Source organism: Nitrosomonas sp. Nm132, assembly GCF_900100485.1.
GTDB lineage: Bacteria > Pseudomonadota > Gammaproteobacteria > Burkholderiales > Nitrosomonadaceae > Nitrosomonas.
The window spans coordinates 1-57083 of sequence record NZ_FNDH01000012.1 but is presented as its reverse complement, the minus strand read 5'-3'; the positions used below and the strand labels follow the sequence as shown (position 1 = coordinate 57083).

The following is a 57083-nucleotide window of genomic DNA, read 5'->3' as shown; positions in this document are numbered from 1 at the left end:
TATAGATGGCCTGGAAACCATTCATCGCATCAAAACAAAAAATCCAGCCGCCAATATTCTGGTATTCAGCATGCACAGCAATGAAATCATGGTCCAACGCGCGTTAAAGATGGGTGCAACAGGCTATATCACCAAGCAAAGCAACCTTGAGCAATTGCTAAAAGCAGTCCGCCAGGTGAGCCAGGGTCGCGTCTATATCGATCCGGAATTGGCTTCAAATTTACTGACCGACAAAGTGCTCGGAAAATCCTCCGAGAATCCTTTGCATGTTCTTTCCAAGCGTGAATTTCAGTTATTCAAACTGTTAGCAGAAGGGAACTCAGTGGCGCAAATTGCGGAAATGATTTCTATCAGCCCTAAAACTGTTGGTGTCCATCAGGCAAGTATCATGAAGAAGTTAAAATTGCAGAACACCTCTCAGCTTGTTCGCCTCGCCATCAGCTGTAAGGTTATTCACGCGTAACACTTTGTTCTACAACGTCTCGCAACCTCAGGTTGCAGCCAGTTAGCGCATTTTTCTTATTACCGTCGAAAATAGAAAAGCATCAGTTCGTTCGCGACTGAAATAAGTGCTTTCAATTCATTTTTAAAGAATTTCCCTATATAAAATTAGAGCCTTTGCTTATTCCTTTATTTCATGCGCCCCATGAGAATATGAGACACCTAACTTAAACATTCGTTTTAGTGTGGTGAAATCAGGATTAGTCAACTTTTATCAAGGAGAACTAAAATGAATCAATTCAGCAAAAAAATTATCGCTGCAAGCATCGTGTTTGCTTTTGGGGTAGCAGGTAATGCTTTGGCCAATCCAAGTATCACTGAGGGAGATACCAATCCTTCCGGTAGCGCAGATAATAGTGGCTCAACGGCCATAGATAACAATGTGAATAAAACCGCTACTGCCAATAATGGTCAAACCGGTCCGGGCACGATCGCGAATGAGTATGCAACTGCAAGCGATAGCTCCAATAACTCGGATAACTCCAATAACTCCGATAACTCTAATCACTCGGACAACTCTAACAACTCCGATAACAGCGCTAACAATTCTACTAACGATAGCCAGAATCCCGACAGCTCTGTCAACAACAGCAACAATACTGCCGATAGCAACAATCCCAACAGCTCTACCAACGACAGCAACAACACTGCCGATAGCGGCAATGATAACAGCTCCGCAAGCGCTAGCGCACAAGGCTCAGCAGCGGCTAACGGCGCCAGCACTGCATCGGTAGACAACAGCGACAATAGCGACAATAGCGACAACAGCGATAACAGCCTCGCAGACGCCAGCGCGCAAGGTTCAGCAGCGGCTAATAATGGCGGCACTGCCACTGCATCGACTGATAACACCAACAACAGCGATAACAGCACCACGACCGCAAATGGCACAGGATCGGCCGCTGCCAACGGCGGCACTGCAACCTCCAATTACAGCGATAGCAGCGATCACAGCGCCACGACTGCGAGTGGCTCAGGAACGGCAGCCTCCAATCATGGCAATGCAACCGCCACCTACTCGGTCAATAATTCAGCACTGGAAGGTACGGTTACCGGTGCGGGAGTCTCCATTGCATTGGGTAATCCAGATGACAGCGGCGCTAGTACTTACACCGCCAGCAATAACATCGACAATGCCTTCAATGGTGCTGCAGGCATCAACCAAGCCGTTCAGAATCACGGCGCCAATGCCTTGGCACAACAGCAAGTGTCTTTCCAAGGCAACGTGAATGTCAACCCTTAATAACTAACGTTGTAAGCAGCATTACAGCGCTTTAGTGAGAGAAAGGATGCCGGTGAACCGCTTCCGTCGCCGGCATCCTGGGAAAAAAATGAACGAAGGGGGTTATTAAGATGGTTTCATTTATAAAAAGCAGCCTGCTTCTTCTGTTTGTCTTGACATTGTCTATCCATACTGCCAAGGCATCTTCCAGCCAATCTGATGATGCATTACCTTTTTCATTAGCTGAAGCTGTACCCGATAATGATCTTGAAAACGCACGAGGCCGTGAAGGCATCGATATCACCGCGATAAATAACATGAATGTGCAAGCCACCTTAACGGGTAATGTAGCAAACAATAGCGTCACTGGAACGAATATTATTGACCACGGCGCATTTGCGGGTTCTGGCGGCATGTTTTCCGTGATTCAAAATAGCGGCAATAACGTGATTATTCAGGACTCCACTATTGTGAATGTAACTATTGTGCCCTAATGCCGATATTTTAATATACTCATTCAACTATTCAATTCTGATATGAAACCTCTCTTTGCTCGCTGCGTTGCGTTCCTCCTGTCTGCATTTTGCAGCACTGCTGGCGCCAGCTCCCTTGACCTGAATGGCATCGCAGGCGGAGGAAACTACAATGTCTCAGTAAAGAGTTTCGCGGAAATGAAGTTTAGTACTGTTTATAAACAACAGTATGATTTTAGTTGCGGTTCGGCGGCATTAGCGAGTTTGCTTACTTTTCATTATGGCGACGGCGTGAATGAGCAAAGTGTATTCACGGAGATGTTTCAACATGGCGAGCAGGAAAAGATCAAGAAGCTGGGTTTTTCCTTACTGGATATGAAAAACTATCTGCAACGACGAGGCTACCGGTCCGATGGGTTCAAGATTAATTTAGATCAGCTCGTGGCCGCTAACAGTCCCGCCATTACCATTATCAACGCAAATGGCTATTTACATTTCGTGATTATCAAAGGCATTACTGCACAGCGTGTCCTGGTGGGCGATCCAGCTAAAGGCGTCCATATTGTACCGCGCGACGAATTTGAAGCAATGTGGGAAAAACGTATCCTGTTTTTAATCCATGCGGATGAAAGCATCGGTACGGGAAATTTCCAGAGTCAGAAGGAATGGGCCGCTCGCCTGGCGCCACTGGGGGATGCCATTGATCGAAGCAGTTTGGCTGAATATCATGTTTTAATACGCGGGCAAGTGCCTGGTCCTTTTGATTTCTAATTTATTGCAGGATGTTAAATATGAGCACTTATAAATTAGACATTCCCCCGAAAAACTCCAAGACCTTATCTCTATTCATCACTGTTGTATGCCTAACCATTGCCTGCCAGGCATCGGCAGATGAATCATCAGTCAGATCTGTCTCAATTGATGCCTATGATAACTGGCCCCGGGCGACTGACGGTGAATTAGCGCAACAAAGAGGCGGATTTATGCTCCCCAATGGAGTAACGATAGATTTCAGCTTTGAAAGAATTATTTCCTTGAACGGCGTCGAAACTTTTTCTTCCTTCTTGCAATTTCCCGAAAATGGCTTGCTGCTGCAGAATGGCAGCCACAACATGGCGTCTGATCTAGCTGTCTCGGGTTTGGGCAATGTGATCCAAAATAATTTAGATGATCAAGTAATCAAGACTATCAATGAAATTAACATTGAGATCGGCAATCTGCAGAATATTGGATTACATCATAGCCATGGTCATGGCGGCATGAATATGATTTTACCCGTTTTGCATTAATAATTTTAGGGTGTTAGCCCGAATATTTCATAAATTCGCGTGATGATCACGCAGGATTTTGATTAATAGGGAAGTTTTGAGAAAGAGGGGGGTAGTAATTCATACACTCGACTGAGCAAAATCTTTCTTATTAATCAGAAGGCAAGTGAGGACACGCGCCAATTTATGAAATATTCGGGTTAGATGCCTCAACCGGATACAAAATCTTCCCAGCAAGCTACATGCATAGCAAAAAACTTTCATTATAAGCATGCCCCTCCTCAAAATACAGAGCAGAACTTGCCCTAATATCCCTTTTTTCCTAGTTACAGCGTTCTCATCGGGCTTTATAATGCAACTCACCTTATATGCAAGAAGTGCTGTCAACTTAATCAAAAATGAAAAAAAAACACGAGCTTTATTTTTTGAATGGAATCATCAGATGCTTTATTTTTATCATGTGTCTTTTTTTCATAAATGGCAGCTACGCCGAAACAAGCAAGTCCGAGGATTCATTAGCGCACTACCGACAACTTCTTGCTGAGCAGGAAAAGAAATTTGAAAGACAGCGTCAATTACTTGAAGAGCAAGGCAAGGAACTGGAGCGCTTAAAAAAACACCTGGATGCGCTATCCAAACAATCCCCTCCCCCATCGGATCAGTCAAAGCCATCAGCCCAAACCAGTGCTATAGCGAAGCAAAAAGAAGACACACCCAAAGCATTACCGAATCAAATACCCTCGGGGCCAGTCGGTCAAGCCCCCCCTGTATCGAAAGAACCAGCACGGCCTCCAGAGATGCCCAGGCTGAGTGAAACGGTAGGAGGTGTTTTAACCAAAAAAGGCAACATTATTATTGAACCGGCCCTGGCATATTCTTATTCCGATAACAATCGCGTATTTCTGGATGCTTTTACTTTTATACCGGCCATTGCGGTCGGTCTCATCGATATTCGCGACATTACCCGGCACAGTCTTTTTGCCAGCCTTGGACTACGCTATGGGGCGACTAGTCGTCTGGAACTGGAAGCCAGGGTTCCTTATGTATATCGTGCTGATATCCAGCGTTCCCGCCCTGTTAGTATCGGTTCCAGCATTAATGAAACGTTCAACGCAACCGGAAATAATATCGGTGATGTTGAGCTGACAGCCCGTTACCAGCTTACCGATGGCTCGAGTGGCTGGCCTATTTTGGTGGGTAATATGGTCACAACGATACCCACAGGAACAAGTCCCTTTGATATCAAATTTGTTGAATCACAAGAAGTCCCCGGCGCTGTATTCCCAACAGAAGCCCCAACAGGATCAGGTTTTTTTAGCTTTCAACCAAGCGTTACCGCGCTTTATCCAACCGATCCAGCGGTATTCTTCAGCAATCTCCAATATACCTACACCCTGGAGACTGATGGGAATGCAGGTAAGGTCGATCCGGGCGACGCAGTAGGGATGACTTTTGGTATGGGATTTAACATTAATGAACGATCATCCTTTAACTTGGGATACTCTCATAGACATTTCTTTAATACCCGGGTAAATGGCGATAAAATCAGCGGTTCCGCGCTGGATATTGGACAAGTATTACTGGGTTATGCATTCAGATATTCCCAGCGAACCAACTTTAATTTGTCCATCGGTATCGGTGCGACCGACAATGCACAAGATGCAACCCTTACCTTCAGAGTACCGATAACCTTTTAATTCCGGAATGGCTGCAACGCCGTATTCGGGCATGCAGTAAATTTATTAGCGAAATTTTGTTTTTTATCGGCTCTAAGGAATCCAGGGCATCAGAACCAGGTTACACAAGATCACTCAGAACGATCAAAATCTCCTTTATCCTTTATTTTCTTTTCCAGAATAGCGAGAAATCGGCGATATCGCCCATTTAGCCCTGAATCTTGCGCATCAGATTCTCTGCATGGCCAGAAGCAGGTTTCCTGCAAAACCGGCCAGTCTGCTGGCTTACCAGCGGCAAGCCAGGCAATACCTCGCGCTGTCGCTTCTACCAGCACCGGTCGATGAACGGTTAATCCGGATAAGTTAGCCAATTTCTGACAGAGCGCGTCCGATTGCGCTAAACCACCGCTAATGACTAAATGTTGGTGTCCATTCCCCGTTTCTGTCAATGCCTCTAAATTAGCCTGAATCAGAAAAAGAATGCTTTCGGTAACCGCAACCAGAATGTGGACAGATGGCGCGCTCACAAGCGCATTTCCCTCGAGATCAGTTAGCTGAGGCTGCGAGCCTTCGCTCCACCAGGGCGATCCCAATCCACTGATACTGTTGATAAACAGCGGTGGCTCATGAATCGTCATCAATCCCTGTTCAAGCTGCTGGTACACATCAGGGATATGCCAATGCACACCAGCCCAATCCAAGGCGCTGCCTGCATTATTTACGGTTCCTTCCAGCGTATAACTAGTCTGTGCCGCATGGCTATCTGCTATCCCGCTCAGCAACCTGGGATGACGATATAACGTTTTACCCGTTGGTTGCAGTATAAAAGCACCGGTTCCTATATTGACCAATATTCTGCTCTCCGCAAGTGTAGTGGCCGCAAAAAGTGCGGCGCTCTGATCACCGTTGACCGCCGTCAAGGGAATACCGTAGCCAGCCAAGTGACCATATTCATAGCGGACAGGACAACACAGCGGAAGGATGGAGGGAGGAATTCCGAACAACTGCATTAACCACGGATCCCAGTCGCAATCCGTCAGATTCCATAAAAGGGTACGCGCAGCATTGGCATGATCAATAACAAAGGGGGCCTCCTCAAGCACATGATGGAGTAAAAAGCTCGCCAAGGGACCCAGCGCAAGGCGGGATTGCTGTTCTGCTCTGATGACGGAGGAAAGTGTCTGCCTTAGCCATTGCAATTTGCTGACGCCATAGTGCGGCGAAAGGCGTAGGCCCGTACGTTGCGCGATAGCTTGCGCGTAAGGAGCAAACGAACTCAGCCAAGCTGCAGCACGGCGGTCTTGCCAGCTGAGTACAGGACTCAAGGCCTGGCCAGTTTTTCTGTCCCAGGCAAGCACGCTTGAACGCTGCGTGGCTAATCCTGCCCGATTGATCATGAGCGCATGCTTTTGGGCATAACGCCTAGCCTCGGCGATGACCTGCCGAACGGAGCTCAAAATCTCATCGGGATTCTGCTCAACCTCCGTTGGACTACGCGGGTATAACGCAATTTTTTGGGTGAATGTTGCGACGGCCTGCCCCGTATCGTCAAATAATAACGCACGCGTCATATGCGTACCCTGATCGATAGCCAAAGTATGAGAGCGATGCATCACCACAGAATATTCGCCTATGGCGCTTCGATTATCAATTTGGAAACATCCGCTCTAGGCGCGCGATCAGGTAGTGTTGGCATAATGATATGCAGCACTTTTTGCGCAGTAGCACGGCAAACTGTCAGTTTACCGCCATAGATGCTGACGACTCGCGGCTTCTGAGACGTATCACACTGCAGATGAATTTCTCGGGAACGATGAAAAGCAACTCCATGAGCTACGGGAAGCACTCGCAGACCGGAAAACTTTTCTCTGACGGCCATATTTCTTTCTGGAAAGTAATGATGAAAACAATCCAGTAAATAAGCCTCTTCCGTGGCTAATGGAGACGATTTTTCCGGATCGCCGTTAAATAGGGTTTCGGTCGTTCCTAGAAGGATATGTTGATACCATGGCAGCACGAAGACTGCCCTGCGATCTATAGGAGACTCCAGATAATAACATCCTCTATTGAGGCATCCTTCTAGCACCAGATGGCTTCCTTGCACCAGATCAACAGGATATTCCGGCGGACGAGGATCGATCCGTTGTACCACCCTGTTAACCCATGGCCCGGCAGCATTCACAATGACCGCTGCGCTGCAGTGATTTATCCTGTCTTCCTGGAGATAATCGATTTCACACAGTGTTGGAGAGAGGGTGGCATGAATAAATTCCGCAGGGCACAGCAATTCTGCGCCTAGTGAACTTGCTGAATGCATCAGCGCCTGAGTCAAAAGCCGATCATCGGTCTGAGCATCCCAGTACTGAAAAACATGCTTTAGCCCCTCGGTTGTCAGGCCATCCAGTTGTTCCCAGGCAGATTGGGGAACGGAGCGGAAACGCGATGAGGCGCCGCCGCCAGCCAGCAAGGCATACAGGCTGAGTCCTGTCCGCAGTATCAGCGTGCTGCGGGATGTTTTCCGGTAAACCGGAATATAAAACGGACTCAGTCTGACCAGGGAAGGCGCTAACCTTAGCCAGTCAGATCGCTCTCGCAAGCTTTCATGGACAAGTGCAAGATGGCCATGCTCCAGGTAGCGCAAACCACCGTGAACCAATTTACTGGAGCGGCTTGAAGTCCCCGCAGCCAGCGCCGTTTTTTCCAGCACCAGAACGGTATAACCACGCGCTGCAGCGGCCTGCGCCACGGCGGCCCCCTGAATCCCGCCGCCAATGATAACGATGTCATAGTGGTTGGATACAGGCATGCTGTTTGAGTATTGGATGTTGTAATAATGTGCCAATGGTATCGGTCTCGATCAGAGCAATACCCTCATCAGCATACTTGAGCGCTGTGTGACTGTCATTGACGGTGTAAACCACCCATTGCCAAGGACCTTGCCATCGTGCCCCAGGCTCATGCGGCAAACGTCGGGTGCTACAAAACAGAAACTCTGCTGCCAGCCGTTTTGCGATAACCGCATGCTCACTGTCCCATTTCGGGACAACCCAGCCAATCCGCTCAGCACCCTGCTTCCTTGCAAGCATTACTGCTCGTGAATCAAACGAAATCAGGACACATTGCCTAATATAGGGATAAATGACTTCAAGAATGGCATCCATTGTTACCGTCAAACCAAATTTAGCAATACTTTCCAGCTTTATTTCGACAAATGCGGTTACCCACGGCCGCGCTTGCAAATGCTGACAGAAAGTGGCCAAATCAGATAATGGTTCAGTTTCTGGTGAATCAGACAAACCCAAACGTGGGTAGGGCACTGAAAGCGTATTAATGACTTCATCGTCAAGCTGGGTCAACCAGCAATCACTTCTCGTCAAGCGCCGCAGATGATCATCATGACATAAAAATGGGGTTCGGCGAGCGCTCAATTGTATGTCGATCTCGACAAAACAGGCTCCAGCCAGCGTCGCAGCCTCAAACCCGGCAAGGCTATTCTCTGGGTAGCGCGCAGGATAACCACGATGGGCGATGAGATAAGGGATATTTTGTTCAGATACGGACATATGTTTCCTGCAAATAATGTGAACCAGAATCTACTTTGTATTCTGAATCATAATGACCAATCAGGGTTGGATCCTAAGATTAAATGATAAAATCCTTAAAAATATGGCAATTAATGAATTCGCTGGGAGAAATAATGCGTAAATTTGCAATGCGTTTCAACATACTCCTCCCTGCCTTGTTGGCAGCCCTTCTTTTCATACCTTATATAATGAATTCTCTTGCACATGCTCTGGTTGGGAAGAAGCAGTTCCCTCCCGCCATCATGATGAAGTTACCCGTTGAAAGCACCGCTGTCGCGTTACCCGCAGAAGTCGTGCAATTCATACCCTTTGATATTACGCTTCAACTGGATACTCATGCATTGGCAAAGCGCATCAATAACATTATAGCCAAGTCTCCCCATGGTGTTGCCATACGGGGCATTACCGGCAAGGTGCACTCCAGCATGCAGGCAGAAATCGTGGGGAATGCATTTCACATTGACAATCCGGGGCCGCAAGTGCAGCTTCTTTCTAGTCACGGTGAAACGCTCTGGTCCTGGAAAATCACACCCTTAACACCGAATCGTCAAACACTTACGCTCCGGCTTCATCTGATAACCATCGACAGTGCGCAGGAAAGTCAGGAAATCGTTGATCTTGCTGAGATACAAGTATTTGCACAAAAAAATTCGGTTGAATGGATAAAGCGATATGGAATATGGTTCGTAGCAGCAGCTTTGTTGGCAATAGGAATCGGGTGGAGAATACGCCGATCTAAACAATAGACAAGACAAATCATGCGCAAGCAATGCTGATCAGAATTATTACCATGCTGATCTGGTCAAATTTATTTAAATATTTGCATTTCCTGATAAATTGCCAACTTCATCATCAGTATCAAACAGGACTTCATTATGATATTCATCAAATGGCTACTGATCATTATTTTATTAATTGTCATTGCAATAGTGCTAGCAGTCCTCACGGGTCAGCTTGGTATGCTCAAAGGAATAGCTCCGACCGATCTGGGCGTACACGAGGGCAAGCTTAAACCACCTGCCATGACACCTAACAGTGTGTCCAGTCAGGCCACACTTTATCCGGATCATCCCCAGCTTAATTACGCCAGTATCGAACCATTGCCGCTCATCGGTGATGCCGCCACAACCATGGCCCGCATACGCAGCATTATCGAAGGCATGGAGGGCACAGAAGTCATCACTAGCGATGAGTATTACCTCTATGTTCAATTTACGACCAGAATCATGAAATTTGTGGATGACGCGGAATTCTGGTTTGACCCGGTTGCCCATGTCATTCAGGTACGCTCAGCTTCCCGTCTGGGAAAAAGTGATTTAGGCATGAATCGCAAACGGATTGAAGCAATACGTGCACAGCTTGCATCTTCCTGATTCCGGCAAATGGTTGTTGCAATGATGCGTCGATTCAATCTGATTCGCTGGCTTCTGCTCGCGCTGCTTGTTCTGGCGCTATTACTGACAGGCGCCTCTTGGTTACTGTTACAAGGCAGCCTGCCAAAATATGATGGAGAAGCGCCTGTTTCCGGCCTATCCACATCGGTAGCCGTTGAACGCGATGCACTGGGAAGTGTAACCCTACGCGCGCAGGATCGTTTTGATCTCGCCAGGGCGCTGGGTTATGTGCATGCTCAAGAGCGTTTTTTTGAAATGGATCTCATGCGGCGCAGTGCTGCGGGAGAACTGGCTGAGCTATTTGGCGTAGCCGCACTACCCGCCGATCGCAAGACGCGGGGACACCGGATGCGCGCCCGCGCTACAGCAATGCTAGCCGATCTGCCTGAAGTCCAACGCCGTTTGGTCAATGCTTATCGTGATGGCGTAAACGAAGGGCTGACTGCGCTCATGGTGCGCCCATTTCCTTATCTGCTGACGCGTACCCAACCGCATGCCTGGCGTAGTGAAGACAGTCTACTGGTGATTCTGTCAATGTATTTTACTTTGCAAGAATCCAGCGTTCAGCGTGAGTTGCAACTTTCCACGCTGCGCGCCGGACTGCCCAAATCTGCCTACCAATTTTTAGCTGCAAGCGGAGGTGAATGGGATGCGCCGCTGGTTGGTGCACCTTTTCAATGGCCACACCCCCCTTCCAGTGAAGAACTCGATTTGCGCAAACCTGATCCTGACCAGAAGCGCAACATACAGAATCATAGGAATGATCAGCATGATGAAGCATCGGGTAGCAACAGCTTTGCGGTAGCCGGCTCACTGGCTGCGGGTGCTGCGCTGGTAGCCAATGATATGCATCTCTCGTTACGGACGCCCAGTTTGTGGTTCCGCACACGACTCATTTATCCTCACCCTCACTGCCCTGAACGGGTCATTGATACGAATGGGGTGAGTTTGCCTGGCGCACCTGCGATTGTCGTAGGCTCCAATCGTCATATTGCCTGGAGCTTTACCAACAGCTACGGCGACATGGCCGACTGGGTACGGATAATGATCGATCCGGCAGAGTCATCGCGTTATCGGAGCACAGAAGGCTGGAAACCTGTCACAGTTCACCGTGAAATGCTGCGTGTGCGTGGCGCAACGGATGAAATGCTCGAGGTTCGTGAAACCGAATGGGGGCCCATACTGGCAAGCGATCATGATGGCACGCCGCTGGCGCTGGTCTGGGCTGCCCACCAGGCTAATTCAGTCAATCTGGATCTTATCAACCTTGAGCAGGTGGAAACGGTAGATAACGCCATTATTGTTGCCCAGAATGCGGGTATTCCCGCACAAAATTTCATTGTGGGAGATCGTGACGGCAACATCGCCTGGACGATCGCTGGACGCATCCCATTGCGCATCGGCCAATACAATCCAAGTGAACCAGCAGACTGGAGTGAAGGAAATACCGGCTGGCGTGGTTGGCTGGAATCAGCAAAATACCCATTGATCAGTAATCCACCAGCACAGCGTCTGTGGAATGGCAACGCACGAGCGGTCGATGGTGCCATGCTTGAATATCTTGGCGATGGCGGCTATGAGCTTGGTGCGCGTACCCAGCAGATCCGGGACAGCCTGCAGAAAAGTGAACATTTCATACCCGCTGATTTATTCTCGATTCAATTAGATGACCGCGCCTTGTTTCTTTCTCGCTGGCGGCAATTGCTTGAACGGACACTGAATCTGGCGCCTGCTTCTGCCTGGCGCACAGAAATGCAAGCAGCACTGCGTGATTGGGATGGTCATGCTTCCATTAACTCTGCCGCCTACCGTATCGTGCGCACGTTTCGTCAGGAGGTCATCGACAGTATCCTGGATAATTTTGCTGCTGAAGCAAGACGCCGTTATCCGAATTTCTTATTACCACGGCTGGCTCAGAGCGAACATGCCGTGTGGATATTGCTTGAGCAACGCCCACTGCATCTGCTGCCGCCGGAATATACCGATTGGAATCAACTGCTCGTAGCTTGCGCACAACGTATCGCTGAACGCATGCAGACTCAGCCAGGAGGAATAACAGCGCGTACCTGGGGTGAGCAGAATACGGCAGCTATTCAGCATCCATTGAGTCGCATGCTGCCAGGATTTATCGCTCAGTGGCTGGATATGCCGCGTGATCCACTCCCGGGTGATAGTTATATGCCACGCATCCAGTCACCCAATTTTGGCGCATCACAGCGTTTCGTGGTTGCACCGGGCGATGAAGAGCAAGGCTATTTTTCGATGCCCGGGGGACAAAGCGGCCACCCGCTTTCACCCTACTATGGCAGTGGTCATGCTGACTGGGTGACTGGCAAAGCAACGGCGTTCCTGCCCGGACCGCCTGAGCATAGACTTTCTCTGCTTCCACCCAGAAGCAGCCAATAACCGATTTATTGTTCATATTGATTATCAAGCTTAAAGGAGGTTCTGATGAAAAAGATTTATGTGCTTGTAATGTGTTTAATCGCGACTACAGTCATGGCCGCGGATATTGATGAACGTAAAGTACTCTCACTTAATGAAATGCAGCGCCATCACATCCTGACCGAAATGAACGCATTGCTGCTCGGCACGCAGCAGATTCTACAGGCGCTCTCGGAAGAGGATATGTTGGCGGTTGCTCGCCATGCGCGTATGCTGGGCCTGGAGATGGCGCATACGGGAGAAAATCATTTACGATCCGTGCTACCCGAAGATTTCATGCAGCTGGGCATATCGGTGCACAAAAGCTTTGACCAAATTGCAGCCGATGCTGAGACGTTGAAGAATCCCAAGCATACCCTGGGTCAGCTGAGCACCACCCTGCAGCGCTGTGTCACCTGTCATACTACCTATCAGATCCGGACGACTGATCTCCCTGCCGGGGCAGAAGCTCACCCTACCCATCACAAGCATCATTGATAAGAAATTTTCCATGAGCGCTTTCCGTAAACACTTCAGGCAACATGACAGCTGCTTCTGACAAAAAAGCCCCCCCTGCCCAAGTCAGCTTCCGTGAAGCATGGCTATTCTGGTTCAAACTCGGCTGGATCAGCTTTGGCGGCCCAGCAGGGCAGATTGCCATCATGCACACGGAGCTGGTTGAACAACGGCGCTGGATCAGTGAAAAGCGTTTTTTGCACGCGCTGAATTACTGCATGGTATTGCCCGGCCCTGAAGCCCAGCAGCTCGCTACCTATATCGGCTGGCTAATGCATCGAACCTGGGGAGGCGTCGTCGCGGGTGCGCTGTTTGTGTTGCCATCGTTGCTCATCCTGATTATCTTATCCTGGCTCTACATTGCTTTTGGTCATGTCTCCCTGGTGGCCGGACTGTTTTATGGTATTAAGCCTGCGGTAACTGCTATCGTGCTGCAAGCCGCTTACCGGATCGGATTGCGAACGCTCAAGAATCCGGGTTTATGGGCGATCGCTGCTGCTTCTTTTGTCGCGATGGCAATTTTCCAAGTATCGTTTCCGATTATTCTGCTGGCTGCTGCGTTGATCGGTTATGCCGGTGGACGGATGGCGCCGGCTCGCTTCTTGACTGGCGCAGAGGATAGTAAACTCAATCGGTCATACGGCCCAGCCATCATCGACGATAACTCCCCCCTCCCCGAGCACGCCTGTTTCCGCTGGCCACACCTGGCTACTGTGATCGCAGTATGCGCCTTGCTATGGATCGTGCCGATGACATTGCTCGCCAGCCAATTTGGCTGGAATGGCACGTTGACCCAGATGGGCTGGTTCTTTACCAAGGCAGCTTTATTAACGTTTGGAGGTGCCTATGCAGTCCTGCCTTATATCTATGAGGGCGCGGTCGAATACTATGGATGGCTGGACCCTGCGCAAATGATCGATGGTCTGGCGCTCGGTGAAACTACCCCCGGGCCGCTCATCATGGTGGTCGCGTTTGTCGGCTTTATCGGCGGTTATGCAAACGCGCTATTTGGTGCCGAACTGACTTTTCTGGCGGGCGCCACGGCTGCTATGGTAGTCACCTGGTTTACCTTTCTGCCCTCATTTTTATTCATCCTGATCGGTGGACCATTGGTGGAAACCACCCACGGCAACCTTAAATTCACTGCCCCCTTGACCGCTATCGCGGCTGCCGTGGTCGGTGTCATTTTCAACCTGGTAGTGTTTTTCGCTTACCATGTCCTGTGGCCGGAAGGCTTCTCAGCCTCGTTCGAATGGCCAGCTGCGCTGATCACACTGACCGCAAGCGTTGCATTGTTCTATTTCAAATGGAATGTCATTCAGGCGATGGGCGCGTGCGCTGTGATTGGCCTGATTTATAGTATTTCTTGGAGGTAAGTGATGATGAAAGCTTGTTCTAGCCCGAATATTTCATAAATTCGGGCTAAGGTTCAATGCTATGAAGCTGTGATAAATTTGCATACTGCCCAAGAAGGTTTTAACTAGGATGAATAAAGCCAATATATGATGCATTTCTACCCTTTATATTGCTTAAGAAATCATGTAGCATCACAGAGTTGTCGCAGATTTCTTAGAGATGGACTTGAATGGGCAACAATTTATGCTGGAAATTTCAGGTTTTGTCTTAATCAAATAACAGTAAGGAGATAAAGATGAATAAAAGAATGAAGTATGTATTTACTGTAGCCGCGCTGGGTGCTTCTGTTGCGTTATCTGGTTGTGCAACCACAGGGCAACTCGAAGAAGTCAAAGCACAGCTCAATGCTGTTCAAGCAGATGCAAATGCTGCTAAGTCAGAAGCTGGCTCAGCTAGAGCAGCTGCGAATGAAGCAAAAGATGTTGCAAACAGAGCACTCAACACAGCCAATGAGGCCAATGCACGCTCAATCGAAACTGAAACAAAAATTGATCGTATGTTCAAACGATCCATGTATAAATAAGCTATGCAGGTGAAATAAAAAAAGCCCCGTTCGGGGCTTTTTTTATTGCTTATTATTTTGAAATCAAGACAGGAATGCCATTCTTTTCAAACACCGCCAGCTCAAGAGCCGATTCATCAATGATGATATCCTCTATGGCGTGATTTATTTTTCTGCCATTGGTACTCTTCTCAAGAAAGCTGGCGATTGATTCACGCACTTTCTGCATATAATCAGCATACTCATTTTCATTTTCTTCCAGTGGCGGGTGCAATTCTATAAACAAGGAATCAGCTAGCCAGCCAAGTTTTATGGGTTGATTGACTAGCTGAACAGGTGTTCCGACAGCTACCTGATCAAACAATTTCTCGACTTCTTCAGGGTACATGCGCAAGCATCCATGAGTCACGCGCATACCTATACCAAATGGTTTGTCAGTGCCATGGATCAAATAACCCGTCGTACCCAGATATAAAGCATGGCGGCCCAATGGGTTCTTCGGGCCGGGCGGAACGATATCCGGTAGCGGTGGATTACCTGCTGCAATAGCCTCGTTCTTAAGTGATTGAGGCGGTATCCAGGTAGGATCCTTTTGCTTTCTAATGACGGTTGTTCTACCTAGCGGCGTGCGCCAATCCATTCTGCCTATGCTAATAGGATAAGTAATGACAACCGGTTTCTTCCCTTTTTCCGGCTTAGGAAAATAGTAAAGCCGCATTTCAGGTAGATTAATTACCAAACCAGTCCGCTCAGCCTGCGGAAAAATGTGTCGAGCTGGTATGACAACGGGAGCACCATCAGGAGGAAGCCAGCGATCCACCAGGGGATTAGCCAGCAATATTGCATCCTGTCCAATACCGTACCTGCGTGCAATATCGAGCAGGGTCTCCTCACGGCTCGCTGCTACCACCTCTATTTGACCAAAAATATCAATATCCGATGGAGGCAATATCCAGGTGGTGGCCTGCGCCAATGTCGCTGTTAATAAGGTAGAAAATAATATAGCAAGGCTACGCATAACCAAGCTCACATAAAGTAAATATACTCATCTCCGTAGCCGTACAGGGAAATATTTGAAAATGACTAAAAATTCAACTATAGCAAATACTGAATAAAGCATCCCCGCAGCAAGCTGCGGAGATGCTTTATTTATCTAAAACCAGATAATTAAACAGGCTGCAAGTCTTGAAAAACTTACAACCTGTGCATGAGCCACCAACAATATTTATTTCACGTTAGCCATTAATGATTCTTTGAAAAATCGACCAATTTCTGGAAGCTAAATAAATAATCCTGATTCTTCAATGGAGTATGACATTGAACACAATTCAGATCGTTGCTTTTGGGTGTGCCATCCGGATTATACACGGCAAATCCCCAGTCACCCGTGCGATTATCCTGAGAAAAAGCTTTATCCCAACCAGTTCTTTTTTCCATGACTGCAACTGCTGCCAATTTTTCAATTTCGAAAAGGCCTTCTTTACCTGAGATGATCTTGCCATCTGCATCTTTTTTAGGCTCATATATTTCCATGATAACCACTGCCCCAGGCTCTGCTTCCTTGCCTTTTTTATAACTCTCGACAGCTATCTCATTCGCATAGAATTTTGCTACCTGTGTCTGATTAGCTCGGTTGGCGGTATCGTATTTCGTAAAGTTCTGCTGATAGCTCTCAGGAAACTTGACAAAATCAGGATCACCTCCACCATGAGCATAAAAAGGCAAAAGTGCGCAAACCAGGGTAATGAGTTTAAATGGGTGCTTCATTTTCTCTCCTTGCTTGTAATGTTTTGTGGTTAAGGGGGTTCCTAGGGAAAACACTCCTTCAATGACCATGCTAACCGCTAAAGGATCATTTTCGGGCTTTTTGTACAGCTTGAGACCACATTATATGCACAATAGCAGGCAGTGGGAAATCTTGTATCATGCATCCACGATAGAAGCATATATACTAAAAAACTGAATCGTTCCGATCAGCCGATCTTCTTTAGCTCTACTTGAGCTTGCCGGTAATCCGGATAAATGCTCTCGACTACCTTCCAAAATGCAGAAGAATGATTCATCTCAATAAGGTGAGATAATTCATGTGCGACAACATAATCTACCAAAGGAATTGGCAACTGAATCAACCGCCAGTTGAGACACACCGTCCCGTGTGAACTGCAACTTCCCCAGCGGGTTCGTGCACTGGATAATCTCAGTCTTGGCAAGGGCACACCCAATTTATCTGCATAGAGCGCCACTCGCTCACTCATATGCGCCATCGCCTGCTTACGATACCAGGCCATCACGAATTTCTCGACTTGACAGGAAGTGAGTACAGCTAAAGAAGAGGGTATTTCCTGGATTTGGTCTACTTTATTGTCTTGCGACACCATTTGCAGTTTATCTAATCCCGTCAGCGCCAATCGATAGGGATCACCCAACAACCAGAAAGTGCTATTCGGACACCACTTAGGTTGGATGATTCTTTTCTCTTTCCAGGCATCCAGATTTCCGATAACCCACCCTGCTTTATTGTGCAATACTTGCTCAATGCTGCTGAGAGTCGCTTGCAAAGGCACGCTAACAGTCAAACCCTCTCGATTGATTCTCAGACCAACAGTTTTCCGGTTACGACGAATAAGCGTGTAAGCGATTATTCTGTCAGCAAGCTTAACGCTGCGTGCCTCATTTTTCCGTATCTTTGAGCGGCTCGTTGGGAATCGAAACAAATTGTCCATCATACCCTTTCTTTCCAAAACAGCTGATGCGCGAGACTTCAGCTTCGATCCAGGCTTTTACACGTTCGTTAAGCTCTCCGGGCTCCATGCCGGTTGGATCAATTGGCTTGCCGATACTTACCGTGATCTTTCCGGGGTATTTGACAAACGAATTTTTTCCCCAAAACTCACCGGCATTGTGCGCAACCGGTACCACCAGGGCTCCGGTATGGGTAGCAAGCCATGCGCCACCTATGTGGTATTTACCCGTCTTACCTGGAGAAATGCGTGTTCCTTCCGGGAAAATGACTATCCAGAAATTCTGTTCTAATCTCTCTCTACCCTGCTCGACGATCTGCTGTAATGCCGCTTTACCCGAGCTGCGGTCAATTGCGATCGGATTGGTCATGGCTAATCCCCAGCCAAAAAATGGAATCCGCAACAACTCTTTTTTAAGCACCCATACCTGAGGTGGGAAAATTTGCTGTAATGCCAAGGTTTCCCATGCTGATTGATGCTTCGATAGCACAATACTGGGCCGATCAGGAATATTCTCAGCACCAATCACACGATAATGCAGCCCACAAACTACCTTCAGCAGAAACAGCATGAGGCGCGTCCAGCCATAGGTAACCTTATAACGATGATGTGGCGAAAGCGGAAAGCAGAAGAGCGTAATTAGTGCATAGGGCGGGGTAATAATAATTTGTAATAATGTGTAAATTGTCGCGCGCAACGTATTCAGTATCATATTCGCTTCACCAGTGTATCAACGACTGATGCCAAATCAGCAAAAATTTGCGTACCTTCTGGCAGATTACCATTTGCATGGGTCATTTCACCTTTTCCAGTCAACACTAAAATCGGGATGGCACCGACAGCTATTGCTGCCTGTAAATCTCGCAATGAATCACCAATAGCAGGTGCCCCTTTGAGATCCGTGCTATAACGTTGCATGATTTCCTGGAACATGCCTGTCTCGGGCTTACGGCAATGGCATTTATCCTGCTGTGTATGCGGACAGAAAAAAAGCGCATCAAGGCGCCCCCCCGCTTGGTGAACAGCCTTAAACATCTTGTCATTGATGGCATTAAAAGTGGCCATATCGAGCAATCCGCGTCCAATACCCGACTGATTGGCAGCAACGATCACGCGATAACCTGCATGGGTGAGCCGTGAAATCGCTTCCAGGCTACCCGGTATCGGCATCCATTCCTCAGGCGCTTTGATAAAGGTATGACTGGTTTCATTGATCACACCATTGCTATCAAGGATGATCAGTTTCATTTCAGCTCGCCAGTCTGGAAATATCAGCCACTCGATTCATGACCTGCTGAAGCTTTTTAAGCAAAGCCAGGCGATTGTTACGCAGCCTGTCATCATCGGTATTAACCATGACATGATCAAAGAAAGTATCCACGGGCGCCTTCAATGCGGCAAGGATTTGCAAGGCAACCGTGTAATCCTTCTCCAGAAAGGCCTCATCCACTTTGTCTTGCATCTCGATTAAAGCTTGATACAGCGCCTGCTCGGCAGGTGCCTGTAAATGTTCAACATCTACCTGTGAGCCGGTATCAACAGCGACCTTCTTGAGGATATTACTCACACGCTTGTTGGCAGCTGCAAGACTGGCTGCCTCTGGCAAGGAGGCAAAAGCACGCACAGCGGCAATCCGTTTGGGAATATCATTTAAATGCTGGGGATGAAGCGCCAAGACCGCATCCACTTCTTGCGCGCTATAGCCCTGCTCACGCAAACTCCCAGCCAGACGATCATAGATAAATTCCAACAATTGCCCATTCACTTCGGCGGATATCTGGTGCCGGGCATGATTCTGGGTCGCTATTTCACCAGTCTGAACAGTTGGCTTTTGGGATGCCGCTCGCTGCGCCCATTGTTCCGCAATGCGTTTATCCTGGAGAATATCAATGACTCGCTCAAGCAGTCTCTCCATTTCAAGTGGCAAATCCTTTTCAATGAGGATACGGATCACGCCCAAGGCATGACGGCGCAAAGCAAAAGGATCTTTGTCTCCGGTGGGGATTTGTCCGATACCAAACAGATTGATCAAGGTTTCAAGCTTGTCTGCCAGTGCCACACAGACGCCAACCAGATTACGTGGCAGCACATCGCCCGCAAAACGGGGTTTATAGTGATCTTCTATCGCATAGGCAATCGCATCGCCTAAACCCTCGTGCTGGGCATAGTAGCGCCCCATAATGCCCTGCAGCTCGGGAAATTCTCCGACCATGTCGGTCAGTAAATCCACTTTAGCTAATCTCGCCGCTTCCCCTGCTTGTTCTGCCAGAACATTTCCACCCAGCATTTGTCCGATTTCGTGCGCAATAGTGCGCACATATTCAATACGCAGACCTTGCGTACCCAACTGATGATGGTAAACCACCTTATCCAGTCCGGGAATGCGTGAAACCAATGTGTTTCTTCGGTCCTGATCAAAGAAAAATTTTGCATCGGCCAGACGAGAACGCACGACGCGTTCATTGCCATCGATCACCAGGTGAGCATCTACCAGACAGATGTTCGATACCATCAAAAAGGTATTCACCAGTTTTCCATCGCTATCCAGCAGCGGAAAGTATTTCTGATTCGCTTTCATTGTCAGGATCAGGCATTCCTGCGGTACTTCAAGAAATTCTGACGGAAATTTGCCTATTAGCACGTTAGGATGCTCGACCAGTGCCGTCACTTCATCCAGCAATGCCTCATCCTGAATAAACTGCAGGTTTTCTTTAGCGGCTGCGGCGATAAGTTGATTTAAAATTCGGGTACGGCGCTCCGCAAAGCTGGCAATAACGGCACCTTCTGTTTCCAGTTGCTGGGCATAACCATCCGCTTCCCTGATGACGATAGGATGAGTACTCGCCTCGAAGCGATGTCCATGTGTCACCTTGCTGGCAGCCAAACCCAATATGCTCACAGGAACGATCTCCGTGCCATGCAATGCGATCAAGCCATGTGCTGGACGAACGAAATTGACACTCTCCCAGCCATCTGCGAGCTGATAGGTCATCACCTTGGGAATGGGTAATTGCGCAATCGCATCATCGAGCGCTTGCTGCAATCCCTCAGCAAGCACAATACCCGGCACAACACGCTCGAGGAAAAGAGTTTCAGATTTACCCTCCATGGCCCGACTCAGCTGCGAAACAACAAATGCATCCACACCTAATCCGCTCAATTTCTTGATCAAAGCCGGAGTCGCTCGCCCTTCCTTATCCAGACCAACTGAAACAGGCATTAACTTGGTCGTCACCGCATGATTGGGAGCTTGCGCCAAAACCTGTGTAATATGCGCTGCCAGCCTGCGTGGCGTAGCATAGGCAGTCACCACCGCATCAAGCGTAACGAGATTCTGAGTCTTCAAACTATTTATCAGTATCTCAGCAAAACTCGCACCCAATTTATTCAACGATTTGGGAGGCAGTTCTTCAACCAGCAGCTCTATGAGCAGATTTTTCGTTATCATGCTCACCCTGCTTTCTTGGGCATTTGCGCCACCCACTCACGGGGAGCCAAGGGAAAGGAAGGCTGCAAACGTTCACGGCTATCGTAATACGCCTGCGCAACGCGACGCGCCAAATTACGGATACGCGCGATATAGGCTGCCCGCTCGGTTACCGAGATAGCTCCCCGGGCATCTAATAAATTGAAGCTGTGCGCCGCTCTCAGGACTTGTTCGTAGGCAGGTAACGGCAATTGTTTTTCCATCAGATCATTGGCCTGCTCTTCATATTTACCAAAAGCCAGAAATAGAAATTCGGTATCGCTACATTCAAAATTATAAGTCGATTGCTCAACTTCATTTTGATGGTAGACATCACCGTAGCTGAGCCCTTCCGTCCAAGTTAAATCAAAAACATTCTCCACCCCTTGCAGATACATGGCCAGACGCTCCAACCCATAAGTAATCTCACCCGTAATCGGCCGGCAATGGATACCCCCGACTTGCTGAAAATAGGTAAACTGCGTTACCTCCATGCCATTCAGCCATACCTCCCAGCCTAGACCCCAAGCGCCAAGCGTTGGATTTTCCCAATCATCTTCAACCAGCCGCACATCGTTCTGCTTCAAATCCAGACCCAATGTCTGAAGTGAGCCAAAATATAAATCCAGAATATTTTGTGGCGCCGGTTTCAATACTACTTGATATTGATAATAATGCTGCAGCCGATTCGGATTATTACCATAACGGCCATCCTTGGGGCGGCGTGATGGTTGCACATAGGCTGCACGCCAGGGCTCTGGCCCCAATGCGCGCAAAAAAGTAGCGGTATGGCTGGTGCCAGCGCCTACTTCCATATCATAAGGCTGTAGTAAGGCACAACCCTGTTTGCTCCAATAATGCTGGAGCGTCAGAATCATTTCCTGAAATGTCAGTGTAGGCATCAATGTAGACAAAAAGATTAGTTCGGAATGGTTCTGTTGATCACGGCTAGCATTTTACAAGGTTTTACGTTTTCCATAAAAGAAGACTGATAGCCACCCGATGATCAGGAGTAATCCTGCAACCCCTAATACCAGACCATTGCCAACACGCACATACGGTGTAGTGCCTGAATAGCCTTGTGCTATCCCATGCAGACCTGCGGTGGTAAACATTTCCAATTCCTGCAAGACCTTGCCTCGTTGATCAATGATAGCAGTTACGCCGGTATTGGTGGCACGCAACATATATCGACCCGTTTCCAAGGCGCGCATCTGTGAAATCTGTAAGTGCTGCCGCGGACCAATGGAACGCCCAAACCAGGCATCATTGCTGACATTCACCAGCAGTGATGCCCGGGGCAGCTGCCTGATGATTTCTTCACCGAATACATCCTCATAGCAAATATTGATTGCCACTCTTTGTCCAGCCAGATGCAGAGGCTGCTGATCCAGTGCTCCGCGTGAGAAATCTGACAAAGGTATATTCAACACCTGGATAATCCAGCCAAATACCGATTTTAACGGGATATATTCGCCAAATGGTACCAGATGATGCTTCCGGTAGTGTTGTTCGGGAGATATCCCCAGGCTGAACATGGTATTGTAGTATTCATTTCTGTCTGGAGATGCCGATTCCGCCATGCCGATCAGCACATCACCATTATTTGCTCTCGCATGAGCAGCAAGCTCTGACAAGTAATTAATCGGCACATCTTCGTGAAACAAAGGAACCGATATTTCAGGCGTTACAATCAGCCGACTGTTACTTTCCCGAATAAGCCCCGCATAAGTATCCATAGTCGTTACCACGTGATCTTCCCGCCATTTCAAGTCCTGCGCAATATTCCCCTGCAACAGACTCACTGCCACAGGATCACCCTGAGGGTTGGTCCAGTTTATCCACTGCAACCCCAGACCCAATCCCCAGACACCGGCCAGAAAGCATAAAAATCGCCAGGCATGCCTTTGCTCAAACCAAGATGTTAGCCACGCAGCACTCAAAACCAGCAGAAATGAAATGCCATAGACACCCACCACTGGGGCAAACCCGGAGAAAGGACTATAAGGCGCCTGTGAATATCCGATCGCAAGCCAGGGAAAACCGGTAAACAAGGTACCTCGCAACCATTCTGATATTATCCATAATGATGCCACCATCCATGGCCAAATACTGGGTGCAATAGTGCGCGATCTGACCAAAATCCAGCCGGTTAACGCCGGGAATAGCGAGAGATAAGCGCAAAGCAAGATCAAAGCCAATACAGCCAGCGGCATTGGCATGTCGCCAAAATCATGCAAGCTGACATAAATCCAGGTTACACCCGCACCGAATATTCCCATACCAAAAGAAAAACCCAGTATGGCTGCACTAAAAGGTTTTATGCTCTTACGCCAGAAATAGAATAATAACGCCAGTGTAACAAAGGGTATTGGAAAAAGATAAAACGGTGCAAAGCCCAGAACAGTCAGCGCACCCGACAGGAAAACGATGATTATTTTCAAGTTAATTTGATTCAATCCGGATCAGCAAGCAAAAAAGATTTCAATGAATGAATTCGAACAACGACTGGAAAAATCAGAAATTATAGCGTGGTTATTTCCATAATCAGCTTGAATGGCAAGTAAAGCAAGATTAGCACAATTAATATATAGGCAATAAACAAGACGGGATTTTCCTTCAAACTATCCAGCACTGTTTTGTTTTTCCCTTCTCTTTTGAGTCGCGCATACTCTTCCCGGACACGAATAGAACGTGCTTCCTGATAATTGTCGAGTAATTTTTTTGCTTCCTGGTACTGATGCTCATCCCTTACCCAGAGCGCTGGCATGGAAACACCCCAATTGCCTGCGGATGTTTCATAGTAATCGATATGATGGCTAGCCAGTAACTCGCGTACTTCCTCTACTTCATCATCTGGAATATTTCTAAGTCTAAACAATATCTTTGACATTTACCCGGTTGTGATCGTTGTAAGATCATTTGTAATGAATTTATCGGTATGATGCTATGATTATGCCCTTTCTTGTGTCAAGTCCAAGACAAATAAATGGTTTTTGAGGTTATGCTTGATTGATGAAAAAATCTATTTTAATCACGGGTTGCTCCAGCGGAATCGGTTACTGTGTTGCCCATGCATTGCATAAACGAGGTTATCGGGTATTCGCAACCGCACGGCGGCAGGAAAGCGTCGAAATGTTATTAGCTGAAGGGCTGGAAAGCCTTCGTTTGGATTTAGATGATCCAGGCTCGATTCAGCAGGCATTCGAAGAAATCATGCATCGTACCAGTGGAGAATTGTATGCCTTGTTTAATAATGGCGCCTATGGTCTACCAGGTGCCGTTGAAGATCTGAGTCGCGACGCCTTACGTGCACAATTTGAAACCAATGTTTTCGGCTGGCTAGCGTTGACGAATCTGGTGTTGCCTATTATGCGCAAGCAAGGTTATGGCCGCATTATCCAGAATAGTTCGGTTCTGGGTTTTGCAGCCATGCCGTTCCGAGGCGCCTACAATGCTTCCAAGTATGCCATTGAGGGATTGAGCGATACTCTCCGCCTTGAGTTGAGGGGTACACAAATCTTTGTCAGCCTGATTGAGCCAGGCCCGATTGCGACTCAATTTCGCGCCAACGCGCTCAAGGCACTGCAGAAACACATCAATATAGACAATAGTTTTCATCGCGAAAAATATCTCGCAGTATTAAACCGACTGAACAAGCAAGGGCCGGCTGTTCCTTTCACTCTGCCACCCGAGGCTGTACTCAAACGAGTCATTCACGCCCTTGAGGCAAACCATCCCCAACCGCGTTATTACGTTACTTTCCCTACCTATTTATTCGGTTTTCTCAAACGGATTCTGAGTATTCGTTTATTGGATAAACTGCTCGCCAAAGCCGGAAATAGTAATTAAACCTAAATTCCAGTAATTAGAAAAGATGCTAACCAGGTAATATCTGGTTAGCGTTATGCCATGACTACAAACGTTCTTTTATCTCTACTAAATATCTGACTCTTCACTTAGTGCATAGGGTTACGCTAACGATCAGTCAGTCCTGCACTCCATTCACCAGAGAGGTTCTGCACCCAACCATTAATAATGTTTCTTAATAACACGCCAGGGTGCGCCCGAAGTAAGGTCTTGCTAATTACCCGGTGCAGTTACAACAAAGAAAGTTCTTAGCAATGCGGGACATCACATGACAGTGACATTGCCAGACACCTGGACCCACGCCTGTACCTGCCTTGATGGTGAATGCAATGGCTACTGTGAAGGCCTTTGAATCACCCCGGGAATTCCGGAGACTTGTTTTGTTGAGTCAAGCTGCATCCGCTGACTCCTTCAATTGGCGATAATATGCCATTTCGAATTCAGCCGGTCGAATATTTCCAATCGGCTCCAATAACCGGCGATTCAGCGCCGGGTTAGTTCATAATGGCCTGTGCGCTCCTTTAGAACCGACTTTGGTTCTCCAGAATGTAGAGTCGACCATGAATATGACGAACTCTTTGTCCAGTTGATGAACGTGTTGGACAAAAGTTATTGTCCCGTCACCATCAACGAAGCTTTGTACTTTCCCGCTGAGATCATCGACTACGATGGCGTCAAATAAACCAAGAGGCTGCGTACCTTGATCATGATAGGCAAAAGCGCCTACTTTCTGAGTATTCCATCGATAGTTTTTTTGCCCAGGATTGGTATTGTTGGTAAGTTGAATATTGATGCTATCGCCGCTCCGCACGAACAGCGTTGAGCCAGGAGCTATCTAAATCAGGTTAGGCTAATATACAAGCAAGTCATACAAAAAAGACGCCCCACCAATAGCAGCGGGGCGCAAAGGCTTCGTCACAAAACCATTCTCTAGACACAATGACCTTGCTAGAAACAAGAGAAGAAAAATACAACCAACTTAAAACACAACTACGGACCACAACCGACAACCACGAACACAAACGACAGACGCCTAGTAGATAAGCTTCATCTCCTGAATCTCAGTCGTTAAAAACCAATTCCAAGATACGCGCCTGCAGTTAAGCCACTGAGATTGACACCATCGGTCTTGCCAAATGTCTCGTGATAACGGGCGTCTACTCCAAGATAGAATTCTTTCCAGATTCGATAATCGGCTCCTGCAGCAAACATCATGCCAGGGGCCAAGACTGTAATCGACTCAGTTGGCGGACTAACCACATGGAGCGCAAACCCCGCCGGAATAATCCAGGGTCTAAAATCACTGCCTTCCATGAATTTAATTTTAGGTGCCGCCGACAAAGTAAATTGACTGACTGTCACATCCCGCGGATTCAAAGTTCCACCTGCCAACTGTGTGGGAGCGTTGGCTAGCGCATTACCTTGCGACACACCAAAGCGCTTATATTCAAACATCAATTCAGCAAAGATATCCGTCTTGGGCATCATGCCCCAGACATCTCTTGTTAAGCTCCAATCAAATCCTGCCCCGATATACCAGCCATCATTGTCTCCTGCCTCCTGCGCACCGAGCGGCGCGACATTACTTTGCAGCGTTACGCCATTTCGGCCCTGCAAATTATGCGCATAGCCGCCACGGAAAAAAAGCATATTATGATGGTGCTCACGTTCTATAGCAGACTGCTCTACCTGGACTTGTTTAATTTCCCGATCTCCCCGCACAACATCTTCTTTTACTTTCTTAATCTCCAGCTGATCTTGAGCAGCCTTATCTTTTACTTGATTAAGCTCTGCCCGAATAGCTTTCAATTGATTTTCCAATAATTGGATCTGCTGTTCCAGAGCCCGGGTTGATGTATCGTGCGCAAATGCTTGCGGTGTTACCATCGTCATGGTAATGGTAATGGTAAGTGAACTCACTACTGCACTGACGACTAACCGCATTTTATGACGCAATTGCCTCATTCCACTCTCCTTTTTATTTATTTTATCTATTTAAATAAGCCTAGGATTGATAATAAGAAAACATTACCCTATACACCTTGATCTAAATCAAAGTTTATCTATTTCAGCAGAGAATATACCTATGATTCATTGGCTAACTCCAAATGATAAATATTTTCCACCCCTCGAAATGGCTCTGGATGAACCCAACGGATTAATCGCTGTGGGTGGCAACTTATCATCACAGCGTCTGCTGAGTGCGTATCGTTGCGGAATCTTTCCCTGGTTCAATCAGGGAGAACCGATTCTATGGTGGAGCCCGAATCCGCGCATGGTGCTATTTCCTGACGAGCTAAAAATATCCCGCTCGCTTCACAAAACGCTGAAAAAACACCATTATGAAATTCGTACCGATAGTGCCTTTATCTCGGTCATGCAAGCTTGTGCAGCGCCGCGTAAAGAACAGGAAGGCACATGGATACACCCGGAAATGATTTCAGCCTATACTGTGTTACATGAATTAGGCGTAGCCCACTCGGTGGAAACCTGGATCGAGGGAAATTTAGTAGGGGGGTTGTATGGCATTGCCCTGGGAGAAATGTTCTTTGGTGAATCAATGTTCTCCCATGTTACTGATGCCTCCAAAATTGCCTTTGTCCACCTGGTAAAACAATTGAAATGCTGGAACTTTGGCATGATTGACTGTCAGATGAAAACAAGGCATCTCGCTTCACTAGGTGCCAGGGAAATTCCTCGAATTGATTTTGCCCAAATATTAAATAATCTGGTCATTGCGCCTGAAAAAACTGGAAAATGGTACTTTGATTATGTCTATCCAGAATGATGTTATCTTACCTGTTATGAAATTTCATACTACTGAATTTTATCCATGCAGTTATTTGCCGAGCAAACTTGCCCGCTCACAAATTGCGGTGCCAGATGATCTGATAGATGCGTCCACTTATGCTCAACTGATCAAAACTGGTTTCCGCCGGAGTGGCAGTTTTGTTTATCGCCCAAGCTGCGAACAGTGCGAAGCCTGCGTTCCAGTACGTGTGATTGTTGATCAATTCTCGTCCAGCCGGACACAGCGCAGAGTTTGGAAGCAGCATCAATACTTGGTAGCCACACAAGATAAATTGCATTACCACCCTGATCACTATCGCCTCTATCGACGTTATCAAGTGAAGCGCCATGCTCATAGCGGGATGGATTACGATACCCGTGATCAATACTGCAACTTTTTGCTGCAAAGCAACGTCGATTCCAGGCTAGTCACCTTCCATGAACATGATCAACTACGCATGATCAGCATCATTGATCAATTACCGGATGGTCTCTCTTCGGTATATACTTTCTTCGATCCAGATGCTCCCAATGTCAGTTTCGGTACTTTTAATATTTTGTGGCAAATAGAGCAATGCCGCATAAAAAAACTACCTTACCTTTATTTGGGTTATTGGATTGGAGAAAACCGAAAAATGAGCTATAAAGCTAATTTCCAACCTTTACAAGGTTTAGTGAACGGACAGTGGCAGGCCTTTAGCGCGCCTCAAAGATAATCGTGTAGTCTTCTAGTCCTACTTAATTTCGTCTGCTTTTCAAGGTAAAACAAGCATTAATGCTCTATCGTCTTCTCCGTCCGCTGCTATTCACGCTTGATCCTGAAACAGCGCACACTCTTTCTCTCAGCGCATTGCAGCACATCCAAAACTCTGGATTGCTCCCAGGTCGTTCGTTTGCTTGTAAGCCACGCAAGATAATGGGTTTAGATTTTCCTAATCCTGTTGGTCTGGCAGCCGGATTAGATAAAGATGGCGCTTATATAGATGCACTTGCAAAGCTGGGATTTGGCTTTATCGAGGTAGGCACGGTAACACCCCGTCCACAACCGGGTAATCCGCGGCCACGTCTGTTTCGCCTTCCTCAAGCCCATGCAATTATCAATCGCATGGGCTTTAATAACCACGGCGTCGATCACCTAATAGAAAATATTAAGCGCTCAAATTTCCAAGGGATACTGGGAATTAACATTGGTAAAAATTTCGATACACCGGTAGATAAAGCCGCAGAAGATTATCTGATTTGTTTGCATAAGATTTATCGTTATGCCAGTTATGTGACCATCAATATTTCTTCACCCAATACCCGCAATTTAAGACAATTGCAAAATACTGCCGAGCTTGATCACTTATTGCATATCTTGAAAACAGAGCAAACAAAACTTAGTGATCAACATGGTAAATACACGCCGTTAGTTGTAAAGATTGCACCTGATCTAGAATCACCGCAGCTCGAAGCGATTGCTCTGCTACTGATGAAATACCGAATCGATGGCGTTATCGCTACCAATACGACTATTTCGCGTCAGAATCTAGATCATTTACCCCTTTCCAAAGAAACGGGTGGCTTGAGCGGCGCACCACTCAAAACACTCAGCACCCAGGTAATTAAAAAGCTACATGGCTTACTGCAAGAGGCGATACCTATTATCGGTGTCGGCGGCATCATGTCTGCTGAAGATGCAAAGGAAAAAATAGAAGCGGGAGCGAATCTAATCCAAATCTATACAGGCCTGATTTACCATGGCCCTGATCTGATACGCCAATCTGTTGAAGCAATTTGCACATCCCCTCATGATGGCTGACAAACGTAAATTAATAGAACAAATCGATGCTATTCTGCCGCAAACGCAATGTGGTCAATGTGGCTTCCCAGGCTGCCTACCTTATGCGACTGCTATTGCAGAAGGCCATGCCGATATCAATCAATGCCCACCCGGAGATGTCGAGGGTATCCAGAACCTTGCTGACTTACTAGGCGTAGCATTCAAACCACTCAACACGGCGCATGGCATACCCAAAGCTAAATCGGTTGCTTTTATCAACGAAGAGCAATGCATTGGCTGCACGTTCTGTATACAGGTTTGCCCTGTCGATGCGATTATAGGTGCAGCCAAGCAAATCCATACCGTCATCACAGAAGAATGCACCGGATGCGAACGGTGCGTGACTCCCTGCCCGGTAGATTGCATTAACATGATTCCTATTGCTCCTTATCCTGAAAACCAGGCTCGGGAAATGAAACTGAAAGCTGCAGATCGTGCACGGACGCGTCATCAATTCAGATTACAGAGACTCGATTGCGAAAAACAAAAACAGGCCGAGAAATTTGTACAGAAATCATTAGCAGCAAAAGGATCTCAGCCTGTTACAGGGAATGTTCATCTAAAAAAAGCAGCCGTTCAAGCTGCATTAGAGCGCGCCCTTGCAATCCGCGCTGAGACAATTGATCAGAAATAATTGCTCTAAACCATGAATGCCGCCAAACGTCACGAAATTTTTACGCGCTTCAAAGCCGCCAACCCTCATCCGACAACTGAACTTGAATATACTACCTCATTCGAGTTACTCGTAGCTGTAATACTTTCAGCACAAGCTACAGACAAGAGTGTCAATCTGGCAACAAGAAGACTTTTCCCATTGGCCAATACACCCGAAAAAATAATAGCGCTGGGTGAAGCAGGGTTAAGTAGCCTGATTCAAAGTATTGGCTTATATCGAACAAAAGCAAAAAATATACTGGGCATGTGCCAATTACTTATTCAACATCATCATAGCCAGGTACCGGAAACACGAGATGAACTTGAGAAGTTACCAGGGGTGGGACGCAAAACGGCTAACGTTATTTTAAATACTGCCTTCGGAGAACCGACCATTGCCGTGGATACCCATATTTTTCGTGTCTCCAATCGAACGGGTCTTGCGCCCGGCAGGAATGTACTCTTGGTTGAACATAAGCTCCTGAAGTTTGTACCCGCTGAATTTCGCCATGATGCACATCACTGGCTGATTCTCCATGGAAGATATGTGTGCACGGCAAGAAAACCCGCATGTAGTCGCTGCCTTATCAATGACTTGTGTGAATACAAGTATAAAAACCTAGAAAATAATCATATTGCTGGAATGCCCCCCCTAGATGTTTAATCCAACGAGAGAACAGGTTCGTCAGCTATTCTTCGATACTTGGCGTAAATACCGCCAAAAAGAAATCCTGTCCGGCATTGAAACCATCGCACTGGAAGTAATATTATCCCATCCTGAATATCAACGCATGCTTGATGATAGCGAGCGCTATCATGATAAAAACTATTTCCCCGAAATGGGAGAAACCAATCCCTTTCTTCATATGAGCATGCATGTTGCCATTAAAGAGCAGCTTTCTATTGATCAACCGGTTGGAATTCGCAAGAAATTTGAACTTTTGCTGGAAAAAACCGGAAATGAGCATGATGCCACTCACCTGATTATCGAATGCCTGGCTGAAATGCTTTGGCAGGCGCAGCGTAACCAAACGCCGCCAGATGCGCGGATTTACCTTGATTGCCTGGATAAATGGATAGACAGGTAGATCAATAAAAAAACGGAATGTATGAAACCATACATTCCGTTCTCAGTTTTTATTTCTTCCTGAATAAGCAAGACACGATCTCTCTGCTCATTCTGACAACAAACTATTTCTTCACATATAAACCAGACTGGCTAGAAAAATAAAAAGCCAGGTTTTCGATCTCTTCCTTGCTTAGTGCTGCAGCCATTCCAGCCATGATAGGGTCTTTACGCTCACCTGTCTTATAGTCTTTTAAGACTTTCTCAAGGTAAGTTCTGGGTTGGCCCGCAATTTTAGGGAAATTTGGGGCAGGACTATTACCATCGGTTCCATGACAGGAAGCACACACTTCTTCAGCTTTCTTCTTGCCAGCTTCGATATCAGCTGCAATACCTTGCCCGGAAAAGAGAAATACCACACCGCTAACTGCAGCGACAACAAAATTTTTCATAATCATCTTATCCTTGCATAAATGGGAAAATTAATTACCGGCGTAATAAGCAGCCAAATCTTCAATATCCTGATCGGAAAGGACGGCTGCAATTCCGGTCATAGTAGGATGTTTACGTTCTCCCGATTTATAATCCTTCAGCGCTTTGACTAAATAGGCTTCATGTTGTCCGCCCAATTTCGGAACATGATAAACAACAGGATAAGATGTACGATATCCCTCTATTCCATGGCAACCTACACACATGGAAATTTTGGTCTTGGCTGCTTCAGCATCACCGGCTGCCTGCACTACGCCAGAAAATGCCAGAAACATGCCAGTAGCAAGTAATAATTTAACAGCTGCTGACTTTTTCACTTTGTGCGTCCTCCTCTAAAAAAGCTGAACTTTAAACGATGAACCATGTTAAGTCAATGAATGTAATAGTAATCTCCCTATTGTGGATAGGGAAATCAACAATCTCTTTCTAACTCTATACTGCTGATTGCTTGGATTCCAACTCTTCCCAGCGCGCAAAGCAATTTGCCAGCTCTTGCTCTATTGCAGAAAATCGCTTTTGCAAAGCCCTGCTCTCATCAGGGAAATTTCGATAAATTGTAGGATCACTCAATCGCATAGTAATAGATGATTGCTCTTTCTCCAGTAAATCGATTTTTTCAGGCAAAGCTGCTAATTCACGCGTTTCTTGATAATTCAATTTAATACGAGATATAGATTTAGTTCTTTTATCCTGAGAAACTGTAGAAGATTTAGATACTTCCCCTGCCTGCTGGAGCACCATTTCCCTAGCGTGCTTACTCTGAACCCAATCCTCATACCCTCCCACGTACTCTCTCAAAATGCCATTACCTTCAAAGGTAATCACCTGGGTGACTACATTATCGAGAAATGCGCGATCATGACTGACTAGAAACAATGTACCAGTATAGCTCTGTAGTAGCATTTCCAGTAATTCAAGCGTTTCAATATCGAGATCGTTGGTTGGTTCGTCCAACACCAGCACATTGGCCGGTCGTGTAAATAAACGAGCCAGCAGCAGCCGATTACGTTCGCCCCCTGATAACGACTTGACGGGTGAACGAGCACGCTGTGGGGCAAATAAAAAATCTTCCAGATAACTAATAACATGTTTACGCTCACCATTAATCTCAATGAAATCAGATCCCTGGCTGATCGATTCCACCAATGTCAACTCCTCGTTTAACTGCTCCCGCATTTGATCAAAATAAGCTACTGTTAGCTTAGTCCCCCTCCGTATACTTCCCGAATCGGGCTCCAACTCTCCTAATATGAGTTTCAATAAAGTTGACTTTCCGGCACCATTCGGACCCAGCAACCCTACTCGATCACCCCGCATGATCCGACAGGAAAAATCGCTAATAACAGTCTTATCATCGTAACTTTTGGAGATATGCTCCAGTTCTGCGACTAGCTGGCCAGAGCGCTCTCCCAGCGCGATGTTAAAGTTAACTGATCCGACACGGCCACGTCGGGCTGCACGCTCTAGACGCAATGCTTCTAGTCGCCTTACCCTACCTTCATTGCGCGTACACCTTGCCTGAACACCTTTACGTATCCAAATCTCCTCTTGAGCCAGTGCTCTATCAAATTTCTGATGATGCACTGCTTCAATTTCAAGAAGCTCTGCTTTTTTCTGCTGGTATTCTGCAAAATTACCCGGAAAATTTTCCAGACGCCCGCGATCAAGTTCAATAATTCGCGTAACCACATTATCTAGAAAGCGGCGATCATGCGTGATAAAAATGACACTACCGGCAAAATCTTTGAGTAAACCCTCTAACCATTCTATAGAAAAAAAATCTAGATGATTGGTCGGTTCATCCAGTAACAGCACATCCGGCATAGCTACCAGAGCGCGTGCCAGCGCAACCCGTTTTCTTACTCCACCTGAAAGGCTTTCTATCTGCGCATCTGCAAGCAACCCAAGTCGATCAATCACTGTATCAACCCTGGTTTGAATACGCCAACCATCTTGTACCTCCAGCATGTTTTGCAAATCCTGCAAGCGCTCAAGCAGTGCTTGCGTATTTTCTCCGCTCTCGCTCAAAGCATGAGAAATTTTATGATACTCAAGCAATGCCTGGCTCAGATTGCCAACTCCTTTGGATACTTCCTGAAATACTGTGCTCCCGACCTCAAATTGAGGTTCCTGTGGCACATAGACCAATTTCAACTCCGGTGCATACCAGAGCTTGCCGTCATCCAGTTTAATCTCCCCTGCTATTGCACGTAGAAGACTCGATTTACCACTACCATTACGGCCAATTAAACCTATACGTTCACCTGCATCAAGCTGCAGATTCACGTGATCCAGTAATGCATGATGACCAAATGCCAGACTGGCATTTTCAAGCGTTATGAGAGGCATGAAGAAACAAGAAAATTAGTAAGCGCGCAATTCTTTCATGAATTGGAGGACTCAGTAAAATAATTATTTTACAGGGATGTTTTTTATTCCAGTCATTCCGAAAAGAATGGAGCCCGAAGGCTCCATCTCATTACTCAGGTGATGTTACACTAATCTTCTTCGGCTGAACCGATTCCCGTTTAGGAATAACAATCTCCAGCACGCCATGTTTAGAAACAGCTGAGATTGCGTCGGGGTTTGCTGTATCTGGCAGACTAAAGCGCCGATAAAAAGAGCCATATGTTCTCTCAACACGTTTGTAGCCCTCTTTTTCAGTCTTAGCTTCGGTTTTCTTCTCACCCTTAATCGTCAATACCCCATTCTCCATACTGATATCTATTTCCTCTGGCTTGACTCCAGGCAGATCAGCATGCAACACAAACTTATCAGATGCCTCCTTGATATCCACAGCCGGAACCCACTCTGCCGTAGCAGAGGAACCTTCTCTTGCTACATCACCTCGCATCTGCTCTAGTTCTTTCTGAAGCTGAGTCAATAATCCCCAAGGTTCATAACGAGTAATAGCCATTTAATAATCTCCATATCACAATAAAAGTATAAAAGTACCTTTAAGTCTGGGTATCTCCAAGGAATTTCCTTGCAGCATACTTGCCTACCTCATCTTGCGACAAGATTCTTACATTCAGAAAATGCCTTTGAGAAAATTTTTAGCTTTACCCTGACATTTTCCATTAGCGCTTCTTATTTCCTGATGTCTATAAATTCCGAAAAGCGCTTTGATACTCATCATTGATCATATAAGAAACAATGAGCACTAGTCTTAATATAGGCATACTCATTTTATTTTCAACCCCTGCAAAACAAATTCCGGGCGCGCTATGAACGTACAAAAGCACTAATTGGTATAGAATTCACTCTATATTAATCTTGATAAACTTTTTTCTTCAAGTATTCAGAAAATAGCTGGGAATTCAAAGTAGCTGTAAACATATATAAAATTTTTCAGCATGATAGGGAGCAATAGTTATGATCAGGAACCCTCGTATCAAACGGATTTTATCCATCTCACTATTCATTTTGGGAGGTATACTTATCTTACTGGCACCAGAAAATGCTTGGGTTGGCGTGATTCTTCTTAGTCTTGGCTTGGGTGTAGAAATTGCCGCACTGATATTCAGTCATCGCAAATAAAAATACCCCGATTCCTTATCCCATTCCGCCTTGGAGCTATCCGCTATGTAAATGACGGTCTTTCAGCCTGATTGCTTGATTACGGACTGTATGGCGGCGAATGTCCAACCCTTTCCTAATCAATGCCGCTTCAAAATCACAAAAACTTTCTGCCGCCATCTCGTACTTCTCCCATAGACCTTGTAAATAGGCAATTATCTCACCAGAATCATTGTTGATATTATTAGGAAGATAACCAAGCATCTGAGCCGCTGTGAATGCGAGTGATGAAAAAGGCGGGTCTGCTTTTTGCCACTTGCCACGCAACTCGCGCAAGAAAATATAAGTAGTTACCTTACCTATTCCTTTACCCAATTCCATGATGCGCCGTGCCAGATCACCGGAATCAATAGCAGCCGCATGAAGGATATTAAAATTTCCATCATAGCGTTCAAGCAAAGCACGATTTATATCGAGTAGTTTGGTTGCCGTTTTATAATCATAGCGCACATATCCCCCCTGATCGAGAAGGGCAACAAGCTTGTCCCAGCCACTGTCTATCATTCTCTCTGGCATCAGGATGTCACTATCTGCAAATATGTGCCAGGCACGGGTAGCAATACTTCCCGGAATAGGCGCACCATAGAGTACAGCAGCTATAAACCATTTGTAAATTTCATCAGGATTTAAGCTATGGAGATTAATTCCAAGCTTTGCGGCATAGCTTCCACCCAGTCTCGCTACCAAATCGGGTGGACTTAAAAAATCATTTTCCTCCAAAACCCGGCCAGGATTCAAATCCTCCTTTTTCAGATTAATAATTTCTTTTCCTTTGCTCATACATGCGCTATAAAAACAAGATGATTGATAGCTTGTAAAGAGAAGGCAAGAATATGAAATATTATCGTAAAAATAATCCAGGAAGTATTGGTTGTATTTGTCTTTTCCATCTGGTAATAGTATTCACGATCACGCTTATCTTTATTCCTATTCAAACTAGCCGTGCAGAAATGAGCACGGCTCAAATTAATAAGGAAAATATTATGACCCTTACACTGACATCCTCCTCCTTTTCCCATAATGGTATGATTCCTGCCTCATACACCTGTGACAGCCAAGATATTTCACCAGCCCTTTTATGGTCAGGAATACCCGATCGCACCAAGAGCCTCGTTCTGATCGTCGATGACCCGGATGCACCCGATCCTGCTGCTCCCAAAATGACGTGGGTGCATTGGGTACTATACAACATCCCTCCACAGGCTAATGGTCTGCCTGAAAATGTTGCCGCAAATGAACTGCCAACAGGAACTTTACAAGGAATTAATGACTGGAAGCGCACCGGTTATGGCGGGCCCTGCCCCCCAATAGGCATTCATCGCTATTTCCATAAGCTTTATGCGCTAGATACTGTACTACCTGATTTGAAACACCCTACTAAACTGGAACTGGAAAAAGCCATGCAAGGTCATATTATTCTGTATACAGAATTGATCGGACGTTATCAGCACGACCGTCATAAGAACGATTGAATTAAATTGAGGCTCTACTGCATGGAAGCGGAACGCCTCAAAATAATTGATCTATACTCATCATACTTCAAAGTTCGGTTTTTATAATCCCTCATCCAGCCTTCTCCCAGCGGGAGAAGGTATAGCTGCCGAATTTTGGAGTGTGATGAGTATAATCAACAAGTAGAAAAATATAGTATGGATTCTACATACCATTTCGGACGATTTTCATATCCGCATTATGCTACATGCAACCTACCAGGAGGAATCCAGAATACTGTAAAAAGGAAATAGTTTGATCAGGGAAAAGTCAAATACCGGCAAAGCTGGTGGCCTATCTTTTTGAGTTTTTTAGCAGAAGAATCAAAGAAAAGGATTGAGAACCTTTAATCTTCTTTAATTAACGTGCCTACCCCTTCGTCAGTCAGTATTTCCAGTAAAAGTGCATGCGCTACTCGCCCATCGATGATATGGCAGGATTTGACGCCATTTTTTACTGCATCGAGTGCCGAGCCGATTTTTGGCAACATTCCACCCGAAATGGTTCCATCTGCAAATAATTCATCGACCTTTGTAGCAGTCAGTCCAGTGAGTAGATTGCCGTTTTTGTCTAACACCCCAGGTGTGTTAGTAAGGAGTATCAGTTTCTCAGCTTTCAAAATCTCAGCTAGCTTACCTGCGACCAGATCCGCGTTGATATTGTAGGATTGGCCATCTTCACCCACACCAATCGGTGCTATCACAGGAATAAAATCACGCGTATCGAGTAACGCGATGAGGGAAGGATCGATTTGTTCAATTTCGCCCACTTGGCCGATACTGATCCATTCTCCCACTTTTTCTTTATCTTGGATAAGCATTTTTCTTGCTCGAATAAAAGCGCCATCTTTACCAGTCAGACCCACCGCGCGGCCACCATGACGGTTAATAAGATTTACAATTTCCTTATTGACCAACCCACCGAGCACCATCTCTACGACATCCATGGTTTCAGCATCGGTTACTCTCATTCCTTGAATAAAGACACCTTCTTTTCCAACACGCTTTAGCATCTGATCGATCTGAGGCCCGCCTCCGTGAACGATAACGGGATTCATACCAACCAATTTTAATAACACGACATCACGTGCAAAGCCTTGCTTGAGATCTTCTTCAACCATAGCATTGCCACCATATTTGATGACGATTGTCTTATTATGGAAGCGTCGTATATAAGGGAGCGCTTCCGCAAGGATTTTGGTTTTCTCTTTCGCAGTAGATAAAGATAGCGTCATTTTATATTCCTATGAATATTTCTCAATCAAATGCTTTTTAGCGTATATGGAAGATATAAGTCAGCCTTCGTCACATCAATTTCAATGAATTGGATCAAATTTTATTTACTTTTTATAGCCATGCCCTATAAAACCATTATTGCCGACTGATAAGCTATAATCGAATGTAAATTTATGTTATTTATTCAGAAAAAATTCAATATTATTAGTAAAATTTCTAAAGCTATTTTACTGTAATATCAAGAATAAATTTATTTATACCTAAAGCCTAAGCGAAACTAATGAATTACTCAAAATACTATCCCTTGCCATTGGTCTTACTGCTATCTATCCTGAGTGGCTGTGTACCCCTCATGGTTGCTGGCGTAGGTGTAGGAACTGGAACAGGCGCTTTGATGAACGAAGATCGCCGAAGCAGTGGTATTTTTATAGAAGACCAATCGATAGAACTCAAAACAAACAGGAGAATTAACGAGCAGCTCGGTCGTGATGCTCGTATTAATGTTACCAGTTTTAACCGAAACGTACTCTTGACTGGAGAGGTCCCGAATGAATCTATGAAAAGTGAAGCAGAAAAGCTCGCTATGAGTGTTGATAATGTTCGTAATGTTTTCAATGAAATTTCTATATCCGAAAAAACTGCTTTATCTGTACGTACCAATGACTCTCTGATCACATCTAAAGTTAAAGGACGCTTTCTGAGTGAAAGAAAGTTTCAAATTAATTACGTGAAAGTAGTTACTGAAAATAGCATCGTATATTTACTTGGGCTTGTTACACGCCAAGAAGGAGACAGTGCAGCACAAATTGCCAGCACTACAGCAGGGGCAAGAAAAGTCGTTAAAGTATTCGAATATTTAAATTAACACTACTGATCATCAACTAGTAATGTAAATGCTGCCTTTAGATTTTGTCGCTCAACTTCATAAGCTATTCCCTGCCGAGCGAATTTATACTGACCCTGTTGAATGTTATACATACGCCTACGATAATAGTAGGAAAATTTTCCCACCGGAAGCAGTTGTCTTTCCGCTTACGTCTGAAGAAGTGTTATCAGTAGTTTTACTTTGCAATGCATATAAAGTTTCTCTAACGCCTCGCGGGCGAGGTACAGGCACATCAGGGGGTAGCCTGCCGGAAAGGGGGGGGGTTGCGCTATCATTAGAGCGAATGGTGCAAATCATCAGTGTTGATTCCGCAAACCGAGTCATTGTTGCAGAACCAGGAGTGTTGAATCAGGAAATACAGAATGCAGTCAAACCATATGGCTTCTTTTGGCCTCCTGACCCTTCAAGCGCAGGCTTTTCAAGTATTGGAGGAAACCTCGCTACATGTGCTGGCGGTCCTCATGCTGTGAAATATGGTACAACGCGTGATCACGTATTGGGATTAAAAGCAGTAACGGGGGAAGGCGAGATAATTAAGACAGGCTGCTATACAACAAAGGGAGTCGTTGGATACGACCTCACTCGGCTGCTCATTGGTTCTGAAGGAACTTTGGCTATCATTACGGAAGCCACACTAAAACTGACCCCGTTACCTGAGATGCAAGGTGGTCTGGTAGCGCATTACCGTGATACCAGTAGTTGTGCTGATGCTATTGTATCGATTATGAGTACACCAAAGGGACCCAGTGCATTAGAATTTCTTGATTCGGGTTCATTAAACTTAATACGTGGGCACTTCCCAGATTTATTGCCTGCTAACTCCCAAACAATGCTAATGATCGAAGTAGATGGGTCTCAATATGAAATCTCAGAAACCATTGATGCTATCTTATCGGCATGTTGTAATCCCGGATTATTGCACGCAGAGCGGATAGCCAATCCAGAAAATTTATGGAAAGCCAGAAAGGCTTTATCACCACTTTTACGTGACATTGCACCAAAGAAAATTAATGAGGATGTCGTAGTACCGATAAATACATTACCTCAATTTTTAAGCGAGCTAGCCAAGCTTGCTAGCCAATATCAGATTGCGAATGTAAATTTCGGGCACGCTGGTAATGGCAATATTCATGTCAACCTGCTCATCGATCCAGATAATATGGAAGAAATTCATCGCGCTGAGAAATGTTTGAATGAAATATTTGATCTTGTCATTCGACTTAATGGAACTCTCTCTGGTGAACATGGTATTGGAAGCGAGAAGCGTGCTTACATTCACAAGGAAATTGATACCCCAACATTAGCTTTAATGAAAAAAATCAAACATCTATTTGATCCTAATGACATCCTCAATCCAGGGAAATTATTTCCATGAAATAAAAAACCCATCTACCAAGATGGGTTTTTTGTCGTCAAATTGTTACTTCAGAAAGTTACTTCAGAAATAATAGTAATGATCTACAAGGAGAGCTACAAATAAAAGAGCTAGATAAAGAATCGAATATTTGAACGTAGTGCGCGCAAGCTGATCACTGTATCTGAGATAAATTTGCAAAGCGTAGTAAAGAAAAATTCCATCCAATACCAATGCGCTGATCAAATAAATCAATCCACTCATCTGGGAAATATAAGGAAGTACCGTAACTATACAAAGTATGATTGTATACAATAGCACATGGAGGCGAGTGAAATTATCACCATGAGTGACAGGAAGCATAGGCATTCCAATCTGTGCATATTCGGTTTTTCTATATAACGCTAATGCCCAGAAATGAGGAGGCGTCCATGCAAAAATGATTAAAAATAACAGTAGTGCATCCGGAGAAATTTGACCAGTTACTGCAGCCCATCCTAAAACAGGAGGCATTGCGCCAGATGCTCCACCTATAACAATATTTTGAGGGGTCAGCGGCTTAAGTATTACAGTATAAATAATTGCATAGCCAACAAATGTCCCAAGTGTAAGCCACATTGTTAACGGGTTTACCCATTGATGAAGTATGAACAAGCCCAAACCACCTATCAATCCCAAGAAAAATAATGTTTCTGGAACACTGACTTTACCTTGAGGAAGTGGACGTCCACGAGTTCGCGCCATTACTGCATCAAACTTTTGCTCCACTAGACAATTTAGCGCAGCAGCTGCGCCAGCAACCAAAGCTATCCCTAGTGTTCCAAAAAATAGAACATCTAATGGCACCGCACCGGGAACAGCTAAAAACATACCAATTACAGCTGTAAAAACTATTAGGGATACTACGCGTGGTTTTGTAAGCCGATAAAATTGATTAATTCTCGATGTTGTTTGCCGCCATACTAAACTAGCACTCATTATATATGCACCTCCAAAACACTTAGGTTAGATCTAAATTCTTTAAATTACATACTCTCGTTATGTATACCTTTACCACTAACATACATAACAAGCTTAATGTTCAAAATGAGAAAGCTTTAATAAATGCTTTAAATCCTTAGAGATTTTAGTAGGGTTAGCATCCCTTGGAAATCTCATCATTAAATTTCCCATTGGATCAACCACATAAATGTGATCACGCTGCGAAAGTACGGCAGGGAATTCGCTCAATAAATCACTATCCTTTGCACTTAGCATTACTGTACCTTCGTATTCATTTTTAAGATTTTGATTAGGAAGATGATAATCATCAATTAACCATACTCTTTCAATTCGATCTTTTTCAGTATTTTGAACCAGACGAACTTGCCTCATTTGATAAAGTTTCTTTTGGCAATACTCATCACATTGACCAGAATCAATAGTGATCAATGACCATTTTCCTCGTATTTGGCGTACACGAAAGATGGTGTTATTCTCAATGTTTAGCGCTTGGCCTTGCAAGGCTTTTATTTCTAATAATTCACCATAATTGACAGTACCCTCTGGACGAATTTCAAGCACATGAAACAGATAAGATGCAATGACCGGAGACAGCATCAGTAACGTCATTATGAGGAATTTAATTCTATTTTTTCGAGCTATTTCGTTTGACATTTAATATCAAAAATATAATACAGATTGTTGCAGCTAAGAGGAACCATTGAATTGCATAGCCGATATTCTTAGAAGCGCCAGAATCTGGCCTAACCCACTGACGTATCAACCCATCATCTATATGATTGTCTTGTTGCAGCAAAAGGATTGGTTGCAGAGCAAGTCCTGTTACTTTTTGATAAAGTTCAAAATCTAAATTTATCCAAAGCTTATCCGCTGTGATTTCCTCTGAGAGTTGCACTGCTTTAATCATAGGCGATGCAACCATACCAGTTACAGTCACTTCTCCTCTAGGAAAATAAACAGCCGGAAGTTGCAAGCGGTCAGTTCCAGCAGCAATCCATCCACGATTGACTAAAATATGCAGAGAGCTATTTGCGATTTTAATTGGGACAAGAATTTCGTAACCTGCAACCCCCTGGTAAATTTTATTATCTAGATAAATTGCATGGTCCTCTATAAAACTGCCTCGCACCTCAACTTGTCGATACTGAAAATCTTCTAATTTAATTAATGTTGTTGGTAATTTTATAACCGGTTCTCGGGCATATTGCTCAATTCTTTCTTGGCGCAATTCTTTTTCATTCGCACGCGAGAGTTGCCATAACCCAAGTCGAACGAATATTAAAGCTAAGGCTATTGTTAATAAAATCACCCACCATTTCGGTTTGAATTGATAATTCATATCTTTAACTTATCACTCATACCTCGAATGGTTATACAATTTAGCTTGCTGTTTTTTAATATTAAGGCTAGCAGGCTCGATTTCCAAGCATCTTGACATCTTTATTTAGAAATCAAGAGCCTGGAAATGATTAACTATTGGCTCAAATTCTGCTTATAGCAAATAAACGAATATAAATAATCCAAGCCAGACTACATCAACAAAGTGCCAATACCAAGCGACACCTTCAAAACCAAAATGATGCTCCGGCGTGAAATGTCCTGCTGCACATCTAAAATAGATGACCAATAACATGGTGGTACCCACAGTTACATGGAACCCATGGAAACCCGTTAACATAAAAAATGTCGAGCCATACGCACCTGAAGTTAATTTCAGATTGAGATCAGCGTATGCGTGACCATATTCATATATTTGGCATCCAAGGAAAAGAGCCCCTAACGCAACGGTAGCAAGAAGCCACATCTTGAGCGCTGGTCGATTATTTTGCTTAAGAGCCCAATGAGCAAGCGTTACTGTCACACCGGAAGTAAGTAATAAAAAGGTATTAAAGGCTGGCAAACCCCAAGCACCCATCGGGGTAAATTGCTCCGTAATACCGGGCCCTGCAGTTGGCCATCCACCGGCAAAATTAGGCCATAGCAAGTCGTGTTCCACGTCAGCGAGCCATGGAACTGATAATACCCGCATGTAATAAAGTGCGCCAAAAAAAGCCGCAAAAAACATTACTTCTGAGAAGATAAACCAACTCATTCCCCAACGAAATGACTTATCTTCCAGCTTACCATAACTACCAGCTTCGCTTTCTCGCGCCACATCACCGAACCAGCCAAAAAGCATATAAATGAGAATAGCAAAACCTATCGCAAGCATATAATAGCCCGCAGGCATTTTATTCATTGTAAGGGCTGCGCCAAATCCTAAAAAGAATAGTGCAGATGATCCTACAATTGGCCATTTTGATGGTGACGGCACATAGTAGTAGTGTCCAGTTCCTTGACTCATACCAATCCTCCTGATTTATTTTCTAATCAATTAATTCGTTATTAATTTAACCAACGTCAAAATACTCACAACAAAAATTATTCCACCAATAAGACCACCAATAACTACCTGCATTGGACTTATCCTTCTCGCATCATGATCAAGATCGCTTTTCTTACGTATGCCTAGAAATGCCCAGAACACCGCCTTTGCTACTTGTAATGCTGACGCCCTCTCAGGGATCTGTTGTTTGTTATGCATTAATTTTCCTCACCGCCAATTATCTAACTTACCTTCTACATCCCTGGCTCTAGCGCAAAAAAAGTATAGGAAATAGTTACAGTATTAATATCAACAGGTATTTGAGGATCAATAACAAACTTTACTGGCATCTGTCTTACTTCACCAGGTTTAAGCACCTGCTTTGTAAAGCAAAAGCATTCGAATTTCTTCAAATACTTTTCCAAGAGACGTGGGCTGTAACTTGGTATTGCTTGGCCACTAATTTCTTGATCTGAGTCATTCCTGATTTCATACATTACTTCTATTGACTCACCTGGATGTATTTTAACGCTGGCTTGCAATGGTTTAAATTTCCAGGGCATGCCACGTACATTTGCGTCTAGTTCTATTGCAATCATACGCGTCATATCTACTTTAATATTTTTATCCAGCACATCTGGCTGCAACAGATTATTTATTCCGGTTACTTCACAAAACCTCTCGTACATAGGAACAAGCGCGTAACCAAAACCAAACATTACCACTGTAAAAACCAGTAACTTCTTCAGCATGGCTACATTAGTATTGGTCTTAGTTACGCTCTGTGTCATTGTTTCATTATCACCGTTAAAATATATATTACAGCCATCAGGATTAGCAATAAAAAAGCAGTCTTTAGTTTTTTACGCTTTAGATCCCTATTACTATTACCTTGCGACATATACACTGCTTCGCTTTATTTAATTACTGGCGGCGTTTCGAAGCTGTGATAAGGCGCTGGCGAAGGCAATGTCCATTCTAATGTGGTTCCACCATCCCATGGTTTATCGGCTGCCTTTTCACCCCCACGGATACATTTAATCACAATATAAAGGAAAAGCAGCTGCGACAATCCAAATCCAAATGCTCCGATACTAGAAATCATGTTGAAATCAGCAAACTGCAGTGAATAATCCGGGATTCTGCGCGGCATACCGGCCAATCCGAGAAAATGCTGCACGAAGAATGCAACGTTAAAGAAAATCATGGATAACCAGAAATGCATCTTAGCCAGCTTTTCATCGTACATCCGCCCACACCACTTCGGCAGCCAGTAATAAACCCCTGCAAATATTGCAAATAACGCACCCGATACCAACACATAATGAAAGTGCGCAATCACATAATAGGTATCTTGTACTTGAATATCTATCGGCACGATCGCACAAACTACTCCGCTGAAACCGCCAATCACAAACAGAAAGATAAAGCCAATTGAAAATAGCATTGGCGTTTCAAAGGTCATTGATCCCCGCCACATTGTAGCAGTCCAGTTAAACACCTTCACACCAGTGGGCACTGCAATCAGCATGGTAGCATACATAAAAAATAACTGACCTACTGCAGGCATTCCCACGGTGAACATGTGATGCGCCCATACTACGCAAGACAGAATAGCAATTGATGCGGTTGCATATACCATTGATGAGTAACCAAACAACGGTTTACGAGAAAATGTCGGAATAATTTCTGACACAATACCAAAAGCCGGCAGAATCATGATATAGACTTCAGGATGTCCAAAGAACCAGAAAACGTGTTGAAACAGAACCGGATCACCCCCGCCCGCCGCATTAAAGAAACTGGTGCCAAAATGACGATCGGTCAGAAGCATCGTTACCGTACCAGCCAGAACAGGCATCACCAGCACCAGCAGATACGCAGTAATCAACCAGGTCCAAACAAACATTGGCATCTTCATCAATGTCATGCCCGGCGCACGCATGTTAAGAATGGTGGTAATAATGTTAATTGCACCCATAATTGAGGAAGCACCTAAAATATGTATAGCAAAAATCATCATGTCTACACCCAAGCCACCTTGCGCAGAAAGTGGCGGATAAAATGTCCAGCCGCCTGCCGCAGCGCCACCAGGCACAAAGAATGAAGATATCAATAATGAGCCAGCCACTGGCAATAACCAAAAACTCCAGTTATTCATACGCGCAAATGCCATATCCGGCGCACCTATCATCATAGGCACCTGCCAGTTAGCCAGACCAACAAATGCAGGCATGATCGCGCCAAAAACCATAATCAGACCATGAAGTGTCGTAAATGAATTAAAAAGCTCTGGCTCCAATATTTGAATACCTGGCATGAATAATTCTGCGCGAATCCCCATAGCCAGAAAACCACCAGTCAAAAACATGGCAAAACTGAACCACAGATACATCGTGCCAATATCTTTATGATTGGTTGTTGTTACCCAGCGCATTATCCCACTGGGATGATGGTCGTGATGACCGTGTACATCTTGAACTACTGCCATGACTATTCTCCTTAGTGCTTACCACTCTTGTTTTCTGAATTTACATCTCTAAACATCGAAATATTAATTCCCAACCGCAGCCGTTGTCACTACTGCCGCTGATGCTTTTTGCTTGTCAGCAACCCATTGCGCATATTTTTCTTGTTCCAGAACCTCAACTACTATCGGCATAAATCCATGATCCTTGCCACAAAGCTCGGCACATTGGCCACGGTACAAACCAGGCTTATCTGCCGTAAACCACAGATCGCGAATAAATCCTGGAATAGCATCTTGCTTGACTCCAAAAGCAGGCACCCACCACGCATGAAGAACATCATTGGCCGTAGTAATTACTCGGATTTTCTTACCCACAGGAACAACCAGATTATTGTCCACTTCTAGCAGATAATTCTCCCCCTTAGGCTCTTTATTTGTCACTTGAGCAGGTGGCGTGGATAATTTACTGTAGAAACTGATCCCCTCACCCTCTCCCTGAAGATAATCGTAACCCCACATCCACTGATAGCCTGTTGCCTTAATAGTGATATCAGACGCAGAAGTATCCTTCATCGCAATAACCGTTTTGGTGGCCGGATATGCCATAGCAACCAGAATCAAAAGTGGAATGGTCGTCCAGATAACCTCCACAGTAGTGCTGTGGTGAAAATTTGCAGCCTTGTAACCAACTGACTTGCGGTGCTTCACAATCGAATAAAACATTACACCAAAAACACCAACAAAAATTGCCAAACAAATCCATAATGCCCAAATATGCTGATCATAGATATCTTGAGCAATTACAGATTGCGGTTCCTGAAAATTATATTTACTGGAAAACGCCATACTTGAGTAAAAAGCAAGAGCTACCGACCCTACCAGGGTCATTACTGATTTACTGCTCATATTCCCCCCCACATAAATTACTAATTTTGTCTAATTTCACATACTAAAAAATCGCGCCCATTTGATACAAATGCAAATGGACGCATAAACCACCTAACTGCAAATTACTTCACAACCTAAATTTATACAAATCTCTAATAGTTTTTATTGCCACTAACTTACCCAATAATACTGCTAATAATTCTAGCATGTCAGTTTTGTACTCACAAGGGAAAATCATGATTCTTATAGAAAAATTCCCCTGTTTCAAATGTGGGGATTTTTAATTTCCCCTTCTTTCTCGCAAAAGAAAGTCTTCCTTTTTTGCGAGAAAGAAGAAGGTCCGCCCATTTATTTATTCATTCTGATGACTTCCCTTACTCTTATCCCGCACCACGAAAAAAGGAAGAAAATGGATGTAAGCCAAGATAAAATCTAATACTAGAAAATCTTTACATCCCTTGAAATTTTCATTAATAGGATAAATAAATATTAATTAAACTAGTAAGCTCTACACTAGACCAGTGAAAAAAGAAAACAATCCTATTTCCCTACTGCTGAAGTCCCTTTTTCTGAGAACTCAGGTAAATAATCGCCAATACCTTTATACTCAGGTCGGATTTGACTATAACCCCTGAATCCAGGAAGAATTTCATTTTCATTCATTTGATAAGACTCTGCGCGCTGTCGGCCTATAAATGATCTTCCCGATGCCCGTCGCTCGCTCCGCTCACGAAGTCTTTGCAACCTTTGCTTGCGCTTCATAATTAACCGGTATTGATGGAAAGCCGCACAAGTCACGAAAGGATAGCATGGACTATAAAACAAGTACCCAGGGTAAGGCAGCGCATGAAAGATAAATGGATCATATAATCCATCCATATCAAATCCCATATGAGAGATAATTCGGCCCTCAGTAAGTAAGCTTTGGAGGCCCGATTTTTCGGCACACAGTGAAGTACTCACAGTTGTCAGCCACATCATCGCCATCAACAATCCACCCTGGCGCTTCTTCTCGATGGTTTGCATTTTCTCCACTGATCTCGTCCATTTAAGTAATTATCAATTTATCTCAATCAAGCAATTTTCCAGCTTTCCTCACACAGCCGTTGGCATTTAGTAGCTTTCTTTCTTAAAACAAGGAATGCATACTCCAAAGACTAATTAAGTCTTTGCAATTGTTCTATCAACTTAGACAACATTGTATTAAAACCTGCCAAACGACCCCTCTCCTGAGTAACCACTTTTTCTGGCGCGCGTTGTACAAAATCCGGATTATCAAGTTTTGCTCTTGCCTTGCCGATCTCGGCTTCCAAGCGAAGAATTTCTTTTTGGAGTCGCTCGCGCTCTGTCGACACATCTATTTCAATTTTAAGCAGCAATCGAAACTCTCCAACGACAGCGATCGACACATCCGCATCCGCATCCGGGAACCCATTCGGCATAATTTCCACATTAGATAACTTAGCCAATGCTATCAAATAAGCAGAAAAACCTGCCAACGCAGATTGATTACCCTCAATTAGCAAGGGAATTCTCGCTGCTGGAGATAACTTCATTTCGCCACGTAATCCACGACACGCATTAATGATTTCTTTGAGCAACGCAATACGACTACTGACCTCCTCGTCAATGCGTGTAAGATCGGCCCGTGGGTAAGGTTGACAGATGATGCTTTTGCCTTGTTTACCTGCCAGTGGTGCAATTTTCTGCCATAACTCCTCAGTAACAAACGGAATTACAGGATGCGCCAACCTAAGCGCAGTTTCGAGCACTCGCACCAAGACCCGGCGGGTAGTACGTTGTTCAGCATCACTACCAAAATTTAATTGAACCTTAGCAAACTCTACATACCAATCGCAGTACTCATCCCAGATAAACTCGTAGATCTCGCGTGCAGCCAAATCAAAACGGTAACCATTAAAAGCTTGCGCTACACTGTGTTCAGCCTGTTGCAATCGACCGATAATCCATTTATCCGCATGAGAAAATGCCAGAGGTAACGTATCATCCAAGCCGGTATCTTTCCCCTCACAGTTCATGAGTACAAAACGAGTTGCATTCCATAACTTATTACAGAAATTTCGGTAACCTTCGCATCGCTGCAAATCAAATTTAATATCGCGCCCATGTGAAGCTAAGCTCGCGAAAGTAAAGCGCAGCGCATCGGTACCAAACGCAGGTATACCCTGCGGGAATTGCTTGCGTGTATTTTTCTCGATTGATTCAGCCTGCTTGGGGTTCATCAAACCGATAGTACGCTTTTTGACCAATTCCGGCAGCAAAATACCATCGATCAGATCGAGAGGGTCCAGCACATTTCCCTTGGATTTACTCATCTTTTGACCTTCCGAATCACGGATTAATCCGGTCACATAAACCTCCCTGAATGGCACCTTTCCAGTAAAATGAAGTGACATCATGACCATACGCGCAACCCAGAAAAAAATGATGTCAAACCCGGTCACCAGCACCGAAGTCGGTAAAAAGGTCTTGAGTTCGTCTGTCTGTTGTGGCCATCCCAGCGTGGAAAATGGCCATAATGCAGAAGAAAACCAGGTATCAAGCACATCTTCATCTTGCCTGAGACTTTCCTTACCTGATAGCTGCCGCGCCTCTTCAAGATTGTGCGCAACCGTGACATTGCCATCCTCGTCATACCATGCTGTAATTCGGTGACCCCACCATAATTGCCGAGAAATACACCAATCCTGGATACTTTCCAACCACTGGTTGTAAACATGCGTCCAATTTTCTGGCGTGAAACGAACTTCACCACTCGCCACCGCCTCCAAGCCACGTTTGGCCATCCCCTCCATAGCCACATACCACTGATCGGTCAGCATGGGCTCAATAACAGTTTGAGTACGGTCTCCCCGGGGTACCATCAGCTTGTGAGAGCGCGTTTCGACCAGCAACCCCTGTGCTTCCAGATCGCTAATTATCCTTTTCCTCGCCTCAAAACGATCCATTCCTTGATATTCAGCCGGAGCAAATTCGCTGATTTTTCCATCAAGCGTAAAAATATTAAGCGGAACCAGCTTATGACGTAATCCGACCTGATAATCGTTAAAATCGTGTGCCGGCGTAATTTTCACACATCCTGTACCGAATGTTGGATCAACATAATCATCCGCAATAATGGGGATCGTACGCTCACTGAGGGGTAATCGCAGATGCCGTCCGATCAGATGCCGGTAGCGTTCATCTTCTGGATGGACAGCAACCGCCATGTCACCCAACATAGTTTCTGGCCGCGTTGTCGCAACAACCAACCCGCCCTCCTGCAATGTAGCGCTTGTATCCTGCTCAAATGGATAACAAATATGCCAGAGTGAGCCAGTTTCTTCTGCCGAGACGACTTCCAGATCAGATACCGCTGTTTGCAGCACGGGATCCCAGTTAACCAGACGCTTGCCACGATAAATCAATCCTTCTCGATATAACCGTACAAATACCTCTGTCACTGCCTGGGAAAGCATTTCATCCATAGTAAAACGCTCGCGCGACCAGTCGCAAGAAGCACCCATTCGCCGCATCTGACGCGTAATGATTGAACCCGATTCCTCCTTCCACTTCCAGACACGCTTGAGAAACGCCTCGCGTCCGAGCTCTCGCCGATCAATATTTTCTTGATCCAACTGGCGCTCGACGACTATTTGCGTTGCAATACCCGCATGATCGGTACCTGGCTGCCATAATGTATTATCACCCAGCATACGATGATAACGAATCAACGCATCCATTAGAGTATGCTGAAACGCATGCCCCATATGCAGGGTACCGGTGACATTAGGAGGGGGCAGCACAATGCAGTAAGCGGCAGCACCTTTTTCATTTGTTGGTCTGAAATAACCTGATGACTCCCACTCTGAGTACCAGCGCGCTTCGATGAGCTTTGGATCAAAACTTTTTGCAAGTTCCATGGAAATTAGTCTGTTAAATTTAGCAAGAAAAAATCTGCCATTATATCGGAAGGCATTACCGCTGATAGCAAGGCTATTAGACTTACAGGTTTTTAGGCAAGCGTCGTGATAATGCTTGAAGCAACGCCAGCCGATCCGTTGGACTTAATTTGATTTGAGTTTCCCTAAGTGCCGCATCGAATGCATAACAAAGTAACAGGGAAACATCGAATTCTACCGGCCAGTTTACTGAGGGCAATGAGCATTTCTCGGTCAATGTCGGAATCGCCTGATTTGCTGATGCCGGTATATTTTCCGATTGCCGCCCCACAACTTGAGAAGAAGCTGGAAATGGGGATACTGCTTCTTTGGGATGAATCAATGCAGAAGACTCCTTCCGATATCGCAGCAATACAATATCCAACTTATTCAGCAAGATTTCATCATCAATCTCGGACGGCATCTCGGAATGATCACCCATAGTGAAATGAGACAGAAAGAATCGTTATGGTCTGGTTCAATCCTGATTCTGATCCAGCCTATGGTGACGCACACCAAAACCCTGTTCCTGATAAAAACGATAACGTTTACGAGCAGCAATCTTGTCATTAGGTTCATCCCCCACAACTTCAATCACTCTTTGAAACTGATCATAATATGGTGGCACTTCATCATGCAAGTTAAGCAGGACTTCATGATGTTCAATCCGCTGAGTTTCCTCACTATTTCCGCTTAATATCACCGCTGTCACGTCAGCTAACCTGTCCCCAACGTGACAATGCGGAACAAAGCTGATGGGAGAAAATGTCCAAAGCAATTTATCAAATCGATCCAGAAGCAATGAATCCGGTATATAAATCATCATTCTGAGCGCTTGTTGAACCACTTTTGCACTCAAACGACATGCAACCAGTAATTTATCAGACGCTCCTGAATAAAAATCAATTTGCGTCATCGTTTAAGCGCTAAATCCATCACCACAATCATCTTCGTTAAAGCTCCAGTACTTCCCACACTGCATCATCCCTCCCTCCATCCATCCATGCTCAGCTTTATGCTTTCGCACGTGAAAGCAGAAATTGCGTCAAAAGCGGCACCGGACGACCAGTAGATCCTTTCTCTTTACCGTTCTTCCAGGCCGTACCTGCAATATCGAGATGTGCCCATGAATATTTTTCTGTAAAGCGCGACAAAAAACAAGCAGCCGTAATTGTTCCTGCTGAACGCCCACCAATATTTGCCATATCCGCAAAGTTGCTCTTCAACAATTCCTGATAATCATCCCACATCGGTAATCGCCAGGCGCGATCCGACGATAATTCGGAAGCCTGCAACAATTCCTCGGCCAGCTGATCATTATTACTCATTAAGCCTGACGCCATATGCCCCAAAGCGATCACACAAGCGCCAGTAAGCGTTGCGATATCAATAACAACATCTGGCTTATACCGCTCTGCATACGTCAGCGCATCGCATAAAATAAGCCGCCCCTCAGCGTCCGTATTTAGAATCTCGATCGTGCGTCCAGACATGCTCGTTACCACATCTCCGGGTTTTGTAGCATTACCACCCGGCATATTCTCAGTTGCAGGAATGATACCGACAATATTGAGAGGGAGCTTCATTTCCGCCGCCGCAGTCAGGGTACCGAAAACACTGGCCGCACCACTCATATCAAATTTCATCTCATCCATCTCTGCAGGCGGCTTCAATGAAATTCCGCCTGTATCAAAAGTCACCCCTTTACCTACCAGCACAATAGGTTTCTCCATTTTTGCCAAACCGCGATACTCCAGCGCAATGAGTTTAGCCGGTTGATGGCTGCCGCGAGCTACCGCGAGAAAAGCACCCATGCCAAGCTTCTCCATGTCTTTCTGCTCTAAAACAGAAACTTTGAGCTTATAAAGCTTAGCCATTTCTTTGGCTTGCTCCGCAAGATATGTCGGTGTGCAGATATTGGGCGCCAGATTACCAAGATCTTTGGCGACACTCATACCACGTGCGATAGCGAGACCCTGCTGGAGAGCCTTCTCTCCGACTAGCAACGATGCTTGGTCGTTTACATATATCGTAGCCTTGTCAAGTATTGAAGATTCTTTTTCCGGCTTACTTTTGAGGCGATCAAAACGATAAGCACTTTCCGTCGCGATAATAATAGTCTGGGTAATTTTCCACGCAATATTCCGCTGTTTTAATGGAATATCTGCCAGAAAGAGGGTAGCGTCTGCAGCACCTGTTTGATGTAGCGCCTTGAATGTCGTTGAAACAGCAAGCTGATATGCCTTGTCATTAAAATCCTTTTCTTTGCCTAATCCAACCAACATCACCCGCTTACTTGGAATATCGGGAACGCCATGTAATAGCAAAGTTGTATTTGCTTTACCCTCCATATCACCCTGACGCAAGATATTACTGATGTAGCCTTTTGAAGTATCATCCAAAATTTTAGCTGGCTCGGTCAATTTGCGTGATTCAAATATACCTACCACAACACAGGCTCCACGCTGTTTTTCTGAGGTGCCGAATTTGATTGCAAAATCCACTTTCTACTCCTTGTTTAAGTATTCTCTAAGACGAAAGAAATTCAGAAATAAACCTGCATGGATTATCGCTGCACTTATTGCATAAAGTCAAAATAAGCAATATCGCTTAACTGTAGTAGAATCTCTATCTTAAAATCGGTTTCGAATTAAAACGAGCATTTATTCAAACCCCTGTCTATAAAAATCCAGTGCATCTGGAGCGCTTTGCTTTGCGCTTGCTCCAATTCACACCAAGACCATAATTAATAATAACGAGATACTCCATGAACCTCATCATCCAAGGATTAGATATTGAAAACAGCGACCTTAGGGCACTTGCAAAACTTGCACAAGCCAGCCATATTGAGCGTGTTACCAAACAAGCGTTCCGTTTGGTAAATGCCAGGTCACACCCCGATATTCCCGAATACTGCGCTGAAGTACAACTCGATTATGCTTTTGTTCCGATTGGAACAAAGGCAGCCAATTTTGGGTTGGTTGCAATGGATATGGATTCAACACTGATCGCCATTGAATCGATTGATGAAATGGCTGGCATGTGCAATGTCAAACCACAAGTTGCGGAAATCACACAGAGCACCATGCGAGGTGAGATTGATTTTGCCGAGAGCCTGATTCGTCGCACGGCACTTATGGAAGGATTGCCGCAAGAAGCGCTACAAAAAGTTTATGACGAAAAGGTTAAATTAAATCCTGGCGCGGAGAAAATGCTGCAGCATATGCAAATGGCGGGTCTCAAAACCATGGTGATCTCCGGCGGTTATACATTCTTTACTGATAAGATCAAAGCAAAGCTAGGCTTAGATTTTGCCTTTGCAAACACACTGGAAGTCAAGGATAAAAAACTAACTGGCCAGGTAGTTGGCAAGATTATCGGTGCAGAAGGAAAAGCTGAAGCGCTAAAGCGCATACAAGATGAGTTAGGTCTCAGAAAAGAACAGGTTATTGCTATTGGTGATGGCGCAAATGATCTAAGAATGCTGGAATCAGCCGGCATCGGTATTGCTTACCATGCCAAGCCCATCCTACGGGAAAAATCAACTTATTCAATTAATTTTGTGGGACTGGACGGCATTATCAATCTTTTTGAGTAATTTAACGTGTGTTCGACGTAAGAAAAGCTGTAAAAGGAATCCGAATTCCTTATGACGAAACGATTTTAGGAAAGAGCTTCATCACGAGAGGAATCAGATTCCGATGGATACTATAGCGATTTTTTGTGCGACTGACGACTTTTGCCAGGAGTTTGAGTCGTGGTGGGAGTAGCACTTGCTGAAATCCTCGCTAAAGCCGCGTCGGCGACGAGGGAGCTGTGTCTTAGTGAAGTCATGACGATCGTGGTGGGGTTCCATCTGTCGGGCTACCGGACTAAGGACTATTGCCTGAATCAGGCATTGAGGAATGAGCGGTCTTATTTTCCAGGACTGGTGAGCTACAATCGCTTTGTTGAGCTGTTGCAAGGTAACGCCGGTGCCCTTGAGCTGTTTTCTGATCAGCCGTTTTGGGCGCTGCCGTGGGATGAGCTTCATTGATTCGACCAAGATCAGTGTATGTCGCAATCGCCGCATCTGGTCACATAAAATGATGACAGCGCTTGCTGCCAGGGGAAAGACCCGCGAGAAGAAGCCTTCCCTTAATATTAGATTATCCCAGGCTCTTCCAGCCGTGGTGTAATGATTTTTATACCGAACTCACGTTAATTAAAAATCCCGGTAGATAAATAACGATCACCTCGATCGCATGCAATAAAAACAATTACTGCATCTTCTACCTCTGCAGAAATTTTAAGCGCTGCAGCTAACGCACCACCAGATGAGATACCTGTAAAGATTCCCTCTTCGCGTGCCAGCCGCCGTGTCATCGCTTCAGCTTCATGCTGTGAAACCAGCATGATACGATTCAACTGTCTGGGGTCATATATTTTCGGCAAGTAATCTTCCGACCACTTACGAATACCCGGAATCTGGGATCCTTCTTCTGGTTGTACACCAATAATTTCAATAGTTGATTTCTTTTCTAAAAAATATCGAGCACACCCCATAATCGTTCCTGTAGTACCCATGCTACTTACAAAATGGGTTATTTTTCCGCCAGTTTCACGCCAAATCTCAGGGGCCGTCCCCTCATAATGTGCCAATGGATTATCGGGATTAGCAAACTGATCAAGAATAACGCCCCTGCCTTCCTTACGCATTATCTCAGCGATATCCCGCGCCTTTTCCATGCCCCCCTCTTTAGGAGTTAATATGATTTCCGCACCAAATGCACTCATTACTTGTCGGCGCTCAATACTCAGATTCTCCGGCATAACAAGGATCATACGATAATTCATCATTGCTGCCGCCATTGCCAATGCAATACCCGTATTACCACTAGTGGCCTCAACTAAGGTATCACCTGGTTTTATATCACCACGCTTTTGCGCGTGCATAATCATGGAAAGCGCTGGCCGATCTTTAACTGAACCTGCCGGATTATTCCCTTCAAGCTTGGCTAGAATGGTATTAGTTGTCTTTTCGGGTATACGCTTAAGTTTTACTAATGGCGTATTACCAACAAAATCTTCAATTGTTCTGAACATAGGCAGTGCATTTCTTTGCTAGATTATTAATTATCGCATACGTCATTAGAAATAAACGCAGATTTTCCATTAGGGAAATTTTCTAGCAGGCGCCAAGCTGGGAGAAACCGAGGCGGGTGGTGGGTATTCGACAAAAGATTGATGAGTGTCCTGATGCCAAGGGCAAGACATTGTCTTTATTTGCAGATGATCCGGTTTTTGCTTGCTACTGCTATAGTGTGCTGGTCACGGATATGAATTTACCTGCGGCAGAACTGTGGTGTTTATATCGTGACCGTGCTGATTGCGAGAACCGCATCAAGGAACTGAAATATAATTTTGGCGGAGAGAGACTTTAATCTCAGAGATTTCTGAGCGACTGAAGCTGCTTTACTGATAGTGATGCTGGCTTACAATGTGATGAGTTTGTTTCGCCAGGTGATACTAAGGAGTGATGCAGTGTCAGGTAAGAGTGATATTCAACTATCCTTAAAATACTGCGCTATAAGCTTTTTGCCAAGGCTGCTTACATTACTCATGAAGGCCGAAAAAAGATTGTTAACCTAGCCCATCTTTAACATCATATTTTAAAAAACCATAACAATCATGATGTTACAAGGCAAGAAATGATCGTAAGGCACTACATTTGATTTTTTCTGTTACATCAAGCTTATACGTATGTCTTGATAACTCCTCCTGCTAGCGGATCTAAGTTTAGCGCCTGGTAGATAGCGGCCAGTTCCGGCTCCGTACGTGTAGCCTGCGGCCATCGGCACACCGGAAAAAGGCAGTCACCCGCTGTTGTACGGACAAAATATCACGCAAACTGCGCCAGTGCGCCTTGATGCCTTGTGCCTGCAATTGCCGACGAATGATTTGCACCAACTGGTAAGCTAAGACCGTGATGAAGAGATGGCCGTCAACCCGGTGT

General features: G+C 45.2%; 62 protein-coding genes (1 of these 62 running past the window's edge). 27 read left to right on the top strand and 35 right to left on the bottom strand.

Annotated elements, in window-relative coordinates; all coding sequences use genetic code 11:
* The 6 genes from BLP80_RS06630 to BLP80_RS06605 form a co-directional block, all read left to right on the top strand.
* Window positions 1-463: the 3' portion of a response regulator gene (locus tag BLP80_RS06630; protein ID WP_090541557.1), read on the top strand. It extends 194 nt beyond the left edge of the window; the window shows 463 of its 657 coding nt (coding positions 195-657); its start codon lies beyond the left edge, outside the window; its stop codon occupies window positions 461-463.
* A gap of 267 nt (window positions 464-730) precedes the next feature.
* Window positions 731-1744, top strand: a complete 1014-nt coding sequence (locus BLP80_RS06625) for a hypothetical protein (protein ID WP_090541555.1) — start codon at window positions 731-733, stop codon at window positions 1742-1744.
* Window positions 1745-1854: 110 nt separating this feature from the next.
* Window positions 1855-2217 (top strand): hypothetical protein, encoded by a 363-nt coding sequence (locus BLP80_RS06620; protein WP_090541553.1) that lies wholly within the window; start codon window positions 1855-1857, stop codon window positions 2215-2217.
* Between the two features lie 177 nt (window positions 2218-2394).
* Complete coding sequence (locus tag BLP80_RS06615) at window positions 2395-2967, top strand: C39 family peptidase (RefSeq protein ID WP_256324984.1); 573 nt, start codon at window positions 2395-2397, stop codon at window positions 2965-2967.
* Between the two features lie 20 nt (window positions 2968-2987).
* Window positions 2988-3485, top strand: a complete 498-nt coding sequence (locus BLP80_RS06610) for a hypothetical protein (RefSeq protein ID WP_090541549.1) — start codon at window positions 2988-2990, stop codon at window positions 3483-3485.
* A 437-nt stretch (window positions 3486-3922) separates the two neighbouring features.
* Window positions 3923-5161 carry a hypothetical protein gene (locus BLP80_RS06605; RefSeq protein ID WP_090541601.1) on the top strand — a complete coding sequence of 413 codons (1239 nt, stop codon included), beginning with the start codon at window positions 3923-3925 and terminating at the stop codon, window positions 5159-5161.
* A 110-nt stretch (window positions 5162-5271) separates the two neighbouring features.
* Here the strand turns inward: BLP80_RS06605 and BLP80_RS06600 are convergent, their stop codons facing one another.
* From BLP80_RS06600 to BLP80_RS06590, 3 genes are read right to left on the bottom strand one after another with little or no spacing between them, the layout of a single operon-like run.
* Window positions 5272-6753, bottom strand: a complete 1482-nt coding sequence (locus BLP80_RS06600) for an FGGY family carbohydrate kinase (RefSeq protein ID WP_090541547.1) — start codon at window positions 6751-6753, stop codon at window positions 5272-5274.
* Between the two features lie 17 nt (window positions 6754-6770).
* Window positions 6771-7946: an FAD-dependent oxidoreductase gene (locus tag BLP80_RS06595; RefSeq protein WP_090541545.1), complete on the bottom strand. Its 1176-nt coding sequence runs from the start codon at window positions 7944-7946 to the stop codon at window positions 6771-6773.
* On the bottom strand, window positions 7924-8703 hold the full coding sequence (locus BLP80_RS06590; protein ID WP_090541543.1) for a glycerophosphodiester phosphodiesterase family protein: 780 nt from the start codon (window positions 8701-8703) through the stop codon (window positions 7924-7926). Before BLP80_RS06590 ends, BLP80_RS06595 begins: the two co-directional genes overlap by 23 nt.
* A gap of 134 nt (window positions 8704-8837) precedes the next feature.
* Between BLP80_RS06590 and BLP80_RS06585 the strand changes: the two genes are divergently transcribed.
* The 6 genes from BLP80_RS06585 to BLP80_RS06560 all read left to right on the top strand — a co-directional run bounded on the left by BLP80_RS06585 (window position 8838) and on the right by BLP80_RS06560 (window position 14997).
* Window positions 8838-9470, top strand: coding sequence for a hypothetical protein (locus tag BLP80_RS06585; RefSeq protein ID WP_090541541.1), 633 nt, complete (start codon window positions 8838-8840; stop codon window positions 9468-9470).
* Between the two features lie 129 nt (window positions 9471-9599).
* Window positions 9600-10097, top strand: coding sequence for a DUF1499 domain-containing protein (locus BLP80_RS06580; protein WP_090541539.1), 498 nt, complete (start codon window positions 9600-9602; stop codon window positions 10095-10097).
* A 9-nt stretch (window positions 10098-10106) separates the two neighbouring features.
* Complete coding sequence (locus tag BLP80_RS06575; protein WP_256324983.1) at window positions 10107-12524, top strand: penicillin acylase family protein; 2418 nt, start codon at window positions 10107-10109, stop codon at window positions 12522-12524.
* Between the two features lie 45 nt (window positions 12525-12569).
* Entirely contained in the window at window positions 12570-13040 is a 471-nt protein-coding gene (locus BLP80_RS06570; RefSeq protein WP_090541538.1) for a hypothetical protein, read from the top strand.
* A gap of 44 nt (window positions 13041-13084) precedes the next feature.
* Entirely contained in the window at window positions 13085-14434 is a 1350-nt protein-coding gene (gene chrA, locus BLP80_RS06565) for a chromate efflux transporter (RefSeq protein ID WP_090541536.1), read from the top strand.
* Between the two features lie 275 nt (window positions 14435-14709).
* Window positions 14710-14997: an Lpp/OprI family alanine-zipper lipoprotein gene (locus BLP80_RS06560; RefSeq protein ID WP_090541533.1), complete on the top strand. Its 288-nt coding sequence runs from the start codon at window positions 14710-14712 to the stop codon at window positions 14995-14997.
* 52 nt (window positions 14998-15049) lie between these two features.
* Here BLP80_RS06560 and BLP80_RS06555 read toward each other — a convergent pair whose 3' ends face one another.
* The 9 genes from BLP80_RS06555 to BLP80_RS06515 form a co-directional block, all read right to left on the bottom strand.
* Window positions 15050-15994: a L,D-transpeptidase family protein gene (locus tag BLP80_RS06555; protein ID WP_090541531.1), complete on the bottom strand. Its 945-nt coding sequence runs from the start codon at window positions 15992-15994 to the stop codon at window positions 15050-15052.
* Window positions 15995-16218: 224 nt separating this feature from the next.
* Entirely contained in the window at window positions 16219-16743 is a 525-nt protein-coding gene (locus tag BLP80_RS06550; RefSeq protein WP_090541528.1) for a cytochrome P460 family protein, read from the bottom strand.
* 206 nt (window positions 16744-16949) lie between these two features.
* On the bottom strand, window positions 16950-17699 hold the full coding sequence (locus tag BLP80_RS06545) for a M48 family metallopeptidase (RefSeq protein ID WP_090541597.1): 750 nt from the start codon (window positions 17697-17699) through the stop codon (window positions 16950-16952).
* Entirely contained in the window at window positions 17647-18429 is a 783-nt protein-coding gene (locus BLP80_RS06540) for a lysophospholipid acyltransferase family protein (protein WP_176754295.1), read from the bottom strand. The genes BLP80_RS06545 and BLP80_RS06540 overlap by 53 nt, the downstream gene beginning before the upstream one ends.
* The gene (gene gmhB, locus BLP80_RS06535) at window positions 18426-18965 is read right to left on the bottom strand and encodes a D-glycero-beta-D-manno-heptose 1,7-bisphosphate 7-phosphatase (protein WP_090541526.1); all 540 of its coding nucleotides are present in this window, start codon (window positions 18963-18965) and stop codon (window positions 18426-18428) included. Before gmhB ends, BLP80_RS06540 begins: the two co-directional genes overlap by 4 nt.
* Window position 18966: 1 nt before the next feature.
* Window positions 18967-21165, bottom strand: a complete 2199-nt coding sequence (gene glyS, locus BLP80_RS06530) for a glycine--tRNA ligase subunit beta (protein ID WP_176754294.1) — start codon at window positions 21163-21165, stop codon at window positions 18967-18969.
* 2 nt (window positions 21166-21167) lie between these two features.
* A complete protein-coding gene (gene glyQ / locus BLP80_RS06525) occupies window positions 21168-22085 on the bottom strand; it encodes a glycine--tRNA ligase subunit alpha (protein ID WP_090541524.1) in 918 nt (305 codons plus the stop codon).
* Between the two features lie 54 nt (window positions 22086-22139).
* A complete protein-coding gene (lnt, locus tag BLP80_RS06520) occupies window positions 22140-23633 on the bottom strand; it encodes an apolipoprotein N-acyltransferase (RefSeq protein WP_256324985.1) in 1494 nt (497 codons plus the stop codon).
* A 74-nt stretch (window positions 23634-23707) separates the two neighbouring features.
* Entirely contained in the window at window positions 23708-24076 is a 369-nt protein-coding gene (locus tag BLP80_RS06515) for a DUF6164 family protein (RefSeq protein ID WP_090541521.1), read from the bottom strand.
* Between the two features lie 122 nt (window positions 24077-24198).
* On the opposite strand from BLP80_RS06515, the gene BLP80_RS06510 reads away from it, so the two are divergent.
* Entirely contained in the window at window positions 24199-25035 is an 837-nt protein-coding gene (locus BLP80_RS06510) for an SDR family oxidoreductase (RefSeq protein ID WP_090541520.1), read from the top strand.
* 517 nt (window positions 25036-25552) lie between these two features.
* Here the strand turns inward: BLP80_RS06510 and BLP80_RS06505 are convergent.
* Together BLP80_RS06505 and BLP80_RS06500 are read right to left on the bottom strand one after the other, a co-directional pair.
* Window positions 25553-25864, bottom strand: coding sequence for a hypothetical protein (locus BLP80_RS06505; RefSeq protein ID WP_090541518.1), 312 nt, complete (start codon window positions 25862-25864; stop codon window positions 25553-25555).
* A 257-nt stretch (window positions 25865-26121) separates the two neighbouring features.
* Entirely contained in the window at window positions 26122-27018 is an 897-nt protein-coding gene (locus BLP80_RS06500; protein WP_090541516.1) for a hypothetical protein, read from the bottom strand.
* A 121-nt stretch (window positions 27019-27139) separates the two neighbouring features.
* Between BLP80_RS06500 and aat the strand changes: the two genes are divergently transcribed.
* The 6 genes from aat to BLP80_RS06470 are packed head-to-tail and all read left to right on the top strand — an operon-like array spanning window position 27140 to window position 31407.
* The gene (gene aat / locus BLP80_RS06495; RefSeq protein ID WP_090541514.1) at window positions 27140-27841 is read left to right on the top strand and encodes a leucyl/phenylalanyl-tRNA--protein transferase; all 702 of its coding nucleotides are present in this window, start codon (window positions 27140-27142) and stop codon (window positions 27839-27841) included.
* Window positions 27825-28559 carry an arginyltransferase gene (locus BLP80_RS06490; protein ID WP_090541512.1) on the top strand — a complete coding sequence of 245 codons (735 nt, stop codon included), beginning with the start codon at window positions 27825-27827 and terminating at the stop codon, window positions 28557-28559. Before aat ends, BLP80_RS06490 begins: the two co-directional genes overlap by 17 nt.
* A 59-nt stretch (window positions 28560-28618) precedes the next feature.
* Window positions 28619-29644 carry a quinone-dependent dihydroorotate dehydrogenase gene (locus BLP80_RS06485; RefSeq protein WP_090541510.1) on the top strand — a complete coding sequence of 342 codons (1026 nt, stop codon included), beginning with the start codon at window positions 28619-28621 and terminating at the stop codon, window positions 29642-29644.
* On the top strand, window positions 29634-30299 hold the full coding sequence (rsxB, locus tag BLP80_RS06480) for an electron transport complex subunit RsxB (RefSeq protein ID WP_371128814.1): 666 nt from the start codon (window positions 29634-29636) through the stop codon (window positions 30297-30299). Before BLP80_RS06485 ends, rsxB begins: the two co-directional genes overlap by 11 nt.
* Window positions 30300-30311: 12 nt before the next feature.
* Window positions 30312-30983 (top strand): endonuclease III, encoded by a 672-nt coding sequence (gene nth, locus BLP80_RS06475; RefSeq protein ID WP_090541508.1) that lies wholly within the window; start codon window positions 30312-30314, stop codon window positions 30981-30983.
* Window positions 30976-31407 (top strand): DUF1841 family protein, encoded by a 432-nt coding sequence (locus BLP80_RS06470; RefSeq protein WP_090541506.1) that lies wholly within the window; start codon window positions 30976-30978, stop codon window positions 31405-31407. Before nth ends, BLP80_RS06470 begins: the two co-directional genes overlap by 8 nt.
* A 103-nt stretch (window positions 31408-31510) precedes the next feature.
* Here BLP80_RS06470 and BLP80_RS06465 read toward each other — a convergent pair whose 3' ends face one another.
* The 4 genes from BLP80_RS06465 to BLP80_RS06450 form a co-directional block, all read right to left on the bottom strand.
* Window positions 31511-31837 carry a c-type cytochrome gene (locus BLP80_RS06465; RefSeq protein WP_090541590.1) on the bottom strand — a complete coding sequence of 109 codons (327 nt, stop codon included), beginning with the start codon at window positions 31835-31837 and terminating at the stop codon, window positions 31511-31513.
* Window positions 31838-31867: 30 nt separating this feature from the next.
* Window positions 31868-32152 carry a c-type cytochrome gene (locus tag BLP80_RS06460; RefSeq protein WP_090541588.1) on the bottom strand — a complete coding sequence of 95 codons (285 nt, stop codon included), beginning with the start codon at window positions 32150-32152 and terminating at the stop codon, window positions 31868-31870.
* A gap of 157 nt (window positions 32153-32309) precedes the next feature.
* Window positions 32310-34226 (bottom strand): ATP-binding cassette domain-containing protein, encoded by a 1917-nt coding sequence (locus BLP80_RS06455; RefSeq protein WP_090541504.1) that lies wholly within the window; start codon window positions 34224-34226, stop codon window positions 32310-32312.
* A gap of 130 nt (window positions 34227-34356) precedes the next feature.
* Window positions 34357-34794, bottom strand: coding sequence for an Hsp20/alpha crystallin family protein (locus BLP80_RS06450; RefSeq protein ID WP_090541502.1), 438 nt, complete (start codon window positions 34792-34794; stop codon window positions 34357-34359).
* A gap of 458 nt (window positions 34795-35252) precedes the next feature.
* On the opposite strand from BLP80_RS06450, the gene BLP80_RS15610 reads away from it, so the two are divergent.
* Window positions 35253-35417 (top strand): hypothetical protein, encoded by a 165-nt coding sequence (locus BLP80_RS15610; RefSeq protein ID WP_176754293.1) that lies wholly within the window; start codon window positions 35253-35255, stop codon window positions 35415-35417.
* Between the two features lie 36 nt (window positions 35418-35453).
* Here the strand turns inward: BLP80_RS15610 and BLP80_RS06445 are convergent, their stop codons facing one another.
* Window positions 35454-36236 (bottom strand): hypothetical protein, encoded by a 783-nt coding sequence (locus BLP80_RS06445; RefSeq protein ID WP_256324982.1) that lies wholly within the window; start codon window positions 36234-36236, stop codon window positions 35454-35456.
* Window positions 36237-36439: 203 nt separating this feature from the next.
* Between BLP80_RS06445 and BLP80_RS06440 the strand changes: the two genes are divergently transcribed.
* The gene (locus tag BLP80_RS06440) at window positions 36440-36928 is read left to right on the top strand and encodes a YbhB/YbcL family Raf kinase inhibitor-like protein (protein WP_090541584.1); all 489 of its coding nucleotides are present in this window, start codon (window positions 36440-36442) and stop codon (window positions 36926-36928) included.
* Window positions 36929-37293: 365 nt separating this feature from the next.
* On the opposite strand, the gene argB is transcribed toward BLP80_RS06440, so the two are convergent.
* On the bottom strand, window positions 37294-38181 hold the full coding sequence (argB, locus tag BLP80_RS06435; protein WP_090541499.1) for an acetylglutamate kinase: 888 nt from the start codon (window positions 38179-38181) through the stop codon (window positions 37294-37296).
* A 353-nt stretch (window positions 38182-38534) separates the two neighbouring features.
* Here argB and BLP80_RS06430 point away from each other — a divergent pair, with 353 nt between their 5' ends.
* Both BLP80_RS06430 and BLP80_RS06425 read left to right on the top strand, forming a co-directional pair.
* The gene (locus BLP80_RS06430) at window positions 38535-39047 is read left to right on the top strand and encodes a BON domain-containing protein (RefSeq protein WP_256324980.1); all 513 of its coding nucleotides are present in this window, start codon (window positions 38535-38537) and stop codon (window positions 39045-39047) included.
* A 28-nt stretch (window positions 39048-39075) separates the two neighbouring features.
* Window positions 39076-40443 (top strand): FAD-binding oxidoreductase, encoded by a 1368-nt coding sequence (locus BLP80_RS06425; protein WP_090541494.1) that lies wholly within the window; start codon window positions 39076-39078, stop codon window positions 40441-40443.
* Between the two features lie 63 nt (window positions 40444-40506).
* On the opposite strand, the gene cyoE is transcribed toward BLP80_RS06425, so the two are convergent.
* From cyoE to BLP80_RS06360, 13 genes are all read right to left on the bottom strand, one after another.
* The gene (gene cyoE, locus BLP80_RS06420; RefSeq protein WP_090541492.1) at window positions 40507-41400 is read right to left on the bottom strand and encodes a heme o synthase; all 894 of its coding nucleotides are present in this window, start codon (window positions 41398-41400) and stop codon (window positions 40507-40509) included.
* Between the two features lie 96 nt (window positions 41401-41496).
* On the bottom strand, window positions 41497-42078 hold the full coding sequence (locus BLP80_RS06415; RefSeq protein WP_090541490.1) for an SCO family protein: 582 nt from the start codon (window positions 42076-42078) through the stop codon (window positions 41497-41499).
* Window positions 42050-42763, bottom strand: a complete 714-nt coding sequence (locus BLP80_RS06410; RefSeq protein ID WP_090541488.1) for an SURF1 family protein — start codon at window positions 42761-42763, stop codon at window positions 42050-42052. Before BLP80_RS06410 ends, BLP80_RS06415 begins: the two co-directional genes overlap by 29 nt.
* A gap of 153 nt (window positions 42764-42916) precedes the next feature.
* Window positions 42917-43768 carry a cytochrome c oxidase subunit 3 gene (locus BLP80_RS06405; protein ID WP_090541486.1) on the bottom strand — a complete coding sequence of 284 codons (852 nt, stop codon included), beginning with the start codon at window positions 43766-43768 and terminating at the stop codon, window positions 42917-42919.
* A 30-nt stretch (window positions 43769-43798) separates the two neighbouring features.
* Window positions 43799-44008 (bottom strand): DUF2970 domain-containing protein, encoded by a 210-nt coding sequence (locus BLP80_RS06400; protein ID WP_090541484.1) that lies wholly within the window; start codon window positions 44006-44008, stop codon window positions 43799-43801.
* 35 nt (window positions 44009-44043) lie between these two features.
* The gene (locus tag BLP80_RS06395; RefSeq protein ID WP_090541482.1) at window positions 44044-44580 is read right to left on the bottom strand and encodes a cytochrome c oxidase assembly protein; all 537 of its coding nucleotides are present in this window, start codon (window positions 44578-44580) and stop codon (window positions 44044-44046) included.
* A 125-nt stretch (window positions 44581-44705) separates the two neighbouring features.
* Window positions 44706-46280, bottom strand: coding sequence for a cytochrome c oxidase subunit I (gene ctaD / locus BLP80_RS06390; protein WP_090541480.1), 1575 nt, complete (start codon window positions 46278-46280; stop codon window positions 44706-44708).
* A 63-nt stretch (window positions 46281-46343) separates the two neighbouring features.
* Window positions 46344-47165: a cytochrome c oxidase subunit II gene (coxB, locus tag BLP80_RS06385; RefSeq protein WP_090541478.1), complete on the bottom strand. Its 822-nt coding sequence runs from the start codon at window positions 47163-47165 to the stop codon at window positions 46344-46346.
* A gap of 522 nt (window positions 47166-47687) precedes the next feature.
* On the bottom strand, window positions 47688-48173 hold the full coding sequence (locus BLP80_RS06380; RefSeq protein ID WP_090541476.1) for a hypothetical protein: 486 nt from the start codon (window positions 48171-48173) through the stop codon (window positions 47688-47690).
* A 131-nt stretch (window positions 48174-48304) separates the two neighbouring features.
* Window positions 48305-51070: a valine--tRNA ligase gene (locus BLP80_RS06375; protein WP_090541474.1), complete on the bottom strand. Its 2766-nt coding sequence runs from the start codon at window positions 51068-51070 to the stop codon at window positions 48305-48307.
* 82 nt (window positions 51071-51152) lie between these two features.
* Complete coding sequence (locus tag BLP80_RS06370) at window positions 51153-51530, bottom strand: hypothetical protein (protein WP_090541472.1); 378 nt, start codon at window positions 51528-51530, stop codon at window positions 51153-51155.
* 36 nt (window positions 51531-51566) lie between these two features.
* Complete coding sequence (locus BLP80_RS06365) at window positions 51567-52004, bottom strand: DNA polymerase III subunit chi (RefSeq protein WP_090541470.1); 438 nt, start codon at window positions 52002-52004, stop codon at window positions 51567-51569.
* Window positions 52005-52101: 97 nt separating this feature from the next.
* On the bottom strand, window positions 52102-53592 hold the full coding sequence (locus BLP80_RS06360) for a leucyl aminopeptidase (protein ID WP_090541468.1): 1491 nt from the start codon (window positions 53590-53592) through the stop codon (window positions 52102-52104).
* A 263-nt stretch (window positions 53593-53855) separates the two neighbouring features.
* Between BLP80_RS06360 and serB the strand changes: the two genes are divergently transcribed.
* From serB to BLP80_RS16610, 3 genes are all read left to right on the top strand, one after another.
* Complete coding sequence (gene serB / locus BLP80_RS06355) at window positions 53856-54686, top strand: phosphoserine phosphatase SerB (protein WP_090541466.1); 831 nt, start codon at window positions 53856-53858, stop codon at window positions 54684-54686.
* A 159-nt stretch (window positions 54687-54845) separates the two neighbouring features.
* On the top strand, window positions 54846-55124 hold the full coding sequence (locus BLP80_RS06350) for a hypothetical protein (RefSeq protein WP_090541464.1): 279 nt from the start codon (window positions 54846-54848) through the stop codon (window positions 55122-55124).
* Window positions 55111-55266, top strand: a complete 156-nt coding sequence (locus BLP80_RS16610; RefSeq protein WP_090541462.1) for a transposase — start codon at window positions 55111-55113, stop codon at window positions 55264-55266. The genes BLP80_RS06350 and BLP80_RS16610 overlap by 14 nt, the downstream gene beginning before the upstream one ends.
* A 22-nt stretch (window positions 55267-55288) precedes the next feature.
* On the opposite strand, the gene cysM is transcribed toward BLP80_RS16610, so the two are convergent.
* Window positions 55289-56173, bottom strand: coding sequence for a cysteine synthase CysM (gene cysM / locus BLP80_RS06340; RefSeq protein ID WP_090541459.1), 885 nt, complete (start codon window positions 56171-56173; stop codon window positions 55289-55291).
* A 119-nt stretch (window positions 56174-56292) separates the two neighbouring features.
* Here cysM and BLP80_RS06335 point away from each other — a divergent pair, with 119 nt between their 5' ends.
* Window positions 56293-56511 (top strand): hypothetical protein, encoded by a 219-nt coding sequence (locus BLP80_RS06335; RefSeq protein ID WP_176754292.1) that lies wholly within the window; start codon window positions 56293-56295, stop codon window positions 56509-56511.
* A gap of 355 nt (window positions 56512-56866) precedes the next feature.
* On the opposite strand, the gene BLP80_RS15895 is transcribed toward BLP80_RS06335, so the two are convergent.
* The coding region (locus BLP80_RS15895) for a hypothetical protein (protein ID WP_218120396.1) at window positions 56867-57083 on the bottom strand (217 nt) is incomplete at its 5' end.

Bases quoted from the DNA above. Each gene is read 5' to 3' on its own strand.
- BLP80_RS06625 (WP_090541555.1), top strand. From the start codon at position 731: ATGAATCAATTCAGCAAAAAAATTATCGCTGCAAGCATCGTGTTTGCT.
- BLP80_RS06620 (WP_090541553.1), top strand. From the start codon at position 1,855: ATGGTTTCATTTATAAAAAGCAGCCTGCTTCTTCTGTTTGTCTTGACA.
- BLP80_RS06615 (WP_256324984.1), top strand. From the start codon at position 2,395: ATGAAGTTTAGTACTGTTTATAAACAACAGTATGATTTTAGTTGCGGT.
- BLP80_RS06610 (WP_090541549.1), top strand. From the start codon at position 2,988: ATGAGCACTTATAAATTAGACATTCCCCCGAAAAACTCCAAGACCTTA.
- BLP80_RS06605 (WP_090541601.1), top strand. From the start codon at position 3,923: ATGTGTCTTTTTTTCATAAATGGCAGCTACGCCGAAACAAGCAAGTCC.
- BLP80_RS06600 (WP_090541547.1), bottom strand. From the start codon at position 6,753: ATGCATCGCTCTCATACTTTGGCTATCGATCAGGGTACGCATATGACG.
- BLP80_RS06595 (WP_090541545.1), bottom strand. From the start codon at position 7,946: ATGCCTGTATCCAACCACTATGACATCGTTATCATTGGCGGCGGGATT.
- BLP80_RS06590 (WP_090541543.1), bottom strand. From the start codon at position 8,703: ATGTCCGTATCTGAACAAAATATCCCTTATCTCATCGCCCATCGTGGT.
- BLP80_RS06585 (WP_090541541.1), top strand. From the start codon at position 8,838: ATGCGTAAATTTGCAATGCGTTTCAACATACTCCTCCCTGCCTTGTTG.
- BLP80_RS06580 (WP_090541539.1), top strand. From the start codon at position 9,600: ATGATATTCATCAAATGGCTACTGATCATTATTTTATTAATTGTCATT.
- BLP80_RS06575 (WP_256324983.1), top strand. From the start codon at position 10,107: ATGGTTGTTGCAATGATGCGTCGATTCAATCTGATTCGCTGGCTTCTG.
- BLP80_RS06570 (WP_090541538.1), top strand. From the start codon at position 12,570: ATGAAAAAGATTTATGTGCTTGTAATGTGTTTAATCGCGACTACAGTC.
- chrA (WP_090541536.1), top strand. From the start codon at position 13,085: ATGACAGCTGCTTCTGACAAAAAAGCCCCCCCTGCCCAAGTCAGCTTC.
- BLP80_RS06560 (WP_090541533.1), top strand. From the start codon at position 14,710: ATGAATAAAAGAATGAAGTATGTATTTACTGTAGCCGCGCTGGGTGCT.
- BLP80_RS06555 (WP_090541531.1), bottom strand. From the start codon at position 15,994: ATGCGTAGCCTTGCTATATTATTTTCTACCTTATTAACAGCGACATTG.
- BLP80_RS06550 (WP_090541528.1), bottom strand. From the start codon at position 16,743: ATGAAGCACCCATTTAAACTCATTACCCTGGTTTGCGCACTTTTGCCT.
- BLP80_RS06545 (WP_090541597.1), bottom strand. From the start codon at position 17,699: ATGGACAATTTGTTTCGATTCCCAACGAGCCGCTCAAAGATACGGAAA.
- BLP80_RS06540 (WP_176754295.1), bottom strand. From the start codon at position 18,429: ATGATACTGAATACGTTGCGCGCGACAATTTACACATTATTACAAATT.
- gmhB (WP_090541526.1), bottom strand. From the start codon at position 18,965: ATGAAACTGATCATCCTTGATAGCAATGGTGTGATCAATGAAACCAGT.
- glyS (WP_176754294.1), bottom strand. From the start codon at position 21,165: ATGATAACGAAAAATCTGCTCATAGAGCTGCTGGTTGAAGAACTGCCT.
- glyQ (WP_090541524.1), bottom strand. From the start codon at position 22,085: ATGCCTACACTGACATTTCAGGAAATGATTCTGACGCTCCAGCATTAT.
- BLP80_RS06515 (WP_090541521.1), bottom strand. From the start codon at position 24,076: ATGTCAAAGATATTGTTTAGACTTAGAAATATTCCAGATGATGAAGTA.
- BLP80_RS06510 (WP_090541520.1), top strand. From the start codon at position 24,199: ATGAAAAAATCTATTTTAATCACGGGTTGCTCCAGCGGAATCGGTTAC.
- BLP80_RS06500 (WP_090541516.1), bottom strand. From the start codon at position 27,018: ATGAGGCAATTGCGTCATAAAATGCGGTTAGTCGTCAGTGCAGTAGTG.
- aat (WP_090541514.1), top strand. From the start codon at position 27,140: ATGATTCATTGGCTAACTCCAAATGATAAATATTTTCCACCCCTCGAA.
- BLP80_RS06490 (WP_090541512.1), top strand. From the start codon at position 27,825: ATGTCTATCCAGAATGATGTTATCTTACCTGTTATGAAATTTCATACT.
- BLP80_RS06485 (WP_090541510.1), top strand. From the start codon at position 28,619: ATGCTCTATCGTCTTCTCCGTCCGCTGCTATTCACGCTTGATCCTGAA.
- rsxB (WP_371128814.1), top strand. From the start codon at position 29,634: ATGATGGCTGACAAACGTAAATTAATAGAACAAATCGATGCTATTCTG.
- nth (WP_090541508.1), top strand. From the start codon at position 30,312: ATGAATGCCGCCAAACGTCACGAAATTTTTACGCGCTTCAAAGCCGCC.
- BLP80_RS06470 (WP_090541506.1), top strand. From the start codon at position 30,976: ATGTTTAATCCAACGAGAGAACAGGTTCGTCAGCTATTCTTCGATACT.
- BLP80_RS06465 (WP_090541590.1), bottom strand. From the start codon at position 31,837: ATGAAAAATTTTGTTGTCGCTGCAGTTAGCGGTGTGGTATTTCTCTTT.
- BLP80_RS06460 (WP_090541588.1), bottom strand. From the start codon at position 32,152: ATGTTTCTGGCATTTTCTGGCGTAGTGCAGGCAGCCGGTGATGCTGAA.
- BLP80_RS06455 (WP_090541504.1), bottom strand. From the start codon at position 34,226: ATGCCTCTCATAACGCTTGAAAATGCCAGTCTGGCATTTGGTCATCAT.
- BLP80_RS06450 (WP_090541502.1), bottom strand. From the start codon at position 34,794: ATGGCTATTACTCGTTATGAACCTTGGGGATTATTGACTCAGCTTCAG.
- BLP80_RS15610 (WP_176754293.1), top strand. From the start codon at position 35,253: ATGATCAGGAACCCTCGTATCAAACGGATTTTATCCATCTCACTATTC.
- BLP80_RS06445 (WP_256324982.1), bottom strand. From the start codon at position 36,236: ATGAGCAAAGGAAAAGAAATTATTAATCTGAAAAAGGAGGATTTGAAT.
- BLP80_RS06440 (WP_090541584.1), top strand. From the start codon at position 36,440: ATGACCCTTACACTGACATCCTCCTCCTTTTCCCATAATGGTATGATT.
- argB (WP_090541499.1), bottom strand. From the start codon at position 38,181: ATGACGCTATCTTTATCTACTGCGAAAGAGAAAACCAAAATCCTTGCG.
- BLP80_RS06430 (WP_256324980.1), top strand. From the start codon at position 38,535: ATGGTTGCTGGCGTAGGTGTAGGAACTGGAACAGGCGCTTTGATGAAC.
- BLP80_RS06425 (WP_090541494.1), top strand. From the start codon at position 39,076: ATGCTGCCTTTAGATTTTGTCGCTCAACTTCATAAGCTATTCCCTGCC.
- cyoE (WP_090541492.1), bottom strand. From the start codon at position 41,400: ATGAGTGCTAGTTTAGTATGGCGGCAAACAACATCGAGAATTAATCAA.
- BLP80_RS06415 (WP_090541490.1), bottom strand. From the start codon at position 42,078: ATGTCAAACGAAATAGCTCGAAAAAATAGAATTAAATTCCTCATAATG.
- BLP80_RS06410 (WP_090541488.1), bottom strand. From the start codon at position 42,763: ATGAATTATCAATTCAAACCGAAATGGTGGGTGATTTTATTAACAATA.
- BLP80_RS06405 (WP_090541486.1), bottom strand. From the start codon at position 43,768: ATGAGTCAAGGAACTGGACACTACTACTATGTGCCGTCACCATCAAAA.
- BLP80_RS06400 (WP_090541484.1), bottom strand. From the start codon at position 44,008: ATGCATAACAAACAACAGATCCCTGAGAGGGCGTCAGCATTACAAGTA.
- BLP80_RS06395 (WP_090541482.1), bottom strand. From the start codon at position 44,580: ATGACACAGAGCGTAACTAAGACCAATACTAATGTAGCCATGCTGAAG.
- ctaD (WP_090541480.1), bottom strand. From the start codon at position 46,280: ATGGCAGTAGTTCAAGATGTACACGGTCATCACGACCATCATCCCAGT.
- coxB (WP_090541478.1), bottom strand. From the start codon at position 47,165: ATGAGCAGTAAATCAGTAATGACCCTGGTAGGGTCGGTAGCTCTTGCT.
- BLP80_RS06380 (WP_090541476.1), bottom strand. From the start codon at position 48,173: ATGCAAACCATCGAGAAGAAGCGCCAGGGTGGATTGTTGATGGCGATG.
- BLP80_RS06375 (WP_090541474.1), bottom strand. From the start codon at position 51,070: ATGGAACTTGCAAAAAGTTTTGATCCAAAGCTCATCGAAGCGCGCTGG.
- BLP80_RS06370 (WP_090541472.1), bottom strand. From the start codon at position 51,530: ATGGGTGATCATTCCGAGATGCCGTCCGAGATTGATGATGAAATCTTG.
- BLP80_RS06365 (WP_090541470.1), bottom strand. From the start codon at position 52,004: ATGACGCAAATTGATTTTTATTCAGGAGCGTCTGATAAATTACTGGTT.
- serB (WP_090541466.1), top strand. From the start codon at position 53,856: ATGAACCTCATCATCCAAGGATTAGATATTGAAAACAGCGACCTTAGG.
- BLP80_RS16610 (WP_090541462.1), top strand. From the start codon at position 55,111: ATGAGCTTCATTGATTCGACCAAGATCAGTGTATGTCGCAATCGCCGC.
- cysM (WP_090541459.1), bottom strand. From the start codon at position 56,173: ATGTTCAGAACAATTGAAGATTTTGTTGGTAATACGCCATTAGTAAAA.